Origin of the sequence: Streptomyces albireticuli, assembly GCF_021228125.1 — a bacterium.
Lineage (GTDB): Bacteria > Actinomycetota > Actinomycetes > Streptomycetales > Streptomycetaceae > Streptomyces > Streptomyces albireticuli.
On sequence record NZ_JAJQQS010000011.1, the window covers coordinates 1 to 57,671 of the forward strand.

Genomic DNA, 57,671 nt, shown 5'->3' on the forward strand with positions numbered 1-57,671 from the left:
TCTACCGCAGCGGCCGCCAAGCCGAAGCCCTCGCCGTCTACGCCGACACCCGCCGCCTCCTCGCCGACGAACTCGGCGTCGACCCCTGCCCCGAACTCTCCGAACTCCAGCAACGCATCCTCCAGGCGGACGTCGATCTGGCCCTGCACCTGTCCCCGGCCGACCGGCCCGGCGCCGGCCCCGCCTTCATCCGGCCCGCGCAGCTGCCGGCGACGGTCTCGGACTTCACCGGCCGCGTCGCGTTCGTCGACGAGCTCAGCGACCAGCTGGCCACGGCCGAGGGCCGCATCATGGCCGTCTCCGCCGTCGCGGGCATCGGCGGCGTCGGCAAGACGACCCTGGCGGTGCACGTCGCGCACGCCGCGCGGCACCACTTCCCGGACGGCCAGCTGTACGTCGACCTCCAGGGCGCGGGGCCGGTGCCCGCCGAGCCCGAGGCCGTCCTCGGCGCCTTCCTGCGCGCACTCGGCACGCCCGACAGCGCCATCCCCGAGGGCCTCCAGGAGCGCGCCGCCCTCTTCCGCTCCTCCCTGGACGGCCGCCGCGTCCTCACCCTCCTCGACAACGCCCGCGACGCCGCCCAGATCCGCCCGCTGCTGCCCGGCACCGAGGGCTGCGCGGCGCTGGTCACCAGCCGCTCCCGGATGGTCGACCTGGCCGGCGCGCACCTCGTCGACCTGGACGTGATGAGCCCCGAGGAGGCGCTCGTCCTCTTCACCCGGATCGTCGGCACCGAGCGCGTGGGCGCCGAGCGGGACGCCGCCATGGACGTCGTCGCCGCCTGCGGCTTCCTGCCGCTCGCCATCCGCATCGCCGCCTCCCGGCTGGCCGCCCGCCGCACCTGGACGGTCTCCGTCCTCGCCCGCAAGCTCGGCGACGAGCGCCGCCGCCTCGACGAGCTGCGCGCCGGCGACCTCGCCGTGAAGGCCACCTTCGAGCTCGGCTACGGACAGCTGGAGCCCGCCCAGGCCCGCGCCTTCCGCCTCCTCGGCCTCGCCGACGGCCCGGACATGTCCCTGGCCGCGGCCGCCGCCGTGCTCGACCTGGACCTCGACGCCACCGAGGAGGTCCTGGAGTCCCTCGTCGACACCTCGCTGCTGGAATCCGCCGCGCCGGGCCGGTACCGCTTCCACGACCTCGTGCGCCTCTACGCGCGTGCATGCGCCGAGCGCGACGAGCAGCCGCCCGCCGAGCGCGACGCCGCCATGTCCCGGCTCCTCGACTTCTACCTGTCGACCGCCGCGGGCGGCTACGTCCTGGAGCGCCCCGGCGACCAGCTCCTCACCCACCTGACGCCCACCACGCACCCGGGCCTCACCTTCGCCGAGCGCAGCGCCGCGGGCGACTGGCTGTTCGCCGAGGCCGGCTGCCTGCTCGCCTGCGTACGGCAGCACGCCTCGTCCACCGGCAGCACGCTGCGCCGCGCCGTCGACCTGCTGCTCGCCGCGAAGGACCTCGCCGAGTCCGGCGCCGACTCCCGGCTGTACGAGCAGGCCGCCGCGGCCCTGCTCGTCGCGGCCTGCGAGGCCGGCGACCCGCAGGCCGAGGGGCGCGCCCGCTACGTCCTGGCCCATGTGCACAGCATCGGCGGCCGGTTCGACCTCGCCGACGAGCAGGCCCGGCAGGCGGTCCTCCTCGGCCGCTCCTGCGGCGACCCCATCCCCTGCTGCTACGCCTCCAACATCCGCTGCATCATCGCCATCTACGAGCACCGGCACGAGGACGCGGAGGTGTACGTGGGCCAGGCGCTCGCGGCCTTCCGCGCCGACGGCAACCGGCCGGGCGAGGCCAGCGCCCTCAGCAACCTCTCGCGCGTACGGCTCGACGGCGGGCGCGTCGGTTCGGCGGTCGAGCTCGCCGAGCAGGCGCTCGCCCTCTACCGCGAGATCGGCGCCTCCTGGCGGGTCGCCAACGCCCTCTACGCCCTCGGCCTCGCCCTCACCGAGGGCGGGCGCTACGAGGAGGCCCTGGACCGGCTCTCGGAGGCGCTGCCGGTCTTCCGGGACAACCGGCAGCGGCTGTGGGAGGGCATGACGCACTACCGCCTCGCGGAGGTCCACCTCGCCGCCGGGCGGCCCGCCGCGGCCGCGCACCACGCCGAGCAGGCGCTGAAGCTGCGGGGCATCGGCGGCGAGTGGCGGCGCGGCAACGTCCTGATCGTCCTCGGCCGTTCGCTCGACGCTCTGGGCCAGCCGGGGCGGGCCCGCGCGTGCTGGACGGAGGCACTGTCGATCTTCGAGCAGCTCGGCACCTCGGAGGCCGCCGACGTCCGCCGGCTGCTCACCGGCGTGGTGACGGCGGCCTAGACCGGCGTGGTGACGGGGCCCAGACCGGCGTGGTGACGGCGGCCTGGCGGAACCACCGGAGCCGTCCGCTCCCCGGCCGGGGAGCGGACGGCTCCGCCGTGCCGCGGGTTTGCGGACGGGCGGGCGCGGGGACGGTGGGGGTCTGTGGCCTACCGGTCGGGAACCGGTGGCGTGCCGGTCGGGAACGGCCGGGGAAGCGGTGAGGAACCGCTCATTACATGGTGCCGACATGGTCGCACCAGGGCCGAAAGGCTCCGAAAAAGCGCTGTCACGTGGCCGTTCATCGATCGTTTATCGCGGCGCGTCAACCTTACTCATGTCGATCCGTCGCGTCGGGGGGCAGGCGGGTCGTAGGTGAGGCATACGGCTTCACCTTTGGGGTGGTCACCCTGATCAGCCCCATCCCCCGTCCGGCGATCCTCGGGGGAGTCGCCGGGCGGGTTTTGCTATCCCGGAGAACCACCGCACCACTTCCCCTTCACACCAGACGACTCGCACTGACCAACGGAGTGATCGCTATGAGCGACGAGAAACTGCTCAGGCCGGGAGTGGTGACTACACCGCAGGACGACCACGCCGGCGGTGCCACTCTCGCCGCACCGCAGCCCGTTCCGCCGGACGACCACGCGGGCGGCCCGAAGCCGCTGCTGGCCCCGATGGACGACCACGCGGGCAGCCCCAAGCCGCTGCTCGCGCCCATGGACGACCACGCCGGGAGCCCCAAGCCGCTGCTCGCCCCCATGGACGACCACGCGGGGAGCCCGCCGGTGAACGTCCTCCAGGACGACCACGCCGGCAGCGAGCCCGCCTGACCACGGGCCGCTGAGCGGACCCGGCCGACCGGGGGGACACGAGTCGGCCGGGTGACCAGGGGGGAACACGGGGAAACGACCGGGGGAACCACGGGGGAAAGCAGGGGAACCCGGAGGGGGAAAGTCGTGGGAGACCTCCAGGAAAGGGCCTCACGGGGGCGTCCGGCGGAAGCCGGGCGGACGGGGGCACGGACCTGGGGAGAGAAGTTCCACGGGGGAAAAGCTTCACGGGTGGAACACCCACGGGGGAAGCACCACGGAAAGCGCACCACGAATACGCACCACGGAATGAGTTCGACAATTCCATAGCGGCGGCGGCACGGACAACGGGGGAGCACGACGGGGGAAGTGCCGCCGCACGGGGGGGATCCCACATCCGGGGGGGGAGACCCACGAACGGGGAGACCAGCAGGGGGGACCTGCAACGGGGGGGGAACCGCGAGTGGGAGACCTGGAGGTGGGAGTCCCGTAACGGGGGAAAGTCGTACGGGGGAACCGCCACCACGGGGGGAAGTACGACGGGGGAAGTACGACGGTGGATCCGCCACGGGGGAAGCGCGGGCGGATCCACCTCGGGGGTAAGCACCAAGGGGCGCTCGACGGCCGTGGTTCGACTGACGTTCTCGAACGGGGGAGTCGAACCGGGGCCGCCGGGCGCCCCGCACGACAACTGAACAGGTAAGTCCCAACGGGGGGACCGAACAAACGGGGGACTGCAGGGGCCGGCGTCGGCAGCGCGGAGGGGGAGCCGTCGACGCCGGCCCCTGCGGTCATGTGTCGAAAGGCGTCAGGAAATCGCCAAGGCCGCAGCGGCCGGAGCGCGTGGACCACCGCCGAGCCGCCTTCTTCCACCGTCGATCACGGGCGAACAGGCCAAGGTTCACCTCTTTCCGGCCCAAGTCGCGGACGCCGTCTCCGCCGGAGGCTACGTTCGCGTCCACGGGCATCACCACCGCAACACCGCCCCCGAAAAAAGGAGTTGGAAATGAACAGCACGCGCACCCGCACGAGGCGGGCGCTCGCCATAGCCACCTTCGCCGCCGCGGCGGCGATCGCCACCGCGGTGCCCGCGAGCGCCGTGGGCGCCGACGACCACCCCACCCTCCCGCCGGCCGCCGTCTTCCTGGGCCACGGGGGCGGCAGCGGCGCCCCGCACGACGACCACCCCACCGGCATCGACGACGACCACCCCACCGTGGCCACGACGGACCGTGTCGACGGCGGCCGGGACGACCACCCCACCGGTGAGAACGCCGGCTAACTCCTGAGGCCCGCTCGATCCACCCGGATCCGCCGAGAGCCGACGCCGCGGTCGCACACCGACCGCACCCACCGACACGGAGTCGGCCGGCACCCAGGCCACGTGCCATGCCGCGGCCGCCTTCCGTCGGCGGCCGGCGCCTCCCCACCAGGGGCTCACGCGGCACCCGGCATCGGCGACGAGCCGCGCCTCACGGCAGGGGTGCGGCCGGTGACGCGCCATGACACCACCGCCTGGCCGGCATCCGGACGGGCACGCGCACCGTGCCGCACCCCTCGCCGAACCCCGGCCCCTCCGCTACCCCGCGCCGTCCCCGCCCTCCCGCAAGGCGCGCTTGAGCACCTTGCCGGACGCGTTCCGCGGGAGCGCGGTCACGAACTCCACCGTGCGCGGGACCTTGTAGTTCGCCATCTCCCGGCGGGCCCATCCGATCACCGCGTCCTCCGTCAGCGCCCCGGCGTCACGCCCCCGCACCACGAACGCCTTGCCCACCTCGCCCAGCCGCCCGTCCGGCACTCCGACGACGGCCACCTCGGCGATCCCCGGGTGCCGGGCGAGCAGTCGCTCGACCTCCGCCGGGTAGACGTTGAACCCACCGACCAGAAACATGTCCTTGACGCGATCGGTGATCCGGAGGTATCCGTCGGCGTCCAGCACCCCGACGTCCCCGGTGTGCAGCCAGCCGTCCTCGTCGACCGCCCGGGCCGTGGCCTCCGGGTCCTCGAAGTAGCCGGCCATGACCTGGAAGCCGCGCACCAGGACCTCGCCGGGCTCCCCCGGGGGAAGCGCCTTCCCGTCGGCGCCCACCACCGTGACCTCGGTGTCCGGGAGGGCCCGGCCCGAGGAGGCCGCGACGGCCTCCGGCGGATCCCCCCGCCGGCACATCGTGATCACGCCGGTAGCCTCGCTCATCCCGTACGCCGTCAGGACGGTCGGCACGCCGAGCTCGGACCGCAGCCGCTCGACCAGCTTCCCGTCCACCACGGCCGCCCCCGTCACCACCAGTCGCAGCGGCGAGAGGTCGTGCGCCGCACGCCCGGGGTGGTCGAGCAGCGCCTGGAGGAGAGTGGGCGGGCCGGGCAGCACCGATATCCGCTCGGTCGTGGCGTTGGCCAGCACCGTGTCCGCCGCGAAGACGGACTGCGGCACCATGGTCGCGCCCCGCATCAGACAGGCCAGCACCCCGGCCTTGTAGCCGAAGGTGTGGGAGAAGGGGCTCACGATCAGATAGCGGTCCCCCCTCCGCAGTCCGGCCAGGTCGCACCAGGCGCCGAAGGCCCGCAGCGTCTGAGCGTGGGTGACGACGACGCCCTTGGGCTCGCCCGTGGTGCCCGAGGTGAACATGATGTCCGAGGGCGCGTCGGGCCCGACGGCGTTGGCCCGCGCCCGTACGGCCCAGCCCGGCTGCGACTCCCCCGCCGCCAGGAACTCCTTCCAGGTGCGGAACTCGGCCGGGGCGTCGTCGGCCAGGACCACGACCTCGCGCAGCTCCGGCAGCCCGGGCAGCGGCCCTCGCACCGGTCCGGACCCGCCCTCGGACCCCTGACCGGCCGCCCGCCCCGCCGCCCGCCGCAGGGCGGCGACGTACGACGTGCCGAGGAAGGTGCCGGTGACGAAGAGCAGCCGGGCCCGGGTCCGGGCCAGCACCTCCACGGCCTCGGCCCCCTTGAGCCGGGTGTTGACCGGGACGAGGACCGCGCCGGCCGAGACGGCGCCCAGCGACGCGACGATCCAGTCCAGGGTGTTCGGGGCCCAGACGGCGACCCGGTCGCCCGCCTCCACACCCGCGGCCAGGCACCCGGCCGCGGCCTGCTCGACGCGCCCGGCGAGCTGCGCGAAGCCGATCCGGGTCCGGCCCTCGACCACGGCCTCACGGTCGGCGTACCGCGCGGCGGCCGTGCGGACCAGCCGGGGTACGGACATGAATTCCAGATCGCCGCGCATCGCGTGACCTCCCGGCCCACCGCCCTTGGCTGACTATGCGTCAGATTAGCGATACCCTTCCGCGCTGTCAGCAGTGACAGCAGCGACAGCACGGAGGTGGCGATGGCGACGAGACTCAAGGACGCGACCGCGATCGTCGGCATAGGACAGACCCCCTTCGCACGGCAACTCCCCTCATCGGAAAAGACCTTGGCCTGCCGCGCGATCCTCGACGCGCTGGACGACGCGGGCATCCCTCCCTCCCAGGTCGACGCCTTCGCCTCCTACACCATGGAGGAGACCGACGAGGTCGAGGTCGCCAAGGCCATCGGCGCCGGTGACGTCACCTTCTTCGCCAAGGCCGGCTACGGCGGGGGCGGCTCCTGCGCGACCGTCGCCCACCTCGCCATGGCCGTGGCCACCGGCCAGGCGCACGTGGGCGTGGCCTGGCGCTCCCGCAAGCGCGGCTCCGGCCCCCGGCCCTGGCGCGACACCCGGGCCCAGCTGCCCACCCCGGCCCAGTGGACCCGCCCGTACGGGCTGCTGCGCCCCGCCGACGAGATCGCCATGCTCGCCCGGCGCTATATGCATACGTACGGTGCCACGCGCGACCACTTCTTCAACGTCGCCCTCGCCTGCCGCAACCGCGCCAACCAGAACCCGGCCGCGATCATGTACGAACGCCCGCTGACCCGCGAGATGTACATGACCTCGCGGTGGATCAGCGAACCCCTCTGCCTCTTCGACAACTGCCTGGAGACCGACGGCGCCCTCGCCTGCGTCGTCGTCTCCGCCGAGCGGGCCCGCGACTGCCGCCGACGGCCCGTGTACGTGCACTCCGCCGCCCAGGGTCTGCCCGCCCAGCACCACGGCATGGTCAACTACTGGAACGAGGACCCGCTGACCGGCCCCGCCTGGACCGCCGGCCGCCACCTGTGGAAGAACGCCGACCTGGGCCCGCACGACGTCGACGTCGCCCAGATCTACGACGCCTTCACCGCCCTCGTCCCGCTCTCGCTCGAAGGCTACGGATTCTGCGGACGCGGCGAGGGCGCGGCCTTCACCGAGGGCGGCGCCCTGGAGCTCGGCGGCCGGCTCCCCCTCAACACGGCCGGCGGCGGTCTCAGCGAGGCCTACGTCCATGGCTTCAACCTCATCAACGAGGGCGTCCGCCAACTCCGCGGCACCTCCACCGCGCAGGTCCCCGACGCCGCCACCTGTCTGGTCACGGCGGGCGAGGGAGTCCCCACTTCGGCACTGCTGCTGAGGAGTTGAGTCTTCATGCCCTCCATCATGAGGGGCACCACTGACAACGGGCCGGGCGACCGGCGCCCGGGGCCCCTGCTGCCCGAGGCGGACGACGACGGCGCCCCCTTCTGGGAGTTCGCCGCCCGCGGCGAACTGCGCGTCCAGACCTGCGCCGACTGCCGCGAGCCGCGTTTCCCGCCCCGGCCGTGCTGCCCGAACTGCCGGTCCTTCACCGCCGTCTGGCACCGGATGTCCGGCCGCGGCCGCATCTGGTCGTACGTGCTGCCCCACCCGCCGCTCCTGCCCTTCTACGCCGGCCTGACCCCGTACAACGTCGCGCTCGTGGAGCTCGCCGACGCCCCCCGCATCCGCCTCGTCGGCAATGTCGTCGCCGCGCCGGGCGCCCCGGTGGACTCCGTGGACCCCGCCCTGCTGCGGATCGGGGCGCCCGTGCGCGTGACCTTCGACGAGCTCGCCGAGGGCGTCACCGTGCCGCGCTGGCTGCTGGAACGTCCATGACGGCCGCCGCGCCGACGGTCCGTACGGAGATCGCCGAGGACGGCGTCGCCCTCGTCACCCTCGACCGGCCCGAGCGCCACAACGCGATCGACCTGGCCACGGCCGCCCGGCTGGCCGACGTGTGGCGGGGTTTCCGCTACGACACGGCCGTGCGGGCCGTCGTCCTCACCGGCGCCGGGGACCGGGCGTTCTGCACCGGCATCGACCGCTCCGCCGACGTCCCCCAGCCGCCGTCCCCGTACTCGGTCGACGACCCCCTCCTGACCATCGGCCCCAAAGCCGCCGACCTCTGGAAGCCGGTGGTCGCGGCGGTCGGCGGGATGGCGTGCGGCGGGGCGTTCTACCTCCTGGGCGAGTCGGAGTTCGTCGTGGCCTCCGAGAACGCCTCCTTCTTCGACCCGCACACCTCGTACGGCATGGTCAGCGCGTACGAGGCGGTCCACCTGGCCCAGCGCATGCCCTACGGCGAGGCCGCCCGCCTGGCCCTGATGGGCACGGCCGAGCGCCTCTCCGCCCGGCGCGCCTACGAGACCGGCCTGGTCTCCGAGCTCACCCCGCCCGGCGAGGCCGTCCCGGCCGCCCTCCGCGCGGCCGCGATCCTCGCGTCCTTCCCCACCGAAGCGGTCCAGGGCACCGTCCGCGCCCTCTGGGCCGCCAAGGAAGCCACCCGGGACCGCGCCCTCGCCCTGGCCCCGCACCTGGTCTCCCTGGGCAACCGGTCCCCGGAGCGGCAGGCGGAACTCTTCACCACCCGGAGCCGCGCCTACCGGATGCGTTGAGGCACGCCGAGGCACGCCGAGGCGCACAGAACGGGATCCGTGGCGCGCCGGCCGCGCCACGGATCAGCGGCGCTGTGTGAGGCCCGTGCCCTTGGCCGCATCCAGGGCGTAGACGCAGCGGTCCTTGCTGCACGCGTAGACCACGCCGCCCGTCGCCACGGGCGAGCCCGTGATCTCGCCGCCGGTGGCCAGCTTCCAGCGGAGCTGGCCGCCCGCCGCGTCGACCGTGTAGAGGCAGTGGTCGGCGGAGCCGAAGTGGACCCGGCCGTCCGCGACGACGGGGGCGCCCACGACATCGCCGCCGGCCGCGAAGCGCCACTTCGGGGTGCCCGTGACCGCGTCCAGGGTGTAGAGCGCGCCGCCGCTGCCCAGGTGCACCGCACCGGCCGCGACCAGCACCGGCTCGGTCGACTGCCGGGGCTCCGTCGCGATGCGCCAGCGGTCGCGGCCGGTCGCCGCGTCCAGGGCGTAGACCGTGCCCAGGTAGTCGGCCACGTAGACGCCGCCGCCCGTCACGGCGGGGCCCGGCGCGAACGCCGGCGGGCTCAGGAAGACCGCCGGGGCCTCGAACCGCCAGCGGACGTCGCCGCGCGCCACGTCGATGGCGAGGACGCGGGTGCCCGCCACGACGTAGACGGCGCCGTCCGGAGCGGGCAGCAGCCGCACCGGCACTCCGCCGCACGCCGCCGTGTCACCCACGGGGTACGACCAGCGCTCGGCGCCCGTACGGGCCTCCAGGGCGCGCAGCCGGGCGTCGGCCCACACATAGACCGTGCCGTCCTGGAGGAACGGGCCGCAGTCGGGCGTCTCGAAGTCGGTCTGGAGGCCGCCCATCTCCCACAGCAGCTCGCCGTTGGCCGCCTCCCACGCCTGGACGCCGCCGCCGCGCGTACCCGTGACGACCGTGCCGCGGTCGGCGCGGAGGGAGTAGACCCAGCCGTCGGTGGCCAGCCGCCAGCGCTCGGCGCCGTCGGACGCGTCCAGGGCGTAGAGCGTCGGGCCGTCCGAGGCGTGGATGCGGCCGTCAGCCACGGCCATCGCCCAGGCGACGTCCCGCGTCTTGAACTGCCGCCGCCCGCTGGCGACATCGAGGGCGTGGACCTCGAAGGAGGTGACGTACAGCAGATCACCGGCGACGGTCGGCGTGCCCCAGACGTCGTTGGACATCCGGAACCGCCAGGGGCGCCAACGGCCGGGCTCGCCCTGGGTGTTGCCGCTGTCCCCCTGCGGGGCGGGCGCCTGGACCGGCACGGACGGGGCGGCCGGGGCCGTGGCCGGGAGGCCGGCGGGGGGCCGCACCCAGCCGGTGGCCGGCCCGGTGTCGGCGCGGGCCTGGGACTCCCGGCCGTCGGCGACGCGCGGACCGGGGCCGATGGGCACCTGTGAGCCGGCCAGCCGTACGGAGCCGTCGTGCGCGGGCACGGGCGCGGCGGCGTGCCGGCCCTGCCCGCCGGCGGCCTGACCGGTGCCGTGCCCGGCGGCGGGCGGCGCGCCCAGGCCGCCGCGCGGGTCGCGGACGGCGGCCACGCCGGAGCGGCCGGTGCCGCCGTCGCCCCACGCGGGGCCGCTGCGGACGTCGGCGGCGGGCGGCTCGTACGCGGGGGCGCGGGGCGGGGTCGGGGGCTGCGCGGGGCGGGGCGGGGCCACGGCCCGCGCCCGGCCGCCGCGGGCACCGGCGCCGGCCGCGGCGGGCCGCTGCCCGGCCCGGCGCTGCTCGATGAGGGTGGTGGCGTTGTCCGGCAGCCAGGCGGAGGCCGTGCCGCTGTCGTCGCCCCCGCCGGAGGCGAAGAGATGGGGTGCCAGCTCAGCCTGGAGGTCGGCGGGGGACGGCCGGAGCTCCGCCGCCGTCTGCATGCAGGAGTCGATCAGCGGCCGCAGCTCGTCCGGCAGCCCGCTGAGGTCGGGGCCTTCCCTGAGCAGCATGAAGACGGTCTCCACGGGGTTCGCCCCGTGGAAGGGGGCGTGGCCGGTCGCGGCGAAGACCAGGGTGGAGCCGAGCGAGAAGATGTCGCTGGCGCCCGTGACGCTGCGGGAGTCGCGCGCCTGCTCGGGCGACATGTAGGCCGGGGTGCCGACGGCGACGTTCGTCATCGTCAGCCGGGTGTTGGAGACGCCCGAGGCGATGCCGAAGTCGATGACGCGGGGGCCGTCCTCGACGACCAGCACGTTGGACGGCTTGAGGTCGCGGTGCACGAGGCCCGCGCCGTGGATGGACTGGAGGGCCTCGGCGACGCCGGCGGCCAGCCAGCGCACGGCCTGGGCCGGGAGGGGCCCGCACTCGTTGACGATCTCCTCGAGCGAGGGTGCGGGGACGTACGCGGTGGCCAGCCAGGGCACGGCCGCGCGCGGGTCGGCGTCGACGACGGCGGCGGTGTAGAAGCCGCTGACCGCCCGGGCCGCCTCCACCTCACGGGTGAAGCGGACCCGGAAGAGCTGGTCCTCCGCCAGCTCCGTGCGCACCGTCTTGATCGCGACCCGTCGGCCGGATGCCGAGCGGGCGAGATAGACCAGCCCCATGCCGCCGGCGCCGAGTCGGCCGAGCACCTCGAACGGGCCGATCCGTCTCGGGTCGTGCTGCGTAAGCTGCTCCACCACTGGCCTGCCACCTCCCCGTGGGGGCTTGAAGGGATTCAGCCCCGTGCAGCGTCTCACCGCGAATTATCTCCGGGGTACGCATGCTGATTCTTCCTGGCGAAGGCCGCGGTTGCGAACCCGGGTCGTGCTTCGCCGTGTCTCCACCACATGCGGAACGTCCTGTCCCGCGTCTGTGCTCCCGCCTCCGGCCCGCCTCCCGATCCGTGACTCTCCGTTACCATCAGGGGGTATCGCCCTGACTCGCGCACGCTGTTCCGACTGCCACGTTATCGGGGTATCGAGCCTTTCGCCCGGGCCTGTGGATAACCGTGGGGAGTCCGCCCGACGGGCGTTGTCCACAGCCTGTTGATAAGACGATTCACCGGTACGGGCCAATCCACCCCGATCTTCCGGCGGACCTCGATATGCCGCCTGAGCTGGCCTTTCACCCCTCCCCACCCCCCTGCCCCCATTTGCATGCGGCCGAATCGCGCTCCGATCACCCCTCGGTAAGCTGACGGCATGACAGGACAAGTACGCACCGTCGACGGCCGCGTGGCCGGCCGACGCGGCCAGGCGACGCGGCAGAAGCTGCTCGACTGCCTCAGCGAAATGCTCAGCTCCTCGCCCTACCGCGATGTGAAGGTCATCGACGTCGCCCGCAAGGCCGGCACCTCCCCCGCCACCTTCTACCAGTACTTCCCCGACGTCGAGGGCGCGGTGCTGGAGATCGCCGAGGAAATGGCGAAGGAAGGCGCAAGCCTGACCGATCTCGTCGCCGGACGTTCCTGGGTCGGCAAGTCCGGCTGGCAGGCCGCCGAGGAGCTGGTCGACGGCTTCCTCGGGTTCTGGCGGAAGCACGACGCCATCCTGCGCGTCGTGGACCTCGGGGCGGCCGAGGGCGACAAGCGGTTCTACAAGATCCGCATGAAGATCCTCAACGCCGTCACCAGCTCCCTCACCGACTCCGTCAAGGAGCTCCAGAGCAAGGGCAAGGTGGACAAGGACGTCAACCCCGCGGCCGTCGCCGGCTCGCTCGTCGCGATGCTCGCGGCGGTCGCCTCGCACCAGAAGGGCTTCCAGAGCTGGGGGGTCAAGCAGGCCGAACTGAAGCCGAACCTCGCGCTCCTCGTCCACCTCGGCATCACCGGCAAGAAGCCCACGAGGTAGCGCGTCAGCGCCTCGCACGTCCTGTCATCGCAGCGGCGGGCCGCACCGGCTCGGGCCGGAGCGGCCCGCCGCAGTGACATCCACGCCCGTCGACCGGGCTCAGTGACCGGGCACCTGACCTGAAGCCCCCGCCGCCCCTGTGACCCCCGGATCCACCGGATCCCTCGGCACCAGCCTGAAGAGCCTGATCTCCCTCTCCACCCGCGCCTGGTAGCGCGCGTACGGAGGCCAGAACCTCACCACCGCCGCCCAGGCGGCGTCCCTCTCCGCCCCTCGCAGCAGCTGTGCCCTTACGGGGATGTCCCGCCCCTTCCAACTGATCTCCGCATCCGGGTGCGCCAGCAGATTCCCCGTCCAGGCGGGGTGCCCCGGCCTGCCGTAGTTGCTGCCCACCACCACCCAGGCGCTCGCCGGATCGCCCTCCCGCATGCACGCGAGCGGCGTCCGCCGGAGCTGCCCGCTCCGCGCCCCTCTCGCCGTAAGGACAAGACTCGGCAGCAACTGCCCGCTGAGCAGCCTCCTGCCGCCCGTCAGCCTGTGCACGGCACGGTCGAGTGCCGGTACGAAATGCGGTGCGATCCTCGCGAACGTACGGGTCGAGGACACTCTTCTCACGATGCGCTCCACGGCGTTCGTCACAGGGCCACCGCTTCCCTGGCCGTCCGGCCGGCAAACAGACCGGCCTCGTCCGCCGCCCGGGCCCGGAGCCGGTGGACAGGACCGAACAACAGCTCGTCCGACACTGCCCGTTTGAAGTACAGCTGCACCTCGTGCTCCCACGTCACCCCGATGCCACCGTGCAGTTGCACCGCCTCCCCCGCGACGTCGCGCAGCGTCTCCAGGGCCTGCGCGAGCGCGAGCCCGCCGGCCGCGCCGTCGTCCGTGGCGTCCCCGCCGACGGCCCATGCCGCGTAGTACGCGGCCGAACGCGCCGCCTGCACCGCCACGTACAGATCGGCCAGCCGGTGCTTGACCGCCTGGAAGGACCCGATCGGCCTGCCGAACTGCACCCGGGAGCGCGCGTGGCCGACCGTCCGCTCCAGGACCCGGTCCGCCGCGCCGACCGCCTCCGCGGCGAGCACGGCGGCCACGGACCGTCCCAGCCGCGCCAGCTCGCCCGGCACATCGGCCCCCGCGTCACCCAGGAGGGCGGCCTCCGCGTCCCGCAGCTCGACGCGAGCCTGCGGGCGCGTCTCGTCCAGGGCCGTCAGCCGGACGCGGGTCACACCGCGCGCGGCGGCGGGACGCAGGACGAACAGCAGCGTCCGCCCCCGTACGTAGCCCCCGGTGCGGGCCGCCACCAGCAGCAGGTCGGCGCTGTGCCCGCCGAGCACCTGCGACGCCTCCCCGTAGAGCCACCAGCCGGAGCCGTCCGGGGTCCGCCCGTCCGGGCCGGGCCGGGCCTGCACCCCGCCGGCGCGGCCGCCACCGGCCCAGTCGCCGTCGTTGGGCGCCGTCAGCCCGAGCGCGGTCGGCAGCGCCCCGCCCGGCACCGCGAGGGCGCCCGTCAGCTCACCGGAGGAGATCCCCGGCAGCAGTTCCTCGCGCTGCTCCGGCGTGCCCAGCGCGGCGATCAGGGGCGCCACCAGCCCGGCGGTGCCCAGCAGCGGGGACGGCAGCAGCACCCGGCCGGTCTCCTCGCAGGCCAGCGCCAGCTCCGTGGGGCCGCGACCGGCGCCGCCGTAGCGGTCCGCCACGGCCAGTCCCGCCAGCCCGACCCGGCCGGCGAGCAGGCGCCACAGCTCCTCGTCGTATCCGGGCTCCGTACGGACCGCGGCTCTGACCTGGCCCGGGCCGCAGCGATCGCGCAGCACGTCGCGCAGGGTGCGCCGGATACTCTCCTGCTCCTCGCTCAGCGCCGCGTCCACAACAGACCTCCCATACTGACGGGTCGTCATATTAAGTTCGCCGACGCCGCTTTCCCAGCCCCTAACTGATGTACCGTCAGATTTATGAGCCCTGGCACGCGCAAGGTGGCCGTCGTCGGCGTCTCCCTCTCGGACTGCGGGCGGGTCGACCACGCCACCTCGTTCGCCCTGCACGCACAGGCCGCCCGGCGCGCCCTCGCCGATTCCGGCCTCGACCGGGGCCTCGTCGACGGCCTCGCCTCCGCCGGGACCGGCACCCTCGCCCCCCTCGAGATCGCCGACTACCTGGGCCTCAGGCCCACCTGGGTCGACTCCACCACGGTCGGCGGCTCCACCTGGGAGGTCATGGCGGCCCACGCGGCCGACGCCATCGCCGCGCGCCACGCGAACGCCGTCCTCCTCGTTTACGGCTCTACCGCCCGGGCCGACCTCAAAGCGGGCCGCCGCACCGCCGCCCTCTCCCTGGGACCGCACGGCCCGGCGCAATTCGAGGCTCCTTACGGTCACACCCTCGTCGCCAAGTACGCCATGGCCGCCCGCCGCCACATGCACCAGTACGGGACCACGCTGGAGCAGCTCGCGGATGTCGCCGTCCAGGCGCGCGCCAACGCCCTGCACAACCCGCACGCCATGTACCGCGCCCCGATCACGGTCGACGACGTCCTCGGCGGGCCGGTGATCGCCGACCCGTTCACCAAGCTCCACTGCTGCGTACGCTCCGACGGCGGCTGCGCCGTGCTGCTGGCCGGGGAGGAGTACGTGGCGGACACGGTGAAACCACCCGTATGGGTACTGGGCTCGGGCACCGCCGTCTCGCACACGACGATGTCGGAGTGGGAGGACTTCACAGTCTCCCCGGCCGCGGTCTCCGGGCCCCGGGCCTTCCGCCGCTCGGGCGTCACCCCCCGGGACATCGAGGTGGCGGAGCTGTACGACGCCTTCACGTACATGCCACTGGTGGCCCTGGAGGACCTCGGATTCTGCGCGAAGGGCGAGGGAGGCGCGTTCGTGGCCGGGGGCAGGCTCACGATCGGCGGCGAGCTGCCCGTGAACACGGACGGCGGCGGGCTGTCGGCCTGCCACCCCGGCATGCGGGGCCTCTTCCTGCTGGTCGAGGCCGTGCGGCAGCTGCGGGGCGAGGCGGAGGAGGGCCGGCAGGTGCGCGGCCGGGACGGAGGAGCGCCACGACTCGCGCTCGCGTCGGGGACGGGCGGCTGGTTCTGCTCCTCGGGGACGCTGATCCTGGGGCGCGGCTGAGGGCCGGGGCCGGAGGGAAACCACAGCCCCCCGCACCGACGGTCACCCCGGGCCGAACACCGGCACGCTCAACGGCGTTTCGGTCAGCGGCGTTTCGAGCACCGGCCGGAAGCGGACCCGGAGCTCCATCGCGACCCGCAAGGCGCTCTCCGGACAGTCCACGATCTCGGTCATCATGCGCGGACCCTCCGCGAGGTCCACGACGGCGGCGACGTAGGGCAGACGTTCACCGAAGGGCGGCAGGTCGTTCATGTGGACGACCGACCAGGTGTAGAGCGTGGCCCGGCCGCTCGCCTCGGCCCAGACGACGTCCTCGCCCCAGCAGCGCGGGCAGAACTCGCGGGGATAGTGGTGGACCGCGCCGCATCCCTCCTCCCGGCACCGGCGCAGCAGGAGCCGGCCCCGGGCGGCGGCCTCCCAGTAGGGGCGGGTGAAGTCGTCGACCCCGGGCACGTCGAAACGGGCGGACACGGTCATGGCGGCAGCCTCCCGTCACCGTCGCGGCTCCGACGCCCGTCACGGCCCGGCCCGGCCGCCCGGTGACGGACGGAGAACCATCCGCTTCACGCCATCACCCCGGGTCCGCACCATTCCTGACGTGACGTCAGATCGGTAGCCTGACTATACGTCAGCGTATCGGCCATTGAGCAGGAGTGGACGAGAACGATGCTTGGATCGACTCATGGCACCCTCACCACCACCTCCCGTCCGGCCCGCGTCGCGGCCTGCGGCGAGCGTCCGGGCCCCGCCGTCCACGGCCTGGCCACCGACATCGCCGACGTCGACGTCAGCGGGCGGCCGCTGCACTCGGACGTCCCCGACCTCGACCGGTTCTTCCGCCCCGAGACCGTCGCCGTCATCGGCGCCTCGGACGCCGAGGGCCGCCCCAACACCGGGATCACGCGTCAGCTCCTCGCCTGGTGCGAGCGGGTCGGCGCCCGCCTCCACCCCGTACACCCCACCCGGCGGACCGTCTTCGACCTCCCTTGCCATCCGTCCGTCGCGGAGCTCCCCGAACGGGTCGACCTCGCCGTCCTCCTCGTGGGCGATCCCCTTCCCGTCATGGCCGAACTGGACGGCTCCAAGGCGGCGTTCGCCGTGGCCTTCGCCTCCGGGTTCGCGGAGACGGGCCCGGAGGGAGCCGCCGCCCAGGACCGGCTCGCCGCCGCCGCCCGCGCGGCGGGCGTCCGGCTCCTCGGCCCGAACACCAACCTCAACGCCTTCGAACGGTTCCGTGACGACCTCGAAGGGCCCGCCATCGCGTTGATCACCCAGTCAGGCCACCAGGGCCGGCCCGTCTTCGCCCTCCAGGAGCTGGGCGTCAGGCTCTCCCACTGGGCACCGACGGGCAACGAGGCCGACCTGGAGTGCGCGGACTTCCTCTCCTACTTCGCCACGCGCCCCGAGGTCGGCGCCATCGCCGCGTATGTGGAAGGGCTCAAGGACGGCCGTTCCTTCCTGCTCGCCGCGGACCGCGCGGCGCGGCACAAGGTGCCCGTCGTCGCCGTCAAGGTCGGCCGGACCGAGGCCGGCGCCCGCACGGCCGCCTCCCACACCGGCAAGCTCACCGGGGCGAACGAGGTCGTGGACGCGGCCATGCGGCAGTTCGGCGTGATCCGGGTGGACGGGCTGGACGAGCTCCAGGACACCGCGGCCCTGCTCGCCCGCGCCCGGCCGCCGCGGGCCGAGGGAGTCGCCGTCTATTCGATCTCCGGGGGCACGGGAGCCCACTTCGCGGACCTGGCCGCCGCCGCCGGGCTGCCCCTCCCCACCCTCTCCACCGCCAAGCAGCGCGAGCTGCACCAGTGGATACCGGAGTATCTGAGCGTCGAGAACCCCGTCGACAGCGGCGGGCATCCCGTCGGCGACGAACGGGGCCGCAGGATCATCGACGCCCTGCTCGCCGACCCGGCCGTCGGCGTCCTCGTCTGCCCGGTCACCGGGCCCTTCCCGCCCATGAGCGACCGGCTCGTGCGCGACCTCGTGGCCGCCGCCGAGGAGACCGACAAGCTGGTCTGCGTGGTGTGGGGCTCGCCCGTCGGCACGGAGGACGCCTATCGCACCACCCTCCTCGGCTCCTCGCGCGTCGCCACCTTCCGCACCTTCTCCAACTGTGTGACCGCCGTGAGCGCCTATCTCCGCCACCACCGCTTCACGGCCGGCTACCGCTCCCCCTTCGACGAGGCGCCGCGTGTCCTCTCCCCGTCCGCGCGCAAGGCCCAGGAGCTGATGCGCCCGGGCGAGCAGCTGAGCGAGCACGCGGCCAAACAGCTGCTGCGTGCCTACGGCATCCGCGTACCCCGCGAGCAGCTGGTGACCAGCGCCGCCGCGGCCGTACGGGCGGCGGGGCTGGTCGGCTACCCGGTCGTCATGAAGGCGTCCGGCCCCCAGCTGGCCCACAAGACCGAGCTCGGGCTGGTCAAGGTCGGGCTGACCTCGGCCAGCCAGGTCCGGGACGCCTATCGCGAGCTCACCGACATCGCGCGCTGCGAAGGGCTGCCCCTGGACGGCGTCCTGGTCTGCCAACTCGTCGGAAGGGGGGTGGAGATGGTCGTCGGGGTCTCCCCCGACCCGCTCTTCGGGCCCACGGTGACGGTGGGCCTGGGTGGGGCGCTGGTCGAGGTACTGCGCGACACCGCCGTGGGCGTCCCGCCGTTCGGCGAGGAGCACGCGCGCACGATGCTCGCCGAGCTGCGCGGCCGCGCCCTCCTCGACGGCGTGCGAGGCGCGCCCCCGGCCGATGTGGACGCGCTCGTCGAGACCGTCCTGCGCGTCCAGCGGATGTCGCTGGAGCTGGCCGACGACCTCGCCGAGCTGGACATCAACCCTCTCGTGGTACTGCCGCGCGGCCAGGGCGCCGTGGCCCTGGACGCCTTGGCGTACTGCCGCTGAGACGGCCCGGCCCGCTTCCGCCGGCCCGCGTGCGACGAACCGTGGAACCGCGACGGCCCGTAGAACCAGGAGCTCCCCCATGCCCGTATCCCCCCGTGCGAACCCCGTCGGCCCCACCGGTCCCGAGGACGCGGCGCGGCCCGTCGAGCCCGTGGGGCCCGATGACTCAGTGATACTCCACACCACTGACAACGGCGTCTCGTGGATCACCCTCAACCGGCCCCGGACGAGCAATGCCCTCACCCCTGACCAGCGAGAACGCGTGATTTCCCGGCTTTTCGAGGACTCCGCCGACCCGGCCGTGCGAGCCGTGGTCCTCACGGCCACGGGCCGGGCGTTCTGCGCGGGGGCCGATCTGCGCGTGGCTGCCACGCGCAGCCCGGGCCCGGCCGCCGAGCGCGCCGCGGGCGATGTGGCCCGGGTGATCCGGCGCGGCGCCCAGCGCCTGGTCAGCGCGGTGCTGGACTGCGAGAAGCCCGTGATCGCCGCCGTGAACGGCACCGCGGCGGGCCTCGGCGCGCACCTGGCCCTCGCCTGCGATCTCGTGCTCGCGGCCGAACACGCCACGTTCGTCGAGGTGTTCGCCCGCCGGGGGCTGGTCCCCGACGGCGGGGGCGCCTATCTCCTGCCCCGCCTGGTCGGGCCGCGCCGGGCGAAGGAGCTGATGTTCTTCGGGGACGCCCTCACGGCCGCCGAGGCGGAACGGCTGGGGCTGGTGAACCGTGTGGTGCCGGAGGGTGAGTTGTCGAGCGTGGCCCACGCCTGGTCCGACCGCCTCGCGGCGGGCCCGACCCGGGCGTTCGCGCTCACCAAGCAGCTGGTCAACGCCTCGCTCGACATGGACCGTACGGCCGCCTTCGCCGCCGAGGCCGCCGCGCAGGAGATCAACATGACGACGGAGGACGCGCGGGAGGGCGTGGCGAGCTTCGTGGAGCGCCGCGCCCCGGCCTACCGGGGGCGCTGAACCGTTCCTCCGGCGGCCGAGCCCGCGACGGGCCCTCCGTCCCGCACCTTTCGAACTGACGGCTCATCAGATTCAATGGAAGCATGATGGGACACGCGGGAATGGCGGCCGTCGCCGTGCGCTATCTGCGGTCGGCCGGCGCACCGACCGCCACGGCCCCGCGCTCCGGGCCGGGACCGGCGCGGGCGCTCCGGGCGGCACGGGCGGACGAGCGGCCCCCGCCCGCCCCGGAGGACTTCCGGCGCGTGCTCGGGCACTTCGCCAGCGGCGTCACCGTCGTCACGGCCCCGGCCGCCGACCGGCCCGGTGCCACGGAGCCGCCCGCCGGGTTCGCCTGCCAGTCCTTCGCCGCGCTCTCCCTCGACCCGCCGCTGGTCGTCTTCATGGTGGCCCGGACGTCGAGCAGCTGGCCGCGCATCGCTCGCGCCGGGGTCTTCTGCGTCAATGTGCTCGGCGCCGGCCAGGAGGCGCTGTGCCGCGCTTTCGCGGTCAGCGGCACGCGGACGGCCGACAAGTTCGCGGGCGTACGGTACGCGCCGGCGCCCGCCACCGGCTCGCCGCTGCTCGCCGGGGTGCCCGCCTGGGTCGACTGCGCGGTCCACGCCGTACACACGGGCGGGGACCACCTCATCGTCGTCGGACGGGTCGAGGCGCTGGGAACGGACGACACGGCGGCCGCGGCGGGACCGCTGCTCTTCCACCGGGGAGCGTTCGGGACGCTCACGCCTTGAGGGGCGCTCACGCCCTTGGAGAACGCTCACGCCTTGGCGGACGCTCACGCCCTGGGGAACCCTCACACCTTGGGAGACGCTCACGCCCCTGGGGAATCTCACGCCCTTGGAGAACGCTCCCGCTCCAGGGAACGCTGATCCTCAAGAGCCGCCCGGCCTCCGAAGCAAGCCCCTCGGCCGCACGCCGGGGATCCACACCGCCCTCTACCCCTTGTGCTCGACAGCCTTCACGAGCACGTAGCGCTTCCCGGAACCAGGCTTGCCGACCTCGTGGAAGATCCGCGGCTCCTTACCGGTGCCGCCGACGATCCAGTTCCGGGCGAGCTCGCAGCTGCCGATGGTCAGGGACACGCCCTCGACCTTCCCGTCACGCTTGAGCGTCGTCCACTTGCCGGAGCCGTCGCACTCCTTCGGCCTGGCGTGGCCCGTGCCGTCCCACACGTAATTGTCGAGGCCCTTGGCGACCGCGGCCCCGTCGCCGGTCAGCTCGACCTTGCCGCCGTGCCCGTCGGTCCAGGCGCCCACGAGGTCCGCCTTCTCCAGCCGGGGCGGCTCGTAGACCTTCGCCAGACCGGTGCCGTACGCCCCGGCGCCCAGGGCGCCGACCGCGAGCCAGGCGAGCAGTCCGTCGCGCACCACCCGGCGGGCCATGCGCACGGGGCGGCCGTCGCGGACCCGGCGGCCCGCGGCCCCGGCGACCAGGGAGGCCGGCAACAGTCCGGCCGTAAGGGCGGCCCACCACAGCAGGTACGTCAGGGGCGGGGCCAGGGCGAGGCTGCCGAGAGCGATCACACCGCCGAACACCACCACCGCCACGGCGGCCACCAGCGGGACCGCGGCCACGGTCCACCACCAGCGCTCGGGCCGTCCGGCACGCCGCGCTATCCGGCGGGCGAGGGCCAGCGTGGGCATCACCGCGACGGCCGTGACGAAGCCGCTGACAAGTACTGCGAGAAGCGCGACGCCGACGACCAGCCCGACGATCATGATGATGTCGCGCGGCGGACTGTCGTGCTCGCGCGAGAGCATCACCAGGAGGGCGACCGTGCCCCCGATGACCGCCTCGGCGCACAGGCCGGCCACGGACGCGCAGAAGGCCGCGCCGAAGCCGTCCGCGTGCGTCACCCGCTTCGGCGCCCCGGGGGTCTCCCCGGGCGCGGCGTCCTTCTTGCCGTCGGCCGGCATCGCGTCCGGCTCGGCGTGCTGTGTCATGACCAGCCCCTCTCCCCCTGAAGGATTCCCCTGGGGCCCGCAGGGTTGCCTCGGCGAGGGGGATCACACAGGGGCGGCCGCTCCGGCCGCCGGGGTCACGGCGGGCCGCCTGCGGATCACCAGCGCCATCAGCGCCGCCACCGCGCACAGCGCCCCGGAGGCGTACCAGACCATGTCGTACGAGCCGAAGGCGTCCCGCGCCACGCCGCCGAGGAAGGCGACCAGAGCCGCGCCCACCTGGTGGGAGGCGAGCACCCAGCCGAAGACGATCGCGCTGTCGTCGCCGTAGTGCTCCCGGCACAGGGCGATGGTGGGCGGCACGGTGGCGACCCAGTCCAGGCCGTAGAAGACGATGAAGAAGATCATCGGCGGGTGGACGGTCGGCGCCATCAGCATCGGCAGGAACATCAGGGAGACGCCGCGCAGCGCGTAGTAGACGGCCAGCAGTCGGCGGGCCTCGAACCGGTCGGTGAACCAGCCGGAGGCGATCGTGCCGACGACGTCGAAGACGCCGATCACCGCGAGCAGGCCGGCGGCGGCCGTGATCGGCATGCCGTGGTCGTGGGCCGCCGGTACGAAGTGCGTCTTGACCAGGCCGTTGGTGGAGGCGCCGCAGATCGCGAAGGTACCGGCGAGCAGCCAGAAGGGCCCGGTGCGGGCGGCCTCGGTCAGGGCCTTCAGCGCGCGTCGTGCCGCGCCCGGCGCGGGAGGCGGCTTGGGGGTGTACGACTCGGCCCCGTACGCCTTGAGTCCGACGTCCGCCGGGTGGTCGCGCAGCAGCAGCCAGACGCAGGGAACGACGACCAGGGCGGCGACCGAGACGGTCAGCGCGGCGGGCCGCCAGTCGTGGTGTTCGACGATCCAGGAGAGCAGCGGCAGGAAGACGAGCTGTCCTGAGGCTCCGGCGGCGGTGAGGATGCCGGTGACCAGGCCGCGCCGGGCGACGAACCAGCGGTTGGTCACGGTGGCGGCGAAGGCCAGGGCCATCGAGCCGCTGCCGAGGCCGACGAGCACGCCCCAGCACAGGACGAGCTGCCAGCTCGCGGTCATGAAGACGGTGAGCCCGGAGCCGACCGCGATGACGGTCAGGGCGAAGGCGACGACCTTACGGATGCCGAAACGGTCCATGAGGGCGGCCGCGAAGGGGGCCGTGAGCCCGTAGAGGGCGAGGTTCACGGAGGCGGCGAGACCGATCGTTCCCCGGGACCAGCCGAACTCCGTGTGCAGGGGTTCGATGAGCAGGCCGGGTAGGGAGGCGAAGCCCGCGGCGCCGATGATCGTCACAAAGGTGACGGCGGCGACGGACCAGGCGCGGTGGACACGGCGCCTCCGGCCGGCGGGTGCCGGCCCGCGCGCGGGGAGGGTGGGAGGTCGGGTCGTCCAGGTCACACGGTCAGCATCGAGCGCGTCGCTCGCGGCCACGAGTGGCCCGGAGGACAGCGTTCACCAGGATCGGGCCAAGGGGGTTCGGGCGGTGGAGTAGTGGGACCCCTGGGAACGCGGACGCGGGGTCCCGGGAATGCACCGCTCCGGGGCAGCCTTGTCAGACACAGGCCGACAGGCATCGGGTATCGCTTGAGGGGGCGTACACACATGTCGCAGTCCATCGGGATCCGGCGGAGCGAGCAGCACCCCGACGCGCCGCCGCACCGCGTCGTCGTTCTCGCCCTGCCCGGTGTCATCCCGTTCGAGCTGAGCATCCCGTACCGCATCTTCGGCAAGGCCACGACCTCCGCCGGGGACCCGCTGTACGAGGTGGTCACGTGCGCGCTGACGCCGGGCGGCGTCCGCACGGACGCGGACTTCGACATCACCGTCGACCGGGGACCGGAGGCCCTGGCCGAGGCGGACACCGTCGTCGTGCCGGCCTCGTACGAGCTCGGCCCGCCGTTCACGGAGGGACGGCTGGACGAGGAGCAGGCCGCCGCGCTGGCCTGGGTACGCCCCGGCACCCGCATGGTGTCGATCTGTACCGGCTCGTTCGTGCTCGCGGCGGCGGGGCTCCTGGACGGGCGTCCGGCGACCACGCACTGGAGCAGCACGGACCACTTCCAGCGGCTGTACCCGTCGGTCCGGGTGGACGCCGACGTGCTGTTCGTCGACGACGGCGATCTCCTGACGTCGGCGGGGGTGGCCTCCGGCATCGACCTGTGCGTGCACATCGTGCGGCGCGACCACGGCTCGGCGGTGGCCAACGAGGTGGCCCGGCGCAGTGTCGTGCCGCCGCACCGCGACGGCGGTCAGGCCCAGTACATCCAGCGTCCGGTCCCGGAGCCGCAGGTCGCGACGACCACGGCGGCCCGGGCCTGGGCGCTGGGACGGCTGCACGAGCCGATCCAGCTGCGCGACATGGCGGAGCGGGAGGCGATGAGCGTACGGACCTTCACCCGCCGCTTCCGTGAGGAGGTCGGCATCAGCCCGGGGCAGTGGCTGACCCAGCAGCGGGTGGAGCGGGCGCGCCACCTGCTGGAGGACACCGACCTGTCCGTGGACCAGGTGGCGCAGGACGCGGGATTCGGGACGGCGGCGTCGATGCGGCAGCATCTCCAGACGGCGCTCGGCGTCTCGCCGACGGCCTACCGGCGTACGTTCCGTTCGGTGCCCGCGCACCCGGCGGACGCCCCGCGCTGAGCGGCTTCCGGCCGGGCGGGGCTAGGGGAACGTGAGGACCGCGCGGGCCACCCGGCCGTGGTGCACGTCGTCGGCGGCCTTGGTGAAGTCCTCGACGGGATAGGTCCGGCTGACGAGCTCGTCCAGCAGGAGCCGGCCTTCCCGGTAGAGGCGTGCGTACAGGGCGATGTCGCGCTGCGGGCGCGACGATCCGTAGCGGCAGCCGAGGATCGATTTGTCGAGGTAGAGCGAGGAGACGAGGAAGGACGCCCGCGCGCCGGCCGGCGGCACGCCGAGGAGCACCGCCTGGCCGTGGCGGCCGAGGAGGTCGACGGCCTGCCCGATGAGGGAGGTGTCGCCGACGCACTCGAAGGTGTGATCGGCACCGTCGGGCAGGATCGCGCGGACGGCGGCCAGGGTGTCGGGGGCGGTGCCGGCGTCGATGAAGTGGGTGGCTCCGAAAAGCCGTGCCGTGGGCGCCTTCGCGGGGTTCGCGTCGACGGCGACGACGGTGGAGGCCCCGGCGATCCGGGCGCCTTGGAGGACGTTGAGTCCGATGCCGCCGGTCCCGATGACGACCACCGTCTCGCCGTACCGGACGCGGGCGCGGTTGAGGACCGCGCCGACACCGGTGAGCACGCCGCATCCGATGACGGCGGCCGAGGTCAGGGGCAACTCGGCGGGGATCGCGACGGCTTGGACGGCCTTGACGACGGTGCGTTCGGCGAAGGCGGAGTTGGCCGCGAACTGGTGGAGCGGGGTGCCCCGCCGGGAGAAGGGCCGATCGGGCCGGCCTATCGACATGCGGCACATGGTCGGGCGCCCTCGGTCGCACTCGCCGCAGGTTCCGCAGTTGGCGAGGGTCGACAACGCGACGTGGTCACCGGGGGCGACGTGCGCGACGCCCGGCCCGACCTGCTCCACGACTCCGGCGCCCTCGTGGCCGAGGACGGCGGGCAGGGGGTAGGGAATGGTGCCGTCGACGACCGAGAGGTCGCTGTGGCAGAGCCCGGCGGCGGCGATCGCGACGAGGACCTCACCGGGGCCGGGCGGGCGGACCTCCAGGTCGTCGACGACCTGCGGCCGCTCGCCGTCGAAGATGACGCCTCTCATGGCGGTTCCGCCTCTCATCCGGTCAAGAACGGACTTGTACGCGATGCTTTCGGTCTGGAGTGGGGCGGGGCTGGGTGTGTTCCGCCTCAGGAGGAGCTTCCGGTCGGGCGGGCGTCGGGATCGGGTGGGCGTCGGGATCGGGTGGGCGTCAGGATCGGGTGGGCGTCAGGATCGGTGTGCTTCAGGATCGGGTGGCCTCTCCGGCTCAGGAGGGCCAGACGAGGGACTGGAGTTCGCTGTAGGCGTGCAGGCCGAAGGAGCCGCCGTCGCGGCCGATCCCGCTCTCCTTGAACCCGCCGAACGGCGTCTCCGGGTGCCGCTGGACCGTGTTGACGCCGACGTTGCCGCTGCGCAGGCGGGCGGCGAAGGCCCAGGCGTGGGCGGTGTCGGCGCTGAAGACGTAGTCGTGGAGGCCGTACGAGGTGCCGTTGGCGATGCGTACGGCTTCTTCCTCGTCGTCGACCGGGAGCGCGACGACGACGGGGCCGAACAGTTCCTCGCGGGCGACGGCCATGTCCGGGGTGGCGTCGGTGATGAGCGTGGGCGCGACGTAGAAGCCGGGCGCGAGGTCGGGGCGGGTGCCGCCGACGGCGATACGGGCGCCCCCCGCGCGGGCTCCGGCGATGTACGCCTCGACGCGGTCGCGCTGGGCGGCGGAGATCAACGGGCCGACGACGGTGGAGTTATCCACAGGGTCCCCGACCGTCAGCGTCCGGGCGTAGTGTGTGAGGCCGGTGACGACCTTCTCGTACAGCGATCGATGGACGAGGACGCGGGTCGGCGCCGTGCATATCTGCCCGCTGTGGAAGGACCAGACCGAACCGACCGCCCCGATCGCCGACTTGACCGTCTTCTCGTCGGCGTCTCCCAGGACGATGGCCGCGCCCTTGCCGCCCAGCTCCATCAGGGTGCGCTTCATCGACCTCCCCGCGGTCTCGGCGATCTGTTTTCCGACGGCGGTGGACCCGGTGAAGCTGATCATGTCGACGCCGGGGTGTTCCACGAGCGCTCGGCCCGCTTCGGGGCCCGATCCCGTGACGATGTTGAAGGCACCGTCCGGCAGGCCCGCTTCGCGGAGCAGCGGGCCGAGCGCGAGGACGCAGAGGGGATCCTGCGGTGCCGGTTTGGCGACGACGGTGTTCCCCATGGCCAGGGCGGGGGCGACCTTGCCCGCGAGATTGACGACCGGGAAGTTGTAGGAGGTGATGCAGCCGACGACGCCCACGGGGCGCCGTACCGCGGCGGCGCCGATGAGGCCGCCCGGAGCGAGCGGGCTGCCCTGGACGGGGCGTGGCGCGAGCGGGATGACGGCCGGCTCGAGCGCGCCCTGTGCGTAGCGGCGGAAGCGGTCCGCCGCCACGGGCACCTGCATGGTCGAGGTGAGGCGCAGTGTCGCGCCCGTCTCGGCCTGGAGCAGGGGTACGAGTTCGGTTTCGTGTGCGGTGATCAGATCCGCCATCCGGTCCAGTACGGCCGCGCGCTCGCGCGGTGGCGTGCGGGACCAGCCGTCCTGAGCGGCCCGCGCGGCGGTCACGGCCAGGGCGACTTCGGCGGGAGTCGCCTCCGGGGCCTCCCCGACGACCTTCTCGGTCGCCGGATTGACAACTGGATAGTGCCCTTTTTCCGGCGAGTGCCAGGTGCCGTCGATCCAGTGTCCGTAGGTGGTCATGGGCGCGGCTCCTTCGGCAGGCCGAGCACGCGCTCGGCGATGATGGTGCGCTGGATCTCGTCCGACCCGCCGTAGATGGTGTCGGCACGGGAGAAGAGGAACCGGCTTTGCAGGGAGTCGAGTTCATAGGGACGGCCCGCGCTCCAGTCGTGCGGGCCCAGGGTGGCGGCCGGCCCGCGGACCCGCATGACCAGCTCGCCGAGCCGCTGGTGCCAGCCGCCCCAGAGCAGTTTGGCGACGCTGGGCGCTCCGCGGTCCTCCGTCACCCCGAGGGTCCGCAGGGCGTTCCAGCGCATGGTCCGAAGCTCGGCCCATTGCCGTACGAGCCGGTCGCGTGTCACCGGATCCTCTGCGGCCCCCGTCTCCAGGGCCAGCCGGAGCACCTCGGAGAGTTCGGCCGCGAAGCCGGTCTGCTGGGCGAGTGTGGAGACGCCCCGTTCGCGCCCGAGGAGGTCCATGGCGACCTTCCAGCCGTTGCCCTCGCCGCCGACGAGGTGCTCGGCCCGGGCTTCGGCGCCGTCGAGGAAGACCTCGTTGAAGTCGGCGGCCCCCGACATCTGGCGGATGGGCCGGACCTCGATCCGGCCGGGCTGGTCCATGGGTACGAGCAGGAAGGAGAGGCCGTGGTGCCGGTGGGAGTCCTCGGTGGTGCGGGCCAGCAGGAAGCACCAGTCGGCCTCGTGGGCGAGCGAGGTCCAGATCTTCTGCCCGGTGACCCGGTAGACGCCGCGCCGGTCCGGCACGGCCCGGGTCCGTAGGGAGGCGAGGTCGGAGCCCGCGCCGGGTTCGCTGTATCCCTGGCACCAGAGCTCCTCGCCGCGGGCGATCGCGGGCAGGAAGCGGGTGCGCTGGGCCGCGTCGCCGTGGGCCAGGAGGGTGGGGGCGAGGAGTTGCTCGCCCATGTGACCGAGGCGGGCGGGGGCCCGCGCCCGGGCGTATTCCTCGGCCCAGACGACCTGGCCGGTCAGGGTGGTGGTGCGGTTGCCGTAAGTGCCGTGGGCGGGGTCCCAGCCGAGGCCGATCCAGCCGCCGGCGCCGAGCCGGCGCTCCCAGGCGCGGCCGTCGGGGGCCGGATCGGTGGCGAGGTGGCGGGTGAGCCAGTCGCGGGCCTCCTCCCGGAGCGCCTCGTCCTGTGGCCCGAATGCGAAGTCCACGCGCTTCTCGCTCTCTGCCCGTCAGGCGTCGGGGTGTTCTCCGGACGGTTTCGGCCCGTTCGAGCCGGTCGCGGCCTGCGGGCGGCCGAGCAGGGGCATCGGGTCGGTGCCGACGGTGCCGGGGAGGAGGTCGGCGATCCGCTCCGGGGTCCAGGTTCCGTCCGCGTAGGCGGCGCGGATTTCGCGGGGCTGGGCCCATACGGCGATCTTGGGGCCGGCGACGGTGTACACCTGTCCGGTGACCCCGTCGTCGTGGGCGCGATCGCTCAGCAGGTAGACGACCAGAGGAGCGACGTCCTCGGGTTCACCGATCTCGGTCAGTTCCATGGGCACGTTGGCGGACATGCGCGTACGGGCCACGGGGGCGACGCAGTTGGCCGTGACGCCGTACTTGGCGAGGCCCAGGGCCGCGCTGCGGACGAGGGAGATCACGCCGCCTTTGGCGGCGGCGTAGTTGGCCTGGGAGACGCTGCCCTGGTGGCTTCCGCTGGTGAAGCCGATGAGGGTACCGTGCCGTTGCCGGCGCATGGCGGCGGAGGCGGCCCGGAAGACGGTGAAGGTGCCCTTGAGGTGGGTGGCGACGACGGGGTCCCATTCCTCCTCGGTCATGTTGAAGAGCATGCGCTCCCGCAGGATCCCGGCGACGCACACCACCCCGTCGATCCGTCCGTAGCGAGTCAGGGCCGTGTCGACGACGCGGTGCCCCCCGGCCATCGTGGAGATGTCGTCCGCGAGGGCCACGGCCGTGCCGCCGGCGGCCTCGATCTCCTTGACCACGGCGGTGGCGATGTCGCTGGTCGGTTCTCCTCCGTCGAGGGAGACGCCGTAGTCGTTGACGACGACCCGGGCTCCTTCCGCGGCGCAGGCGAGGGCGACGGCCCGTCCGATGCCGCGGCCCGCCCCCGTGACGGCGACGACCTTGTCGGCCAAGAAGTTCCCCACGCGGCACCCCTCCCCATCACCTGACGGACCGTTAGATTTTTGAGCAGAGTGGGCGTGGGCACAAGCCCCGCACGACCTCCGATCCGGAAGGGATCACATGCCGCTGCCGCCGGAATTCCACGAGATCGCCAAACGAGTCAACAACTGGGGCCGTTGGGGAGACGACGATGAGATCGGCACGCTCAACCTCGTCACGAGAACGGTTGTCCGCGACGCCGCCGCGACCGTACGGACCGGCCGCCGAGTCCCCCTGGCGGTGCCCTTACGGCAGGACGGGGTGCAGACCGGGCTGATCCCGGGCAGGGTGAACCCCCTGCACACGATGATCGCCGTCAATCAGGAGATGTTCGGCCCGGACACCGTCGCCACGAGCGACGACGCCGTGACGATGGGGCTCCAGGCGGGGACGCACTGGGACGCCCTACCGCACGTCTCGCACGGCGGGCGGCTCTACAACGGGCGCCCGGCGAGCTCGGTCACCGGGCACGGACGGGCGGCCCACAGCGGGATCCAGACGGTCCGGCACCTCGTCTCCCGCGGCGTTCTGCTCGACGTGGCCCGCGCCCGGGGAGCCGAGCGGCTCGACGCCGGCCATATCGTCACCCCCGAGGATCTCGACGCGGCGGAAGAGCTGGCCGGGGTCGCCGTGCGGTCCGGAGACGTCGTTCTCGTCAGAACCGGCCAGATCCAGCGGTATCTGGCGGGCGACAGAGAGGCGTACGGCTATCCGTCGCCCGGACTGTCGATCCGTACGCCGGAGTGGTTCCACGCGCGTGACGTCGCCGCCGTCGCCAACGACACGCTGACCTTCGAGATCGTCCCGCCGGAGATCGACGGCCTGTGGCTCCCGGTGCACGCGCTCCACCTGGTCGAGATGGGGATGCTCCAGGGCCAGAACTGGGATCTGGAGGAATTGTCGGCGGCCTGCGCCGAGGAGGGGCGTCACGCCTTCCTGCTGACCGCCACACCCGAACCCTTCGTGGGTGGCGTGGGATCCCCGGTCGCGCCCGTGGCGATCCTCTGACCGGACTCCGGACCCTCGGGGCCGGCGGACCCACGACAGGACGAGCAGGCGGCGACGCGCCGATGCGCACCCCGAGCACGGCACCGCACGTCGCCGCCGGCTCCGGCGCAGTAGCCCTGTACGCGCCGGACCGCGACCCGCACTCGCCAAGGCAGCCCAGTACGAACGGGCCTCTCGACGTCCCCTCGCAACGAATCGCTGCGTCCAAGGGTGATCACGTGGACACTTCACGTCAACACCTGGTCTGGACTTTGTCGACTAAGCCCTATTTGTCACGGCGCGCGGGGCCTCGAAAGCGCCGACCCAGGAGGCGGCGCCACGATCGACCTCGCACCAGATGCGCTTACCGCTGCCCTCGGGCTGCCAGCCCCAGCGGTCGGCCAGGCCGTCCACCAGCTCCAGGCCACGGCCGCCGGTGTCATCACCCTCGGCACGCCGTCGGCGGGGCGGGCGGGAGCTGATGTCGGCGACCTCGACCCGGACCGTGCCCGCGCAGTACTCGGCGGCGCCGGCGGGCCCCCCCACGTCCGGGAAGAGCATGCGCAGGACGGCGGGACAGCCGGTGTGCACCACGGCGTTGGTGACCAGCTCCGAGATCAGCAGGATGAGCGTCTCCGCCAGGGGCTCGTCGACACCTATCCCGGAACCCGCGAGGCGCGACCTCGCCCACTTGCGAGCCCGCCCCACTTCCGCGGGGTCGGCCCGGACCTCCATCTGCATCTGAAGCACCTGCACCGCTCACACCATCCGAACCGGCGGACACAACGCCTCGCGTCTCCGAAGGGTCACGGAACGTGATCCCTTTCCAAGACAGCATGGTTGACGCTCAGTCACCCCAACAAGCGCTTCGGGCATATTCCGGCGCAAAGGAGTATGCGTACTGCATACTGTGCGACGCGCGCTGCGGAGACTCGAACATCGGGGGACCACGGGCCCCGTTCCGACACGAGTGCCAGACATTTTCCCGCCCGGCGCCGCCACATGGACAACACCCGGCTCGCTGCGCCTCTGAACCACTCGCATCCAAGGGAGAGTACCGGAGGGCGAGGCCGACTCCGCCCAGTAACGAGTAACGCGCAGGACACAGCCTGATATCGACGGCCTGTGATGGGTTATGTATGACATGCCCGGCATTTCACCCATGCCGATTACAGGGCGACATTGTCTCCTCCCAAACCTCCGGCCAAAACATCTGAGGGGGTTTCCGAGGGGCCACTCATGAGCAGCATGTTCGCCAGGAATTCCTCGCCTTCGGCAACCGATTGCCACTCACCCGCGTGAATCCAAGCGCGTTTGAGATGCAGATGGACATCGACTTCCCAGGTGAAGCCCAGGCCCCCATACACTTGCAGACAGTCACTGGCGTTGCGGATAGCAGCACTGTCCGCAAGCAGTTTGGCGCCGGCGATCTCGGCCGGATCCCCGGTGACCGAGGCCGCGTAAACGCTCACGCGAGCGAGTTCCGCGCGTACGTGCATATCGGCACAGAGGTGTTGGACGGCTTGGAAGGCTCCGACGGGCCGGCCGAACTGGAAGCGGTGACGGGCGTGCTCGACGGCCATCTCCACGGTGCGGCGGGCGCTGCCCAGTTGCTGTGCGGCGGTCAGCAAAGTCGCTTCCCGATGCAGCCGACTCGCATCGGCGGTCACTTCAAGTGAGCTTCCCCCCAAGGGTGGAGGGAAGTCACGCACCCGGTGCAGGGGTGTCGCCGGGTCCACGGACCGGAGGGGGGTCGCGCCCAGGGCGTCCGGGCCGTTTCCCTCCCCGGGGGTCAGTGCCCGGGCGGTGGCGCCGTCGAGAAGCAGCACGGCGTCGGCACCGGCCAGGTGGGCGACGACGCCGGGGCGGTCCAGGCCCGTGACGATCCGGCGGCCCTCGGCGGCGCCGGGCACCAGGCCCGCCGCGAGGTGGGTGGTGGCCAGTGGGCCGGGCAGCAGGGCCCGCCCCGCCTCCTCGAAGAGGAGCACGGCCTCCGGTAGTCCGAGGCCCGCCCCGCCGTCGCGTTCGGGCAGTCTCAGGGCGAAGAGACCGGCGTCCCCGAGCGCCGTCCAGAGCTCGCGGCCGGGCCGGGCGGCGGTCCGCGCGTCGCCGTCCACCAAGGCGCGCAACCGCTCGCGGGGGAACCGCGCGGCGAGGAGCTCACGCATTCCCGCCTGGAGCGCGCGCTGGTCGCCGGTCAGCCGGAAGTCCATGGTCACCGCGCCTTGGGAAGGCCGAGGACGCGCTCGGCGACGATGTTCCGCTGGATCTGCGAGGTCCCCGCGGCGATCGTGTAGGAGAGCGAGGAGAGGCGGTCCGCGGTCCACTCCCGGCCGCCGTCGAGGGAGTCGGGGCCGAGGACCTCGGCGGCGGCCTCGTAGAGCTCCTGGCGGGCGTGGGAGTAGCGCAGCTTGAAGACGGAGCCCGCGGTGCCCGGCACACCGCCGCGGCCGCTGTGCGGGGCGTGCTCGGCCTCGCTCACGTTCCACCGGGTCAGCCGCCACAGCGCCGAGAACTCGGCGTTCAGGCGGCCGAGGCGACGGCGCAGGACGGCGTCGTCCCAGCGGCCGTTCTCCCGGGCCGCGCGGGCGAGGCGGGTCAGTGTGCGGCGGCAGGCGACGACCTCTCCGGCGAAGGCGGTGCCGCGCTCGAAGGACAGGGTGACCATGGTGACGCGCCAGCCGTCGTTCTCGGCGCCCAGGCGGTGGGTGACGGGCACGCGGACGTCGTCGAGGAAGACCTCGGCGAATTCCGTGGAGCCCGCGAGGGTCCGCAGCGGGCGCACGGTGACACCGGGGGCGTCCATGGGCATGGCGAGCCAGGAGAGGCCCCGGTGCCGGGACGCCGCCGGGTCCGTGCGGACGAGGAGTTCGCACCAGTCGGCGACCTCGGCGTGCGAGGTCCACAGTTTGCTGCCGGTGACGGCGTAGGAGTCGCCGTCCCGGACGGCCCTGGTGCGGAGGGCGGCGAGGTCGGAGCCGGCCTCGGGTTCGGAGAAACCCTGGCACCAGATCTCGTCACCGCGCAGGATCGGCGGCAGCCAGCGGGACCGCTGCTCGGCGGTGCCCTCCGCCGCGATGGTGGGGCCGGCGTGGAGCAGGCCGACGAAGTTGGCGCCGACGTAGGGCGCGCCCGCCTGTTCCGTCTCCTCCAGGAAGATCAGGTGCTGGGTGGGGGTGGCGCCTCGGCCGCCGGCGTCGGCGGGCCAGTGCAGCCCGGCGTATCCGGCGTCGTGGAGGGCGCGCTGCCAGGCGCGGTCGTAGGCCCGTCGGCCGGGCCAGTCCGTGGCGGCGGGCTCGGGCGGCAGCGTGGGAAGGACCTCCCTCAGCCACGCGCGGAGCCGGTGCCGGAATTCCTCCTCCTCAAGGGTCTCGGAAAGGTCCATGCCGTCAGGCGCCCGTCCGGTCGAGATCCAGGCCGAGCATGCGGATCGCGTTGCCCCGCATGAGTTTGTGGACGGTCTCGTCGTCGAGTCCCCGCACATGGTCGAGGGCTACTTCCCGGGTGTGCGGGAAGGTCGAGTCGACGTGCGGATAGTCGGTCTCGAAGGTGGCGTTGTCGCGGCCCACGACGTCCAGTGAGGCGACCCCGTGCCGGTCGCGGAAGAAGCAGCAGAAGATCTGCCGGTAGTAGTAGGTGGAGGGGGGTTCCGGGATCAGATCGCGCACTCCGCCCCAGGCGCGGTGTTCCCGCCATACGTCGTCGGCGCGTTCGAGCGCGTAGGGAATCCACCCCATCTGGCCTTCGCTGTAGGCGAGTTTGAGGCGGGGAAAGCGCACGAGGACTCCGCTGAAAAGGAAATCCGCCATCGAGGCCATGGCGTTGTTGAAGGACAGCGTCGCCTGTACGGCCACGGGGGCGTCCGGGGAGGCCGCGGGCATCTGCGAGGACGAGCCGATGTGCATGTTGACGACGGTGGCCGTCTCCTGGCAGGCGGCGAAGAAGGGGTCCCAGTAGCCGGAGTGGATGCTGGGCAGGCCCAGGTGGGTGGGGATCTCGCTGAAGGTCACGGCCCGGACGCCCCGGGCGGCGTTGCGCCGGATCTCGGTGACGGCGAGGTCGACGTCCCACAGGGGGATGAGGCAGAGGGGGATCAGCCGGCCGCCGCTGTCACCGCACCATTCCTCGACCATCCAGTCGTTGTAGGCGCGCACGCAGGCGAGCGCGACGTCCTTGTCCCGCGCCTCCGCGAAGGTCTGGCCGCAGAAGCGGGGGAAGGTGGGGAAGCACAGGGACGCCTCCACATGGTTGAGGTCCATGTCCTTCAGCCGCTCCACGGGGTCCCAGCAGCCGGGCCGCATCTCGGCGCGGGTGATGCCCTCCAGGGTCATCTCGTCGCGGTCGAAGCCGACGGCGGCGATGTTGCGCTTGTACGGGAAGGCGAGGTCCTCGTAGACCCACCAGTCGGCGGGCGGGCCGTCGGGGTCCATGGTGGTGACGTACTTCCCGCCGGTGTAGCGGAGTTCGCCGATGCCGGTGGTCAGCGCGCGGGGTCCGCGGTCTCGGTAGCGGGCGGGCAGCCAGGTGGCGAAGAGGTGGGCCGGCTCGATCACATGGTCGTCGACACTGACGATGCGCGGCAGTTCCACGGCACCCCTCCAAGAATCTGACGAAACGTCAGTTCCGAGGCTAGTCCCGGCCCCCTGGACCGACAAGGCGCGGCGCCCTACGCTTCCCGCCCCACCTGACATCCAGTCAGGTCAAGTCGGGAGCCCTCATGACCGGTACCGCCGACGACCTCGCCGCCTCCCGGACGCTGTGGGAGCTGCTCGACCGCCGCGCCGCCCGCACCCCCGGCGCCCTAGCGCTCGTCCAGGCCGACGACCCCGGGCCCGACGGCGCCGACCGGAGCCTGACCTTCGGCGCCCTGCGGGACCGCGCGGAGCGGGTCGCGGCGGGCCTGCACGGACTCGGCGTGCGGCCCGGTGCCCGGGTCGCCTGGCAGCTGCCGACCCGCCTCGAAACGGTCGTCCTGACCTTCGCGCTGGCCCGCCTCGGAGCCGTGCAGACCCCGCTCATCCCCTACTACCGCGACCGGGAGGCCGGCCACGCGCTCCGGGCCACCGGGGCGGGCTTCTTCGCCGTGCCCGGAGTGTGGCGGGGCTTCGACCACACGGCCATGGCCTTCCGGCTGGCCCTCTCCCTCCCGTCCCCGCCCCTGGTGTTCACCGCCTACGACACCCTCCCCGAGGGGAACCCGGCGGTCCTTCCGGCGCCGCCCGCCGAGGGCACCTCCGTGCGCTGGATCTACTGGACCTCCGGCACCACCTCGGACCCCAAGGGAACCCTCCACACCGACCGCGGCCTCATCGCCGCGGGCGCCTGCCTCGCCCGCGCCCTGCGCCTCACCCCGGACGACGTCGGATCCATGGCCTTCCCGTACGCACACGTCGCGGGGCCCGACTACACGGTGATGCTGCTGCTGTGCGGCTTCCCCGCCGTGCTCATGGAGCACTTCGCGCTCCCCGGCTCCCTCGACGCCTACCGGCGCCACGAGGTGACCGTCGCGGGCGGCTCCACCGCCTTCTACGCGATGTTCCTCGCCGAACAGCGCAAGGACCCCGGCCGGCCGCTGCTCCCGGCCCTCCGCCTGATGGCGGGCGGCGGCGCCCCCAAGCCTCCCGAGCTGTACCACCGGGTCGTCCGGGAGCTGGGCTGCCGGCTCGTCCACGGATACGGGATGACCGAGGCGCCGATGATCACCATGGGCGATCCGGACGACACCGACGCGCACCTGGCGGGGACCGAGGGGCGGCCGCCGGAGGGCATGGAGATCCGTGTGGTCGACGGGACGACCGGTCTGCCCGTACCCGCGGGGACGGACGGGCACGTCCGGCTGCGCGGCGAGGCGGTCTGCCGGGGCTATCTCGACCCGGAACAGCACGCCGGCGCCTTCGACGACGAGGGCTTCCTCATCACCGGGGACCTCGGCCGTCTCACCGACGACGGATACCTCGTCCTCACCGGCCGCGCGAAGGACGTCATCATCCGCAAGGGCGAGAACATCTCCGCGCAGGAGGTCGAACGGCTCCTCCACGGGCACCCCGGCGTGGCGGACGTCGCCGTCATCGGTCTCCCCGACGAGGTGCGCGGTGAAAGGGTCTGCGCGGTCGTCCAGCAGCCGGCCGGGGCCCCGCCGCTCACCCTTACGGACGTCGCCGCCTTCCTCCGGGAGGCCGGTCTGTCCGTGCACAAGGTGCCCGAGCAGCTGGAGCTGGTCGACGCGCTGCCCCGTAACGAGACGCTCCGCAAGGTCCTCAAGTACAAGCTGCGGGAGCGCTACGGCCCCGGGGACGCGGCCCGCTGAGTCAGCGGACCCGGTAGGTGGCGGTGGCCTGGTCGAAATAGCCGTCCACCGTGCGCTGTTCGTTCATCGGGCCGATGACCTGGAGCACGTGGTAGGCGCCTTCCAGGAGCATCGCGGAATTGCGGACGTAGACCTGACGGCCGCTGCTGTCGTTCCAGTTGAAGGAGCCCTCCGCGGACGCCGTCCGGCCGACGTCGATGCGGCGCAGGCCCGAGGCACCGGACCAGGAAGAGGTTCGGTACGCCTCCAGCTCGGGCTCCTTGTTCTGCTGGTAGGCCATCGGGTCGGTGCCGAACTCCGCCGTCTTGTCCCGGCCGGGCACGACGATCAGCTGGATGTCTCCGCCGGCGTAGACGACCTGGCCGCGGTCGTTCTCACCGCGGCGCTGCCAGTCCTTGGCGACGGCCAGGGTGAAGCCCTTGGGGTCCTGACGCAGGGTGAAGCCCTTCGCCACCTCTCCGCCCTCGGCGGCCGGCGCCTCGGCGGGCCCCGCGGGCGAGGGCCGGCCCGCTCTCCCGGCGGTGGCGGGCGCGCTGGGCGCCGCGCTCATGACCCCGGCCACCCCGGTGCGCTCGGTGGCCTCGTCGCCCGTGTCGCCGTCGGCGCCCGGCATGAACAGGAGGGCGTAGAGCACCGCGCCGATCAGGAGGAGCAGGATCAGCCCGAGCATCAGCCGGCCCAGGCTGCGGGGGCCCCGCCGGGTGCGCACGTGCTGCTCCTGGAGGTGCCCCGTCGTATGGGCCCGGACGCGCGGCTGCACCTGATCCTTGGCGGATCTCTTGTGCCGGCCGTGCGCGTGCGCGGAAGCCGTCCCGGCGGAGTCCGCCGGAGCGGCCGCGCGGGGGCGTCTGCGGCGCACCAGTTCGCCCTTACGGCGGACGATGGGCAGCCGGTGCTGGTCGGCGGGCGCGCTCGGCCCGATCGAGGGCACGGTGACCGTACGGCTGCCGATCTCCGGCTCCGGGGCCGACCGGATCAGGGACCGGAGCCAGCCGCGGAGCTCCTCGAACTCCGGTCGCTCGGCGGGATCCTTGCGCATCAGCGACTCGACGACGGGCCGCAGCGCACCGCACTCCTCGGCGTACGCGGGCGGCTCGGCGCACACGACCTGGACGAGCTCGGCGACGCTCTCCTCCGGGTACGGGGCGTGGCCCTGCACCACGCGGAAGAGCAGGGCGCCGAGCGCCCAGAGGTCGGCGGCGGGGCCGACAGGGGGGGCGAGCTGCCAGCTCTCCCGCACCGGCCACGCCTGCTCCGGCGCCCACCGCTCGGTGACGGCCCCGACGACGGCCATGCGCGCCTGCCGGGCCCGCTCGGCGGCGAGCCCGCTCGCCGGCCGGCCGTCGCCGTCCCAGCGGGCGGAAGGGCCGGACGGACCGGATGCCCCGCTCGGCGACGACGACCCGGCCTGCCCCGCACGGGCGTTCGCCCCGGAGGGGGCGGCGGGAGGGGGCACGTCGACGGAGACGTGCCCTGTGTACAAGGGAGAGGAGGGAGGGGTAGTGCCGCTGGGAGGGGCCGGGGTGGCGCCCGGGCCCGCGGGGGCACCGGGCCTCGGTGGCTTCCGGGGGTTCGAGCCCTTCTGGGAGCTCGGGGGGCGGGGGGCGCGGGACGGCGGGGGCATCGTCCAGGGGGAGGGGGCGGGCGCCGTTCCGCTGGCGGCGCTGCCACCGCCCCAGGTGGACGCTCCCGTGGACGTGGCCGAGCCGCCCTCCACGGTCGCCCGGGCGGCGGCGCGGGCCCCCGCGCGGTACGCGGCGATGGCGCCCGCCCGTGCGGCGCGCGGGTCCTGCGTGCCGTCCCGTCCGTCGGCCCCCGCGCGAGGCGACCGGCTTCCGGACGGCGCACCGGGCGCGGGCGGGAATCCGCCGGCGGCGCCCTGATCCCGGTAGGCGGGCGCGCCGGACGCCCCTCGTGGTGCCCCGCCCGGCCCGGACGGCGAACCTCCGGGCCCGCCGGGCGGTGCCTGCCCCGGATCCTGCCTGCCCGGGGAGCCCTGGGACGCGCCTGTCCCGGGCGGCACCGCACCACTCGCCGGGCGGCCCGCACCGCTCTGCGCCGGGGCGCCCGCGCCCCGCTGCCCCGGAAACCCGGCCCCGGACGGCCTGCCGGCGCCCCCGGCCCCCGGCCCGGCGGCCGTACGCGCGCCCGGAGCGGATCCCGATCCGCCTGATCCCGGGCCGCCCGATCCCTGTGTACCCGGCGCCCGTGTACCCGGCGCGGGCTCCTGCATCCCCGCACCCGCCCCCGCCCCCGCCCCCGGGGACGTTCCTTCCGGTACGGGGTCGTAGCCGCAAAGCGCCTCCTCGGCGGCGCCGGCCGCCAGGCCGGTCAGTATGGCGCGGCCGTCGTCGCAGATGAGGACCGTGCGGGTGGTGATGTTCCGGTGGGTCCAGCCATGGGCGTGCAGGGCCCGGAGCGCGGTGAGGACGTCGGCGGCGACCTCCGCGGCACGGTGCGGGGAGAGGGTCCGCTCCGCGAGGAGCGCGGCGAGCGGCCGGGCCGAGACCAGCTCGCTGACGATCCACAGGCTGCCCGCCTCGGCGAACACGTGGAAGACCTGGTCCAGTCGGGGGTGGTCGGGGATCCGCGCGGCGGCCGTCGCGGCGACCAGCGCGCGGTGCACGGCGGGGTCGGCGGACCCCTGCCCGCCACGACCCGGGGCACCGGCCGGCACACGGGCACCGGCGGCGGACCCGCCCGTCACACCCGTCATGCCCGTCACGTCCGCTGCGCCCGCCACACCCTCAAAGCCGACGACCTCCGCCTCGACGACCTCGGGCAGGGGTACCTGCCGGACGATGACCTCCTGCCCGCTGTAGGTGTCGAACGCCCGTGTCTCCACGAGCTCGAAGACATCGGACGGCGGCAGCGGAAGGCGGTAGCGGTCGGCGAGCACCCGTCCCGCGTAGTCGTCCACGACGCCTCCCCAAGCGCGCGATCCACCCCATCGCCCGAACACCCGTCAGCGCCGGTCGCACATCCGTCGCACACCTATGGCGCTGTCGGCGGCTCATGTTGCGGCGCTTCTCCCGGCTGCGCACGGTCCACGACAACTCACGATACGTGGCGAACCCACCCCTACGGGCCCGTACGGCTCAGTACGTCTCGGCTCAGTCCCCGCCGCCCAGCGCGAAGGCGAGGACGACGGCGACGACGATCAGCAGCACGACGAGCGCCGCGATCACCTTCGTGCGGCGCGGGACGACCTCCATGACCGAGGCCCGCTCCCACGTCACCCGGTGGATGCCGGGCACGGCGGACGTCTCGCCCCGCGCGGGGCCGTGGGTGGAGTGCGCGGCGGCGGACACGCCGCTGCCCCGCGCGGGCTCGGCCGACGACGGCCCGGACCCGGCACCGGAGCCGCCGGCGCCCTTCGACGCCGGCTTCGAGGAGGAGTGCGGCGAGGCGGCCGGTCTCGACGGGGCCGCCGAGGGCTTGCCGGGCGCCGGGCGCTCCGGGATCACCGGCACCGCGATGGCCTGCGTCGCGTCCAGGTCCGGGGCGGGCGGCTTCGGCAGGCGCTCGTCGGGGGCGTTGACCGCGCCGTTCAGCAGGGCGCGCGCGCCCGCTTCGCTCAGCCGCTTCTCGGGGTCCTTCGCCAGCAGCCCGTACATGACCTCGGCCAGCGGCCCCGCGTTCTTCGGCGGGCCGAGCGGCTCCGTCATCACGGCCGTCAGGGTCGCTATGGCCGACCCCTTGTCGTACGGAGGGGCGCCCTCGACGGCCGCGTAGAGCAGGCCGCCCAGCGACCACAGGTCCGCCGGGGGGCCGGGCTTGTGACCGCGCGCCCGCTCCGGGGATATGTACGAGGGGGCGCCCACCAGCATGCCGGTCGAGGTGACCGAGGGGTCGCCCTCCACCTGCGCGATGCCGAAGTCCGTGAGGACGACGCGGCCGTCCTCGGCGATGAGCACGTTGGACGGCTTCACGTCCCGGTGCAGGATGCCCTGACGGTGTGCCGCGCCCAGCACGTCGAGCACGGCCAAGCCGACCTCGGCGGCCCGCCGCCACTTGAGCGGACCGTCCTCGCGGATCACGTCGGCGAGCGAGCGGCCCTCGATGAGCTCCATGACGATCCACGGCCGGTCGTCCTCGTGCACCACGTCGTAGACGGTCACGGCGCCGGCGCTGCGGATCCGGGCGATGGCCTTCGCCTCGCGCAGCGTCCGGGTGATGAGACGACGCTTTTCGTCCTCGTCGATATTGGCCGGGAATCGCAGCTCCTTCACCGCGACCGTACGGCCCAGGGTCTCGTCGGTCGCCCGCCAGACCGTGCCCATGCCGCCCCGGCCGAGGACGTCCCCGAGGCGGTACCGCCCGGCCAGGAGGCGCCCTGCCGTGCCCTGCGTCTGCTCCGCCTCCGACATGCGTCCCCTCTGGCAATCAGCTCTGCGACCAACCCACCCTGGCAGAGCCACCATTGTCTCTCATCCGCGGACCGGCGGAAGGCCAGGGTCCGTGGCACCCGTGGATGATGAGCCCATGTCCACGCATACCGCCGCCCCGCGCCGGGCTCCGACCGCCGTCGCGCTGGCCTGGCTGACCTGCGCCGTCATGGCGCTGGCCGGGACGGCGTGCGGCAGCGGCGGCGACGGCGCGCCGGTCCGCTCTCCAGTACAGGACCTGGTTTCGCGCGGGACGGTTCCCGGCGCGGCGAAGCTGTCACAGGACGCTCATGGGGTGGCCGGTTTCCGTACGGCGGGTGTCGCCGATGTCCGTACCGGGCGCCGCATCGGCCTCACGGATCGCTTCCGTGCCGGCAGCGTCACCAAGACGGTCGTCGCCACCGTCGTGCTCCAACTCGTGGCCGAGCACCGGCTGGGCCTGGACGATCCGGCCGCCGCCCACCTTCCGGCGGGGACCGCCGCGCTCCTGCGTGACAACGGGGAAAACAGCCACGATCGCGGCACGATCCCCGTGGGCGACACCCTCAGGAACAGTAACAAAAGCGCCGATAAAAGCGGCATCACCGTCCGTCAACTCCTGGACCACACCAGCGGACTGTTCTCGTACACGGACGACCGCGCCTTCCACCGCGACTTCTTCGGCGCGGGGTTCGCCGCGCACCGCTACGAGACCCACGATCCCGGCACTCTGGTACGAACCGCCCTCGCGCACCCGCCGTACGCCCCTCCGGGTGCCCGCTACCGCTACTCCAACACCGACTACCTGCTCCTCGGCATGGTCATCCGTCAGGTGACCGGGCACTCGTACGCCACCGAGGCCCGACGGCGCGTCATCGAACCGCTCCACCTCACGGGCACCAGCTTCCCCGGAACGCGCACCGGGCTGCCCACGCCGCACGGGCGCGCGTACACGGGTTCCCGGGACGTCACCGAGCTCAATCCGTCCGCGGCGGGCGCCGCCGGAGAGATGATCTCGACCCTCCCCGATCTCAACCGCCTCTTCGGCGCGCTGCTGGGCGGTGAGCTGCTGCCCGCGCGGGAGCTCCGCCTGATGCGGGACACGACGGCTTCCCGGGGGCGGTACGGGATGGGGCTGTATCCCGTACGGCTGCCGTGCCGGCGCACGGTGTGGGGCCATGACGGGGTGATCAACGGGTCCTATGTACGGGTGTTGGGGACGGGGGGCGGGAGACGGGTGGTGAGTTATCGGGTGAACGGGGACGCGGGAGTGCCGGTGGGGGCCGAGCGGCGGTTGGTGCGGGCGGAGTTCTGTACGGGCAAGTAGCAAGGGGGCAGCGCCTGCCGACGGCTCCCCCCCCGTCCCCGATACCGGGGCTCCGCCCGGCCCCCGGGCATCGGGAAGGGCCGCCCCTACAGCGGCTGGATGTCCGGAGCGCCCAGCCGGGCCGCGTCCGCCGTCAGGTCGTCCGGCTGGCGCTGCGACTCACGCTCCGCCTCCACCCTCTTCTCGTAGTGCTGGACCTCCTTCTCGATCTGCGCCTCGTCCCAGCCCAGGACGGACGCCATCAGCCCGGCCGCCTCCCGCGCGCTCCGCGTGCCCCGGTCGAACGTCTCGATCGAGATCCGCGTCCGGCGGGTGAGGACGTCGTCCAGGTGGCGTGCGCCCTCGTGCGAGGCGGCGTAGACGACCTCCGCCCGCAGATAGTCCTCGGCGCCCGTGAGCGGCTCGCCCAGGGAGGGGTCGTCGGTGACGAGGGCCAGCACCTCGTCGACCATCGAGCCGTAGCGGTTGAGCAGGTGCTCGACACGGGCCACGTGCAGACCCGTGCGCTGGGCGATCTGGGCGCGCCCGTTCCACAGCGCCTTGTACCCCTCGGCGCCCACCAGCGGGACGTCCTCCGTGACGCAGTCCGCGACCCGCTGCGCGAGGCCGTGCACCGCCTCGTCCACCGCGTCCTTCGCCATCACCCGGTACGTCGTGTACTTGCCGCCCGCCACGACCACCAGGCCGGGCACGGGGTGCGCCACGGTGTGCTCGCGGGAGAGCTTGCTCGTCGCGTCCGACTCCCCGGCCAGGAGGGGGCGCAGCCCCGCGTACACCCCCTGGACGTCGTCGCGGGTGAGCGGCACGGCGAGCACCTCGTTGACGTGCTCCAGCAGATAGTCGATGTCCGCGCTGGAGGCGGCCGGGTGCGCCTTGTCCAGGTCCCAGTCGGTGTCCGTGGTGCCGATGATCCAGTGCCGCCCCCAGGGGATCACGAAGAGCACGCTCTTCTCCGTGCGCAGGATCAGCCCGGTGGTGGAGTGGATGCGGTCCTTGGGCACGACCAGGTGGATGCCCTTGGAGGCGCGTACGTGGAACTGGCCGCGCTCGGCGATGAGCTTCTGGGTGTCGTCGGTCCACACACCCGTGGCGTTGACGATCTGCCGGGCGCGGATCTCGAACTCGCCGCCCTGTTCGACGTCCAGGACGCGGGCGCCGACCACCCGTTCCCCCTCCCGGAGGAAGCCGACCACGCGCGCCCGGTTGGCGGCGTCCGCGCCGTAGGCGGCGGCGGTGCGCACGAGGGTCGTCACATAGCGGGCGTCGTCCATCTGGGCGTCGTAGTACTGGAGCGCGCCGATCAGGGCGTCCTTGCGCAGGCAGGGCGCGACCCGCAGGGCGCGCTTGCGGGAGAGGTGCCGGTGGGTGGGCAGGCCGCGCCCGTGGCCGGAGGAGACGGACATGGCGTCGTAGAGGGCGACGCCCGAGCCGGCGTAGACACGCTCCCAGGCGCGGTGCTGGAGGGGATAGAGGAAGGGCACGGGCTTCACCAGGTGCGGTGCCAGCCGCTCCAGGAGCAGCCCGCGTTCCTTGAGGGCCTCGCGCACGAGCGCGAAGTCGAGCATCTCCAGATAGCGCAGTCCGCCGTGGATGAGCTTGCTGGACCTGCTGGAGGTGCCCGCCGCCCAGTCCCGTGCCTCGACGAGACCGGTCGTGAGCCCCCGGGTGGCCGCGTCGAGCGCGGTACCCGCGCCGACGACACCGGCGCCGACCACCAGGATGTCCAGTTCCCGCTCCGCCATCCGGGCGAGCGCCGCACCGCGCTCCGCCGGACCGAGTGTCGCTGTCCTCATCGCTGCCTCCCGCTTGACCGCTCTCGCTGCCGTTCACGAAGACGCTGATCGCCGCCGCCACCACTGCCCGTGCCACGGGCAGGCACACGTTCCCCTTCGATGCTGCCCCAGATCGGCCACTTTGGCCGCGCCGGCGACATGTGGACGCGAGCCACGCCGCGACAATCCCGAATAACAGTCATATATCCCCTTAACCTGAACTAACTCGCTCGGCTCTCCGGGGAAGGACCGGCACGCCATGCCCGCAGATCTCGCCGTCATCGGACTGGGGCGGCTCGGTCTTCCCCTCGCCCAGGCCGCCACCGCCGCCGGCATCGACACCATCGGCTACGACCCCGACCCGCACACCGTCGCCGAGCTCCGCGCCGGCCGCCTGCCCTCGGAGGGCGCCGGCCTCACCGCCGCCGACATCCGCCGCATGCTCGCGGCGGGCTTCCGCCCCACGACCGCGGACGCCGAGCTGGGCCGGGTCCGTACGGCCGTGATCTGCGTACCCACCCGGCTGGGCGAGGACCGGGCCCTGGACCTGGGCACCGTCGCCGCCGCGGCCGGAGCGCTCGCACGGCGACTGCGCCCGCACACCACGGTGCTGCTGGAGTCCGCCGTCTACCCCGGCGCCACGGAGGAATACCTCCGTCCGCTGCTGGAGTCCGGCTCGGGGCTGTGCGCCGGGCGCGACTTCCACCTCGCCTACTCCCCCAGCCGCGTCGACCCCGGCGACCGGCAGCACGGCTACACCACCATCCCCAAGGTCATCGGGGGCCTCACCCCGGCCTGCACGGAGGCCGCCGCCACGTTCTACGGACGGATCTGCGAGAAGGTCGTACGCGCCCGGGGGCCGCGCGAGGCCGAGGCCGTCCGGGTCCTGGAGAGCAACTACCGGCACGTCAACATCGCCCTCGCCAACGAGATGGCGGTCTTCTGCCACGACATCGGCGTCGACCTGTGGGACGTCGTGCGCTGCGCCGAGACCAAGCCGTTCGGCTTCCAGGCGTTCCGCCCCGGGCCCGGCGTCGGCGGCCACGGCGTGCCCGTGGACCCCAACTACCTCTCCTACAAGGGCCGCAGCCTCGGCTACCCGCTGCGCATGGTCGAGCTCGCGCAGGAGGTCAACGGGCGGATGCCGCGCTACGTCACCCAGCGCTGCGCCACCCTCCTCAACGAGCACGGCAAATCGGCGCGCGGCGCCCGTGTGCTCCTGCTCGGCGTCAGCTACAAGGCCGACACCGGCGACCAGGAGGGCTCACCCGCCCGCGAGATCGCCTCCCGGCTGATGGAGCTCGGCGCGCAGCTCAGCTATCACGACCCGTACGTGGCGCAGTGGAACCTGCTCGGGCGGCCGGTGCCGCGCGCGGACAGCCTCTACGAGGCGGCCGCGGCGGCGGACCTGACGGTGCTGCTCCAGCATCACCGGACGTACGACCTGCAGGGGCTGGCGGTGAAGGCGCAGTTGCTGCTGGACACGCGGGGGGCCACGCCGGCGGGGATGGCGCACCGGTTGTGACGGCGAGGTGGGCGGGGCCGGCGGGAAGGCCGGGCGGGGTGCCGCTGCACGGGGCTTTTCCCCTACCCGCCCCGCCCCGGACCCCGGTGGCCTCGAACGCCGGCCGGACTGAATTACAGCCTGCCCGTCCCCAGCAGCCGGCCCGGCTGGGCGTCCAGGACCGTCTTCAGGGACGCGAAGTCCTCCACGCAGCGGCCCGTACCGACCGCCACGCAGTCCAGGGGCTCGTCCGCGATGATCACCGGGATGTCGAGCTCCCTGCTCAGCCGGACGTCCAGGCCGCGCAGGAGCGCGCCGCCGCCGGTGAGGACGATGCCGCGGTCCATGATGTCGCCGGCGAGCTCCGGCGGGGTCTCGTCCAGGGTCTGGCGGACCGCCATGACGATGGCGTCGACCGGCTCCGTCAGCGCGTGCCGGATCTCGTCCGCCGTCAGCTCCAGCGTCTTGGGCAGACCGCTGACCTGGTCGCGGCCGCGGATCGTGAAGCGGTCCGGCGGCAGCAGGCCCTGGGTCTCCTCCGGGTCGCCCGCGTCCTCCAGGCCGTCGTTCTTCTCCAGCTGCTTGGCGAGCGCGGTGAGGCCGGCCGCCGTCCAGGAGCCCGTCGGGGAGGCCGAGCCGATGCTCATCTTGATCTCCTCGGCGGTGCGTTCACCGATCGCGAGGGAGAAATTCTTCTTCACGTACGAGGTGATCGCCGCGTCCATCGCGTCCCCGGCGGTCCGCACCGAGCGCGCCGTGACGATGCCGCCCAGCGAGATCACCGCGACCTCGGTGGTGCCGCCGCCGACGTCGACGACCATGCAGCCGGTCGGCTCGCTGACCGGCAGCCCCGCGCCGATGGCCGCCGCCATGGGCTCCTCGACGAGGTGCACCTGACGCGCGCCGGCCTGGGACGCCGCCTCGATGACGGCGCGCCGCTCGACGCCCGTGATGCCCGAGGGCACGCACACGACGACGCGCGGGCGGGAGAAACGGCGGTTGCCCTGGACCTTCTTGATGAAGTGCCGCATCATGCGTTCGGCTATCTCGAAGTCGGCTATGACGCCGTCGCGCAGCGGGCGGACCGCGACGATGTTCGAAGGGGTGCGGCCGATCGTCTCCTTGGCCTCGAAGCCCACCGACAGCACACTGCCGTCCTCGGCGTTGACGGCGACAACCGATGGCTCGTTGAGCACTACCCCCTTACCCCGGACGTACACCAGCGTGTTCGCCGTGCCGAGATCGATCCCCATGTCCCTGCCGCTGAACGACTTGCTTTGCGCCATAAGTTGCCATTATTCCTTACGGTCGAACCTTTATACGGAGTTCACACCGGCACGCTCGCGGTCGGTGACGACGCACCACCTACTTCGGGGGAACCCACATGAGCCAGCCCTGGCAGCAGCCGCAGCAGCCGAACCCGTACGGCCAGCAGCCGCCGCAGCAGCCTTACGGACAGCCCGGCCCTCAGCAGCCGTACGCACAGCCCCAGCCCTACGCCCAGCCCCAGCAGCCGTACGGCGCGCCCCAGGCCCCGTACGGCGCCCCCGGCGGCTACCCGCCGCCGCCCGCGCCCGGCCGCCGGGGCAACCCGGGCCTCGCGGTCGTCCTCGCGATCGTGGCGATGCTGGTCGGCTCGGCTGTGTACGGCGCCGTCCTGAAGGCGACCGACGGCGGCCAGATCGGTTACATGGCCGTGGTGACCGGCGCCCTCATCGGCGTGGTGCTCGGCAAGACCGGCGGGCGGGCGCCCGCGCTGCCGGCCGTCGGCGCGGTCCTCGGCGCGGCCGGCGTCTACCTCGGGCAGATATTCGGCATCTCGCTGGCCCTCTCCGACGCCGCGAACATCCCGCTGGCCGACGTGCTCGTCGACCACTTCGACGTCGTGAACCGCGCGTGGAAGGAGAACCTGGAGCCCATCGACGCGCTGTTCTACTTCCTCGGCGGCGCGGGCGCCTTCCAGGTGACCCGCAAGCTCGCCGGCTGAACCCCGCCGTCCCGGTGCCGCCGGGACAGCACGAAGGGCCCGGACCGCAGTGCGGTCCGGGCCCTTCGCGTCGCTACGGGATCAGCGGTTGTCGTGCTGCGACGGCGCGACCGTCACCTCGACCCGCTGGAACTCCTTGAGCTCGCTGTAGCCCGTGGTCGCCATGGCGCGGCGCAGGGCGCCGAACATGTTCATCGACCCGTCGGGGGTGTGCGAGGGACCGGTGAGGATCTCCTCGGTGGAGCCGACCGTGCCCAGGTTCATGCGCTTGCCGCGCGGCACGTCCTCGTGGACGGCCTCCATGCCCCAGTGGTAGCCGCGGCCCGGCGCGTCGGTGGCGCGGGCGAGCGGCGAGCCCATCATCACGGCGTCGGCACCGCAGGCGATGGCCTTCGGCAGATCGCCGGACCAGCCCACGCCGCCGTCGGCGATGACGTGGACGTAGCGGCCGCCGGACTCGTCCATGTAGTCGCGGCGGGCGGCGGCCACGTCGGCGACGGCGGTCGCCATCGGGACCTGGATGCCCAGGACGTTACGGGTGGTGTGGGCGGCGCCGCCGCCGAAGCCGACGAGGACACCGGCCGCGCCCGTGCGCATCAGGTGCAGGGCCGCGGTGTACGTGGCGCAGCCGCCGACGATGACCGGGACGTCCAGCTCGTAGATGAACTGCTTCAGGTTCAGCGGCTCGGCGGCGCCGGAGACGTGCTCGGCGGAGACGGTGGTGCCGCGGATCACGAAGATGTCCACGCCGGCGTCGACGACGGCCTTGGAGAACTGCGCGGTGCGCTGCGGGGAGAGCGCGGCGGCGGTCACGACACCGGAGTCGCGGACCTCCTTGATGCGCTGCCCGATCAGCTCCTCCTTGATCGGAGCCGCGTAGATCTCCTGGAGGCGCTTGGTGGCCGCGGTCTCGTCCAGCTCGGCGATCTCCGCGAGGAGCGGCTCCGGGTCCTCGTAGCGGGTCCAGAGGCCCTCGAGGTTGAGCACGCCCAGGCCGCCCAGCTCACCGATGCGGATGGCGGTCTCGGGCGAGACGACCGAGTCCATCGGGGCGGCCAGGAACGGCAGCTCGAAGCGGTAGGCGTCGATCTGCCAGGCGATCGAGACCTCCTTGGGGTCGCGGGTACGGCGACTCGGGACGACGGCGATGTCGTCGAACGCGTACGCCCGGCGGCCGCGCTTGCCGCGCCCGATCTCGATCTCAGTCACGTGTGTGGCCTTTCCTTCTACGTCCTGCCGCATCCAGTATCCCCGACGCGGCGGAGCCCGCGGCCTGAGCGGTCGCGGGCTCCATAAAGCGCTTGAAACACGTACTACTACCGGCGGGAGTAGTTCGGCGCCTCGGTGGTCATCTGGATGTCGTGCGGGTGGCTCTCCTTGAGGCCGGCCGCGGTGATCCGGACGAAGGTGCCCTTGTCCTTGAGCTCCTGGACGTTCGCCGAGCCGACGTAGCCCATGGAGGCGCGCAGACCGCCGATGAGCTGGTGGGCGACGGACGCCAGCGGGCCGCGGTAGGGCACCTGGCCCTCGATGCCCTCGGGGACGAGCTTGTCCTCGGAGAGGACGTTGTCCTGGAAGTAGCGGTCCTTGGAGAAGGAGCGGGCCTGGCCGCGGGACTGCATCGCGCCCAGCGAGCCCATGCCGCGGTAGGACTTGAACTGCTTGCCGCTGATGAAGACCATCTCGCCCGGCGACTCCTCGCAGCCCGCGAGCAGCGAGCCGAGCATCACCGTGTCGGCACCGGCGGCGATCGCCTTGGCGATGTCGCCGGAGTACTGCAGACCGCCGTCGCCGATCAGCGGCACACCGGCCGCATGGCACGCCTGGGCGGCCTCGTAGATCGCGGTGACCTGCGGGACGCCGATGCCGGCGACGACGCGGGTGGTGCAGATCGAGCCCGGGCCGACACCGACCTTGACGCCGTCGCAGCCGGCGTCGATCAGCGCCTGGGCGCCGTCGCGGGTGGCGACGTTGCCGCCGACGACGTCGACCGCGATGTTGGACTTGACCTTGGCGATCATGTCGAGGATGCCGCGGCTGTGGCCGTGGGCGCTGTCCACGACCAGGAAGTCGGCCCCGGCCTCCACGAGCGCCTGGGCGCGCTCGTAGGCCTCCGCGCCGACGCCCACGGCGGCACCGACGACCAGGCGGCCCTCGGAGTCCTTGGCGGCGTTCGGGTACTTCTCGGCCTTGACGAAGTCCTTGACCGTGATGAGGCCCTTGAGCACACCGGCGTCGTCGACCAGCGGCAGCTTCTCGATCTTGTGGCGGCGGAGCAGCTCGATGGCGTCCTCGCCGGAGATCCCGACCTTGCCCGTGACCAGCGGCATCGGCGTCATGACCTCGCGCACCTGACGGCTGCGGTCGGACTCGAAGGCCATGTCGCGATTGGTGACGATGCCGAGCAGCTTGCCCGCGGGGTCGGTGACCGGGACGCCGCTGATGCGGAACTTCGCGCACAGCGCGTCCGCCTCGGCGAGCGTGGCGTCCGGGCGGACCGTGATCGGGTCCGTGACCATGCCGGACTCGGAGCGCTTGACCAGGTCGACCTGGTTGGCCTGGTCCTCGATGGAGAGATTGCGGTGCAGCACGCCGGCGCCACCCTGACGGGCCATGGCGATGGCCATGCGCGCCTCGGTGACCTTGTCCATCGCCGCGGAGAGCAGCGGGATGTTCACCCGGACGTTGCGCGAGACCCGGGAGGAGGTGTCGACGGCGTTCGGCAGGACCTCCGAAGCGCCCGGCAGCAGCAGGACGTCGTCATAAGTCAGACCGAGCATCGCGAATTTCCCGGGCATTCCGTCGACGTTGTCAGTCATGACACCTTCCCAAATGGTCTTGCCCCAGCGCGGACTCCCATGCTAACGGCCGCGACACGTGTCCCATTCCACGACGGCTGAGTCCCGCGTCACTTGGACGTTCGCACCAAACACCGCGCGCACCGGCCCCGGCACCCACACGGAATCACCGGGCCGCGGGCGGCCGGGACACCGCTCGCCCACCACCCGGATCACCCCGTCGGTCACTGCTCGGCGAGTGCCCGGAGCCTGCTGAGCGCCCGGTGCTGGGCGACCCGCACGGCGCCCGGCGACATGCCCAGCATCTGGCCCGTCTCCTCCGCCGTCATGCCGATGGCGACCCGCAGCAGGACCAGCTCGCGCTGATTCTCCGGGAGATTGGCCAGGAGCTTCTTGGCCCACTCGGCGTCGCTGCTGAGCAGCGCCCGCTCCTCGGGGCCGAGGGAATCGTCCGGCTGCTCGGGCATCTCGTCCGAGGGGACGGCCGTGGAGCCGGGGTGGCGCATGGCGGCCCGCTGGAGATCGGCGACCTTGTGCGCGGCGATGGCCACGACGAAGGCCTCGAAGGGGCGCCCGGTGTCGCGGTAGCGCGGCAGGGCGCAGAGCACGGCGAGGCAGACCTCCTGCGCGAGGTCGTCCACGAAGTGGCGGGCGTCACCCGGGAGCCGGGAGAGGCGGGTGCGGCAATAGCGCAGCGCGAGGGGGTGGACCAGGGCCAGCAGATCGTGCGTGGCCCTCCGGTCGCCCTCGACCGCGCGGGCGACGAGGGCGCCGATCTCCCCGGGAGCGGTGGCCGCGGGGAGTCCCGTCGTGTCGTCGTCGCGCATCGGTCCATGGTGCCTTGAAACCGGACTTTCCGCGGCACCGCGTCCGCTCTCCCGTCCGTGGTCCCGTCCGTAGTCCTGTACCGATGCGTTGTGAGCGGGTGCGCCGGCAGTCATCTCCCGCGCCCTCCCATCACGCCCGACCGAGCCGTCCCCGAGGAACTCCATACTCCAAGGATGCGGCAGCGCGCGGGAAACGTGCAGCGGACCGGACGGCCGCAGTGGTCCGCCCCGCCCGCCGCGCGACGGGCGGGGTGCCTCGCTCCCCCGCTGCGCTGCACGTCAGGCGCCTAGCGGACCAGGCCCCAGCGGAATCCGAGCGCCACGGCGTGCGCCCGGTCCGATGCACCCAACTTCTTGAACAGGCGCCGCGCGTGGGTCTTCACCGTGTCCTCGGAGAGAAAGAGCTCACGGCCGATCTCGGCGTTCGACCGGCCGTGGCTCATTCCTTCGAGGACCTGGATCTCCCGCGCGGTGAGCGTGGGCGCCGCCCCCATCTCCGCCGACCGCAGCCGGCGCGGGGCGAGCCGCCACGTCGGGTCGGCGAGGGCCTGCGTCACGGTGGCCCGCAGCTCGGCGCGCGAGGCGTCCTTGTGCAGATAGCCCCGCGCTCCGGCGGCGACCGCGAGCGCGACACCGTCGAGGTCCTCGGCGACCGTGAGCATGATGATGCGGGCGCCGGGGTCCGCGGAGAGCAGCCGGCGCACCGTCTCCACACCGCCGAGTCCGGGCATCCGTACGTCCATCAGAATGAGGTCCGAACGATCGGCGCCCCAGCGGCGGAGGACTTCCTCGCCGTTGGCCGCCGTCGTCACACGCTCGACGCCGGGCACGGTCGCCACCGCACGGCGGAGCGCCTCTCGGGCAAGCGGGGAATCGTCGCAGACGAGGACGGATGTCATGACCGTCCTCCGCAGCTGATGCGCGTCACCTTGAGCCTCCAGGCTGGTACTGATCGTCACCTGTGCGATCGACGACTCTCGGGCCAGTTCGGACATCTGCCCGACTGCTTCATCCGTCAACCGCCTCCGCCCTCTCAACGACGGTCACCCGAAAGAGTTACGGGCTCGGTCGGCCACCTTCGGCACTCTACGTGAGGGCGCGGACACGGAGCAGGGCGCATTGGGGGCGCCCTTCCCGGCGCACAGACGATGCCCCATTTGCCCACGCGGAGCAGTTTTTCTTCCCATTTGCCGGTGTCTATGACTAGATTCGCAATCAGTCATATTTACATCCGCTTGCTTGGCGGTTGTAAGGGCACAGGTAGTGCGTCCGCATCTGATCGCTCGCACCGGGTCACTCGCGCCGGATCCTCCGGCGGGCAGCCCCGGCGGATCGCTTCGAGGGGATAGCAATGGCAGATTTCTCCCGCCTTCCCGGTCCCAACGCCGACCTGTGGGACTGGCAGCTCCTGGCCGCCTGCCGCGGGGTCGACAGCTCCCTGTTCTTCCATCCCGAGGGCGAGCGCGGCGCGGCCCGCAGCGCGCGCGAGACCTCGGCCAAGGAGGTGTGCATGCGCTGCCCGGTACGGGCGGAGTGCGCGGCGCACGCTCTGGCCGTACGGGAGCCCTACGGCGTGTGGGGCGGCCTCACCGAGGACGAGCGTGAGGAGCTCATGGGCCGCGCGCGACACCGGGTCATCGCCGTGAGTACGACAGGGGCGTAGCCGCCGCTCACCGTAAGGACGACCCCTCGCGCAGCCGCCGCCGAGGCTCACCGTAAGGACCACACCGGGGCGCAGCCGCCACCGGGTCATCGCCGTGAGCGCCACCGGCGCGTAGCCGACGGCACAGCCGCCGGGCACGCGGCCGTCAGCGCGCGGCCGCCGCCGCCAGTTCGTCCAGCATCGCCGCGACCGCCGGCACCCTCGCCAGGTCCGGCAGGGTGAGGGCCACGATCTCGCGCTGCACCACCGGCTCGACCGGCACCGTCCGCGCGCCCTTCGGCCGGACCGACTCCAGCGCCAGCTCGGGCATCACCGCGACCCCGAGCCCCGCCCCGACCAGCCCGAACACCGACGGGTAGTCATCGGTCGCGAAGTCGATCCGCGGGGTGAAGCCGGTGCTCTCGCACACCTCCACCAGGTGCCGCCGGCAACGCGGGCAGCCCGCGATCCACGACTCGTCGGCCAGCTCCGCCATCCCGATCCGCTCGGCGCCCGCCAGCCGGTGCCCGTCCGGCACCACGCCCACGAGGCGGTCGGTCAGCAGCGGCCGTACGACCAGGTCGTCCCACTCCGTGCCGGCGGCCGGGTCCGAGCCCCGCACCTCGGGGTAGCGGAAGGCCAGCGCGATCTCGCAGTCGCCCTCGCGCAGCATCTCCACCGACCGCGGCGGCTCGGCCTCCACCAGGGAGACCCGGGTACCGGGGTGCGCGGCCCGCATCTGCGCCAGCGCGCCCGGCACCAGCGTCGAGCTGCCGCTGGGGAAGGACACCATCCGCACCCGCCCGGCCCGCAGCCCGGCGATCGCCGCGACCTCCTCCTCGGCCGCGGTCAGCCCGGCCAGGATCCCGGAGGCGTGCCGCACCAGGGCCTCGCCGGCCTGGGTCAGCCGCATCTCCCGGCCCGTACGGATCAGCAGCGGAGTGCCCGCGGACTGCTCCAGGGCCTTCATCTGCTGGCTGACGGCGGGCTGGGTGCAGCCCAGCTCACGGGCCGCGGCCGAGAACGAACCGGTGGCGGCCACCGCGCGCAGCACCCTCAGATGACGAGCCTCGATCATGCCTTGAGCATAAGACCACCTTGGGCACAGCCTGAAATGACAGCAAATACCTTTGAGGCCCTGTACGGGTCTCCCCTAGCCTTTGCCCATGTCCTCGCCTTCCGCGCCCGCGCCCTCCCTTTCGTCCTCGCCCTCGCCCTCGCTCCTCTCCGTGAACGTCGGCCGCGCCACCACCGCCGAGCTCTCCGGCTTCCGGGCCGGGCTGAGCACCGGCATCGACAAGCGCCCGGTGGAAGGCCCCGTGGCCGTCGCCGCGCCCGGCCCCCGGGGGGTGGGCGGCAGCGGGCTCGCCGGTGACACCATCACCCACCTGCACCTGCACGGTGGCGACGACCAGGCCGTCTACGCGTACGCCCGCGAGGACCTCGACCGCTGGGAGCGGGAGCTGGACCGCGCGCTGCCCGCCGGGACCTTCGGCGAGAACTTCACCACCCTGGGCGTCGACGTCAGCGGCGCGCTCGTCGGCGAGCGCTGGCGCGTCGGCCCCGAGCTGGTGCTGGAGGTGACCTCGCCGCGCATCCCGTGCCGGATGTTCGCCGACTGGCTGGGCGAACAGGGCTGGATGAAGCGCTTCACCCAGGCGGCGACGCCGGGCGCCTACCTTCGGGTGATAACCCCCGGGGAGGTCCGTGCGGGTGATCCCGTCACGGTCGTCCACCGTCCCGCGCACTCCGTGACGGTGTCCTTCCTCTTCCGCGCGAGCACCACGGAACGGAGCCTGCTGCCCGACGTTTTGGCTGCTGGTGACGCGCTCCCCGAGGCGACCCGGGAGAAGGCGCTGGCCTACCGGCCGAGCGCCTGACGATGGCTTGAAGATCCACCCCGAGAGGACCGCGCCGGTACACCGGACGCCACCGGGCTCTAACGTGCCGGTATGACGACTGTATTGATCACAGGCGCGACCGCCGGGATCGGCGCCGCGTTCGCCCGCCGGCTGGCGGGCGAGGGCCACGACCTCGTACTGGTGGCCCGTAACGAGCAGCGGCTCGGCGAGCAGGCGACCGAACTCCACGACCGGCACGGCGTTGAGGTGGAGGTGCTCGCCGCGGACCTGTCCGAGGAGAAGGGCATCGAGGCGGTCGAGGACCGGCTCCGTGACCCGGCGCGCCCGGTGCACCTGCTGGTCAACAACGCGGGCTTCGGCAACAAGGGCCGCTTCCTCGAGGTCTCGATGGCCGACGAGCTGAAGATGCTCAAGGTGCACTGCGAGGCGGTGCTGCGGCTGACGGCCGCGGCGACGGAGGCGATGCGCGAGCGCCGCCGGGGCGCGGTCATCAACGTCGCGTCCGTGGCGGCGTTCGTGCCGCGCGGCACGTACGGGGCGAGCAAGGCGTGGGTCGTGCAGTTCACCCAGGGCGTGGCGCGGGACCTGGCCGGCAGCGGGGTGCGGCTGATGGCGCTGTGCCCCGGATTCGTACGGACGGAGTTCCACGAGCGGGCCGGCATGGGGACGGACAACGTGCCCGGCTGGCTGTGGCTGGACGCGGACAAGCTGGTGGGGGCGGCGCTGCGGGACCTGGGCCACGGCAAGACGCTGTCCGTGCCCGACCCCCGGTACAAAGCGATCACGGGTCTGATGAAGCTCGCGCCGCACCGGGTGGTGTCGCGGGCGTCGTCGACGACGGGCCGTAAGTACGGGCCGAAGTAGCGGAACGTCCCGGAGTCCCGGGAACGGCCGAGGCCCGGCGCCCCCGAAGGGGTGCCGGGCCTCGGTGCGTCAGGCGCGCGACCAGCCGGAGTGATCCGGAACTAGTGGGCGTGACCGTGGCCGTGACCGGCCTCGGCCTCCTCCTCGGCCGGCTTCTCGACGACCAGGGTCTCGGTCGTGAGCAGCAGGGAGGCGATGGAGGCGGCGTTCTCCAGGGCGGAGCGGGTGACCTTGACCGGGTCGATGACGCCGGCCTTCACCAGGTCGCCGTACTCGCCGGTCGCGGCGTTGAAGCCCTGGCCCTTGTCGAGCTCGGCGACCTTCGAGGTGATGACGTAGCCCTCGAGGCCGGCGTTCTCGGCGATCCAGCGCAGCGGCTCGACGGCGGCGCGGCGGACCACGGCGACACCGGTGGCCTCGTCGCCGGCCTTGTCGAGGTTGCCCTCGAGGACCTTGACGGCGTGGACGAGCGCGGAGCCACCACCGGAGACGATGCCCTCCTCGACCGCGGCGCGGGTCGCGGAGATGGCGTCCTCCAGACGGTGCTTCTTCTCCTTGAGCTCGACCTCGGTGGCCGCACCCACGCGGATGACGCAGACGCCACCGGCGAGCTTGGCGAGGCGCTCCTGGAGCTTCTCGCGGTCCCAGTCGGAGTCCGTGGACTCGATCTCGGCCTTGATCTGGGCGACGCGGCCCTCGACGTCACCGGAGTTGCCGCCACCGTCGACGATGGTGGTGTCGTCCTTGGTGATGGTCACGCGGCGGGCGGTGCCCAGCACGTCCAGACCGGCCTGGTCGAGCTTGAGGCCGACCTCCTCGGCGATGACGGTGGCACCGGTGAGGGTGGCCATGTCGCCGAGCATCGCCTTGCGGCGGTCACCGAAGCCGGGGGCCTTGACGGCCACGGCGTTGAAGGTGCCACGGATCTTGTTGACGACGAGGGTGGAGAGCGCCTCGCCCTCGACGTCCTCGGCGATGATCAGCAGCGGCTTGCTGGCGCCGGCCTGGATGACCTTCTCCAGCAGCGGCAGCAGGTCCTGGATCGAGGAGATCTTGCCCTGGTGGATCAGGATGTACGGGTCGTCGAGGACGGCCTCCATACGCTCCTGGTCGGTCACCATGTAGGGGGACAGGTAGCCCTTGTCGAAGGCCATGCCCTCGGTGAAGTCGAGCTCCAGGCCGAAGGTGTTCGACTCCTCGACGGTGATGACACCGTCCTTGCCGACCTTGTCCATCGCCTCGGCGATGAGCTCGCCGACCTGCTTGTCCTGGGCGGACAGGGCGGCGACGGCGGCGATGTCGGACTTGTCCTCGATCGGACGGGCGGTCGCGAGCAGCTCGTCGGAGACGGCCTTGACCGCGGCGTCGATGCCCTTCTTCAGGGAGGCCGGGGAGGCGCCGGCGGCGACGTTGCGCAGACCCTCGCGGACCAGCGCCTGGGCCAGCACGGTCGCGGTGGTGGTGCCGTCACCCGCGATGTCGTTGGTCTTGGTCGCCACCTCCTTGACGAGCTGGGCGCCGAGGTTCTCGTAGGGGTCGTCGAGCTCGACCTCACGCGCGATGGTGACACCGTCGTTGGTGATGGTCGGGGCACCGAACTTCTTGTCGATGACGACGTTGCGGCCCTTGGGGCCGATCGTCACCTTGACCGTGTCGGCCAGCTTGTTGACGCCACGCTCGAGGGCGCGACGGGCATCCTCGTCGAACTTCAGGATCTTCGCCATGAGTTGCTTCAAGTCCTCTCAAACGAACTGCGCCCTGGTGCCCAATTGTCGAAATGACACGGGGACCAGGGCACAGATCACATCAAACGGGGTGCAGCACCGGCCCGGGGAGCGACCCCCGGACCCCCGGCTTACTTCTCGATGATCGCGAGAACGTCGCGAGCCGAGAGGACGAGGTACTCCTCGCCGTTGTACTTCACCTCGGTGCCGCCGTACTTGCTGTAGAGCACGACATCGCCGACGGAGACGTCGAGCGGAAGGCGGTTGCCCTCCTCGAAGCGGCCCGGGCCCACGGCCAGGACGACGCCCTCCTGGGGCTTCTCCTTGGCGGTGTCCGGAATGACCAGGCCCGAGGCCGTGGTCTGCTCGGCGTCGAGCGGCTGGACCACGATGCGGTCCTCGAGCGGCTTGATGGCAACCTTGGAGCTGGTGGTCGTCACGATCCGACCTCCCCCTTCGGAGATCTCACGGGGTTATCTGTCTGAGGTGGCGACCAGGAGCATCCGTCGTCGCGGGTGCCGGATCCTGCCCGTCGCTGTGGCTGGCACTCCCGAGTGGAGAGTGCCAACGGAGCCGAGACTATGACGCGGTTAGCACTCGGTCAAGCGGAGTGCCAATTCGCCGTGCGGCGAGCTCACCGGTTCACCCCTGGGGGTACGCACCCCGCCGGGCGGACGGGCGCG

The 57,671-nt window shown here is 72.9% G+C and carries 45 protein-coding genes and 1 pseudogene; 20 read left to right on the forward strand and 26 right to left on the reverse strand.

Features of this window, described 5'->3' with window-relative positions; genetic code table 11:
* The 3 genes from LUZ64_RS20270 to LUZ64_RS20285 all read left to right on the forward strand — a co-directional run.
* Positions 1-2,306 (forward strand): ATP-binding protein (locus LUZ64_RS20270; protein WP_095581212.1); only part of this gene is annotated, 2,306 nt, incomplete at its 5' end.
* Between the two features lie 518 nt (positions 2,307-2,824).
* Positions 2,825-3,118, forward strand: a complete 294-nt coding sequence (locus LUZ64_RS20275) for a hypothetical protein (protein ID WP_095581213.1) — start codon at positions 2,825-2,827, stop codon at positions 3,116-3,118.
* Between the two features lie 985 nt (positions 3,119-4,103).
* Positions 4,104-4,379 (forward strand): hypothetical protein, encoded by a 276-nt coding sequence (locus LUZ64_RS20285; RefSeq protein ID WP_095584664.1) that lies wholly within the window; start codon positions 4,104-4,106, stop codon positions 4,377-4,379.
* Positions 4,380-4,676: 297 nt separating this feature from the next.
* On the opposite strand, the gene LUZ64_RS20290 is transcribed toward LUZ64_RS20285, so the two are convergent.
* Positions 4,677-6,323, reverse strand: a complete 1,647-nt coding sequence (locus LUZ64_RS20290; protein ID WP_095581386.1) for an AMP-binding protein — start codon at positions 6,321-6,323, stop codon at positions 4,677-4,679.
* A 102-nt stretch (positions 6,324-6,425) separates the two neighbouring features.
* Here LUZ64_RS20290 and LUZ64_RS20295 point away from each other — a divergent pair, with 102 nt between their 5' ends.
* Genes LUZ64_RS20295 through LUZ64_RS20305 form a run of 3 tightly spaced genes read left to right on the forward strand, consistent with a single transcriptional unit; the run spans position 6,426 to position 8,848 of the window.
* A complete protein-coding gene (locus LUZ64_RS20295) occupies positions 6,426-7,577 on the forward strand; it encodes a lipid-transfer protein (RefSeq protein ID WP_095581385.1) in 1,152 nt (383 codons plus the stop codon).
* Positions 7,578-7,583: 6 nt separating this feature from the next.
* Positions 7,584-8,069 (forward strand): Zn-ribbon domain-containing OB-fold protein, encoded by a 486-nt coding sequence (locus tag LUZ64_RS20300; RefSeq protein WP_095581384.1) that lies wholly within the window; start codon positions 7,584-7,586, stop codon positions 8,067-8,069.
* A complete protein-coding gene (locus LUZ64_RS20305; RefSeq protein ID WP_095581383.1) occupies positions 8,066-8,848 on the forward strand; it encodes an enoyl-CoA hydratase/isomerase family protein in 783 nt (260 codons plus the stop codon). Before LUZ64_RS20300 ends, LUZ64_RS20305 begins: the two co-directional genes overlap by 4 nt.
* A gap of 63 nt (positions 8,849-8,911) precedes the next feature.
* Here the strand turns inward: LUZ64_RS20305 and afsK are convergent, their stop codons facing one another.
* Complete coding sequence (gene afsK, locus LUZ64_RS20310; protein ID WP_232390494.1) at positions 8,912-11,443, reverse strand: protein serine/threonine kinase AfsK; 2,532 nt, start codon at positions 11,441-11,443, stop codon at positions 8,912-8,914.
* A gap of 501 nt (positions 11,444-11,944) precedes the next feature.
* Between afsK and LUZ64_RS20315 the strand changes: the two genes are divergently transcribed.
* Complete coding sequence (locus tag LUZ64_RS20315) at positions 11,945-12,592, forward strand: TetR family transcriptional regulator (RefSeq protein ID WP_095583496.1); 648 nt, start codon at positions 11,945-11,947, stop codon at positions 12,590-12,592.
* Between the two features lie 99 nt (positions 12,593-12,691).
* Here the strand turns inward: LUZ64_RS20315 and LUZ64_RS20320 are convergent, their stop codons facing one another.
* Both LUZ64_RS20320 and LUZ64_RS20325 read right to left on the reverse strand, forming a co-directional pair.
* Positions 12,692-13,207, reverse strand: a complete 516-nt coding sequence (locus LUZ64_RS20320) for a nitroreductase/quinone reductase family protein (protein ID WP_232390495.1) — start codon at positions 13,205-13,207, stop codon at positions 12,692-12,694.
* 20 nt (positions 13,208-13,227) lie between these two features.
* Entirely contained in the window at positions 13,228-14,460 is a 1,233-nt protein-coding gene (locus LUZ64_RS20325) for an acyl-CoA dehydrogenase family protein (RefSeq protein ID WP_095583497.1), read from the reverse strand.
* 84 nt (positions 14,461-14,544) lie between these two features.
* On the opposite strand from LUZ64_RS20325, the gene LUZ64_RS20330 reads away from it, so the two are divergent.
* Positions 14,545-15,717, forward strand: a complete 1,173-nt coding sequence (locus tag LUZ64_RS20330; RefSeq protein WP_095583498.1) for a thiolase C-terminal domain-containing protein — start codon at positions 14,545-14,547, stop codon at positions 15,715-15,717.
* Positions 15,718-15,759: 42 nt separating this feature from the next.
* Here LUZ64_RS20330 and LUZ64_RS20335 read toward each other — a convergent pair whose 3' ends face one another.
* A complete protein-coding gene (locus tag LUZ64_RS20335) occupies positions 15,760-16,194 on the reverse strand; it encodes a Zn-ribbon domain-containing OB-fold protein (protein ID WP_095583499.1) in 435 nt (144 codons plus the stop codon).
* Between the two features lie 189 nt (positions 16,195-16,383).
* Here LUZ64_RS20335 and LUZ64_RS20340 point away from each other — a divergent pair, with 189 nt between their 5' ends.
* From LUZ64_RS20340 to LUZ64_RS20350, 3 genes are all read left to right on the forward strand, one after another.
* The gene (locus tag LUZ64_RS20340; RefSeq protein ID WP_095583500.1) at positions 16,384-18,609 is read left to right on the forward strand and encodes an acetate--CoA ligase family protein; all 2,226 of its coding nucleotides are present in this window, start codon (positions 16,384-16,386) and stop codon (positions 18,607-18,609) included.
* Between the two features lie 79 nt (positions 18,610-18,688).
* Positions 18,689-19,573, forward strand: coding sequence for an enoyl-CoA hydratase/isomerase family protein (locus LUZ64_RS20345; RefSeq protein ID WP_095583501.1), 885 nt, complete (start codon positions 18,689-18,691; stop codon positions 19,571-19,573).
* 83 nt (positions 19,574-19,656) lie between these two features.
* The gene (locus LUZ64_RS20350; RefSeq protein ID WP_232398681.1) at positions 19,657-20,304 is read left to right on the forward strand and encodes a flavin reductase family protein; all 648 of its coding nucleotides are present in this window, start codon (positions 19,657-19,659) and stop codon (positions 20,302-20,304) included.
* Between the two features lie 204 nt (positions 20,305-20,508).
* On the opposite strand, the gene LUZ64_RS20355 is transcribed toward LUZ64_RS20350, so the two are convergent.
* On the reverse strand, positions 20,509-21,516 hold the full coding sequence (locus LUZ64_RS20355; protein WP_095583503.1) for a hypothetical protein: 1,008 nt from the start codon (positions 21,514-21,516) through the stop codon (positions 20,509-20,511).
* Positions 21,517-21,579: 63 nt separating this feature from the next.
* Complete coding sequence (locus LUZ64_RS20360) at positions 21,580-22,905, reverse strand: MFS transporter (protein WP_232390497.1); 1,326 nt, start codon at positions 22,903-22,905, stop codon at positions 21,580-21,582.
* 204 nt (positions 22,906-23,109) lie between these two features.
* On the opposite strand from LUZ64_RS20360, the gene LUZ64_RS20365 reads away from it, so the two are divergent.
* Positions 23,110-24,147 (forward strand): GlxA family transcriptional regulator, encoded by a 1,038-nt coding sequence (locus tag LUZ64_RS20365; protein WP_095583505.1) that lies wholly within the window; start codon positions 23,110-23,112, stop codon positions 24,145-24,147.
* 21 nt (positions 24,148-24,168) lie between these two features.
* Here LUZ64_RS20365 and LUZ64_RS20370 read toward each other — a convergent pair whose 3' ends face one another.
* The 4 genes from LUZ64_RS20370 to LUZ64_RS20385 form a co-directional block, all read right to left on the reverse strand.
* Positions 24,169-25,239: a Zn-dependent alcohol dehydrogenase gene (locus LUZ64_RS20370; protein ID WP_095583506.1), complete on the reverse strand. Its 1,071-nt coding sequence runs from the start codon at positions 25,237-25,239 to the stop codon at positions 24,169-24,171.
* Between the two features lie 205 nt (positions 25,240-25,444).
* The gene (locus LUZ64_RS20375; protein WP_095581816.1) at positions 25,445-26,908 is read right to left on the reverse strand and encodes an aldehyde dehydrogenase family protein; all 1,464 of its coding nucleotides are present in this window, start codon (positions 26,906-26,908) and stop codon (positions 25,445-25,447) included.
* The gene (locus tag LUZ64_RS20380) at positions 26,905-28,062 is read right to left on the reverse strand and encodes an acyl-CoA dehydrogenase family protein (protein ID WP_095581817.1); all 1,158 of its coding nucleotides are present in this window, start codon (positions 28,060-28,062) and stop codon (positions 26,905-26,907) included. The genes LUZ64_RS20375 and LUZ64_RS20380 overlap by 4 nt, the downstream gene beginning before the upstream one ends.
* 21 nt (positions 28,063-28,083) lie before the next feature.
* Entirely contained in the window at positions 28,084-29,004 is a 921-nt protein-coding gene (locus tag LUZ64_RS20385; protein ID WP_095581818.1) for an SDR family NAD(P)-dependent oxidoreductase, read from the reverse strand.
* Positions 29,005-29,101: 97 nt separating this feature from the next.
* Between LUZ64_RS20385 and LUZ64_RS20390 the strand changes: the two genes are divergently transcribed.
* On the forward strand, positions 29,102-30,028 hold the full coding sequence (locus LUZ64_RS20390) for a cyclase family protein (protein WP_095581819.1): 927 nt from the start codon (positions 29,102-29,104) through the stop codon (positions 30,026-30,028).
* 258 nt (positions 30,029-30,286) lie between these two features.
* On the opposite strand, the gene LUZ64_RS20395 is transcribed toward LUZ64_RS20390, so the two are convergent.
* The 4 genes from LUZ64_RS20395 to LUZ64_RS20410 all read right to left on the reverse strand — a co-directional run bounded on the left by LUZ64_RS20395 (position 30,287) and on the right by LUZ64_RS20410 (position 34,596).
* Complete coding sequence (locus LUZ64_RS20395; protein ID WP_211305045.1) at positions 30,287-30,763, reverse strand: ATP-binding protein; 477 nt, start codon at positions 30,761-30,763, stop codon at positions 30,287-30,289.
* A gap of 413 nt (positions 30,764-31,176) precedes the next feature.
* Positions 31,177-32,220: an acyl-CoA dehydrogenase family protein gene (locus tag LUZ64_RS20400; protein WP_095581820.1), complete on the reverse strand. Its 1,044-nt coding sequence runs from the start codon at positions 32,218-32,220 to the stop codon at positions 31,177-31,179.
* Positions 32,221-32,222: 2 nt separating this feature from the next.
* Positions 32,223-33,392 carry an acyl-CoA dehydrogenase gene (locus LUZ64_RS20405; RefSeq protein WP_095581821.1) on the reverse strand — a complete coding sequence of 390 codons (1,170 nt, stop codon included), beginning with the start codon at positions 33,390-33,392 and terminating at the stop codon, positions 32,223-32,225.
* A 4-nt stretch (positions 33,393-33,396) separates the two neighbouring features.
* Positions 33,397-34,596 carry an amidohydrolase family protein gene (locus LUZ64_RS20410; protein WP_095581822.1) on the reverse strand — a complete coding sequence of 400 codons (1,200 nt, stop codon included), beginning with the start codon at positions 34,594-34,596 and terminating at the stop codon, positions 33,397-33,399.
* Between the two features lie 128 nt (positions 34,597-34,724).
* Here LUZ64_RS20410 and LUZ64_RS20415 point away from each other — a divergent pair, with 128 nt between their 5' ends.
* Complete coding sequence (locus LUZ64_RS20415) at positions 34,725-36,314, forward strand: class I adenylate-forming enzyme family protein (protein WP_095581823.1); 1,590 nt, start codon at positions 34,725-34,727, stop codon at positions 36,312-36,314.
* Position 36,315: 1 nt separating this feature from the next.
* Here LUZ64_RS20415 and LUZ64_RS20420 read toward each other — a convergent pair whose 3' ends face one another.
* The gene (locus tag LUZ64_RS20420) at positions 36,316-39,234 is read right to left on the reverse strand and encodes a serine/threonine kinase C-terminal domain-containing protein (protein WP_232390498.1); all 2,919 of its coding nucleotides are present in this window, start codon (positions 39,232-39,234) and stop codon (positions 36,316-36,318) included.
* 552 nt (positions 39,235-39,786) lie between these two features.
* Positions 39,787-40,684, reverse strand: a pseudogene (locus LUZ64_RS20425) (serine/threonine-protein kinase); the annotation flags it as partial.
* A 115-nt stretch (positions 40,685-40,799) separates the two neighbouring features.
* Between LUZ64_RS20425 and LUZ64_RS20430 the strand changes: the two are divergent.
* Positions 40,800-42,008 (forward strand): serine hydrolase domain-containing protein, encoded by a 1,209-nt coding sequence (locus LUZ64_RS20430; protein ID WP_095585076.1) that lies wholly within the window; start codon positions 40,800-40,802, stop codon positions 42,006-42,008.
* An 86-nt stretch (positions 42,009-42,094) separates the two neighbouring features.
* Here the strand turns inward: LUZ64_RS20430 and LUZ64_RS20435 are convergent, their stop codons facing one another.
* Positions 42,095-43,801: a glycerol-3-phosphate dehydrogenase/oxidase gene (locus LUZ64_RS20435; protein WP_095585077.1), complete on the reverse strand. Its 1,707-nt coding sequence runs from the start codon at positions 43,799-43,801 to the stop codon at positions 42,095-42,097.
* 238 nt (positions 43,802-44,039) lie between these two features.
* On the opposite strand from LUZ64_RS20435, the gene LUZ64_RS20440 reads away from it, so the two are divergent.
* Positions 44,040-45,305 (forward strand): nucleotide sugar dehydrogenase, encoded by a 1,266-nt coding sequence (locus tag LUZ64_RS20440; protein WP_095585078.1) that lies wholly within the window; start codon positions 44,040-44,042, stop codon positions 45,303-45,305.
* 113 nt (positions 45,306-45,418) lie between these two features.
* Here the strand turns inward: LUZ64_RS20440 and LUZ64_RS20445 are convergent, their stop codons facing one another.
* Complete coding sequence (locus LUZ64_RS20445) at positions 45,419-46,570, reverse strand: rod shape-determining protein (RefSeq protein ID WP_095579298.1); 1,152 nt, start codon at positions 46,568-46,570, stop codon at positions 45,419-45,421.
* 98 nt (positions 46,571-46,668) lie between these two features.
* Here LUZ64_RS20445 and LUZ64_RS20450 point away from each other — a divergent pair, with 98 nt between their 5' ends.
* On the forward strand, positions 46,669-47,271 hold the full coding sequence (locus LUZ64_RS20450) for a hypothetical protein (protein ID WP_095579299.1): 603 nt from the start codon (positions 46,669-46,671) through the stop codon (positions 47,269-47,271).
* 81 nt (positions 47,272-47,352) lie between these two features.
* On the opposite strand, the gene LUZ64_RS20455 is transcribed toward LUZ64_RS20450, so the two are convergent.
* The 4 genes from LUZ64_RS20455 to LUZ64_RS20470 all read right to left on the reverse strand — a co-directional run bounded on the left by LUZ64_RS20455 (position 47,353) and on the right by LUZ64_RS20470 (position 51,795).
* A complete protein-coding gene (locus LUZ64_RS20455) occupies positions 47,353-48,480 on the reverse strand; it encodes a GuaB3 family IMP dehydrogenase-related protein (RefSeq protein WP_087927621.1) in 1,128 nt (375 codons plus the stop codon).
* Between the two features lie 107 nt (positions 48,481-48,587).
* Positions 48,588-50,090: an IMP dehydrogenase gene (gene guaB, locus LUZ64_RS20460; protein ID WP_095579300.1), complete on the reverse strand. Its 1,503-nt coding sequence runs from the start codon at positions 50,088-50,090 to the stop codon at positions 48,588-48,590.
* 203 nt (positions 50,091-50,293) lie between these two features.
* A complete protein-coding gene (locus tag LUZ64_RS20465; RefSeq protein ID WP_095579301.1) occupies positions 50,294-50,896 on the reverse strand; it encodes a sigma-70 family RNA polymerase sigma factor in 603 nt (200 codons plus the stop codon).
* Between the two features lie 287 nt (positions 50,897-51,183).
* A complete protein-coding gene (locus LUZ64_RS20470; RefSeq protein WP_003948568.1) occupies positions 51,184-51,795 on the reverse strand; it encodes a response regulator transcription factor in 612 nt (203 codons plus the stop codon).
* 452 nt (positions 51,796-52,247) lie between these two features.
* On the opposite strand from LUZ64_RS20470, the gene LUZ64_RS20475 reads away from it, so the two are divergent.
* A complete protein-coding gene (locus LUZ64_RS20475) occupies positions 52,248-52,559 on the forward strand; it encodes a WhiB family transcriptional regulator (RefSeq protein ID WP_087927618.1) in 312 nt (103 codons plus the stop codon).
* A gap of 145 nt (positions 52,560-52,704) precedes the next feature.
* Here LUZ64_RS20475 and LUZ64_RS20480 read toward each other — a convergent pair whose 3' ends face one another.
* Entirely contained in the window at positions 52,705-53,616 is a 912-nt protein-coding gene (locus LUZ64_RS20480; protein ID WP_095579302.1) for a LysR family transcriptional regulator, read from the reverse strand.
* A gap of 88 nt (positions 53,617-53,704) precedes the next feature.
* Between LUZ64_RS20480 and LUZ64_RS20485 the strand changes: the two genes are divergently transcribed.
* The gene (locus LUZ64_RS20485) at positions 53,705-54,418 is read left to right on the forward strand and encodes an MOSC domain-containing protein (protein WP_095579303.1); all 714 of its coding nucleotides are present in this window, start codon (positions 53,705-53,707) and stop codon (positions 54,416-54,418) included.
* A 72-nt stretch (positions 54,419-54,490) separates the two neighbouring features.
* Entirely contained in the window at positions 54,491-55,264 is a 774-nt protein-coding gene (locus LUZ64_RS20490; RefSeq protein ID WP_095579304.1) for an SDR family NAD(P)-dependent oxidoreductase, read from the forward strand.
* A gap of 101 nt (positions 55,265-55,365) precedes the next feature.
* On the opposite strand, the gene groL is transcribed toward LUZ64_RS20490, so the two are convergent.
* Together groL and groES are read right to left on the reverse strand one after the other, a co-directional pair.
* Complete coding sequence (gene groL, locus LUZ64_RS20495; protein ID WP_095579305.1) at positions 55,366-56,988, reverse strand: chaperonin GroEL; 1,623 nt, start codon at positions 56,986-56,988, stop codon at positions 55,366-55,368.
* Positions 56,989-57,119: 131 nt separating this feature from the next.
* Positions 57,120-57,428: a co-chaperone GroES gene (groES, locus tag LUZ64_RS20500; RefSeq protein ID WP_087927613.1), complete on the reverse strand. Its 309-nt coding sequence runs from the start codon at positions 57,426-57,428 to the stop codon at positions 57,120-57,122.
* Between the last annotated feature and the right edge of the window lie 243 nt (positions 57,429-57,671).

Bases quoted from the DNA above. Each gene is read 5' to 3' on its own strand.
- groL (WP_095579305.1), bottom strand. From the start codon at position 56,988: ATGGCGAAGATCCTGAAGTTCGACGAGGATGCCCGTCGCGCCCTCGAG.
- LUZ64_RS20445 (WP_095579298.1), bottom strand. From the start codon at position 46,570: ATGGCGCAAAGCAAGTCGTTCAGCGGCAGGGACATGGGGATCGATCTC.
- LUZ64_RS20290 (WP_095581386.1), bottom strand. From the start codon at position 6,323: ATGCGCGGCGATCTGGAATTCATGTCCGTACCCCGGCTGGTCCGCACG.
- LUZ64_RS20355 (WP_095583503.1), bottom strand. From the start codon at position 21,516: ATGACACAGCACGCCGAGCCGGACGCGATGCCGGCCGACGGCAAGAAG.
- LUZ64_RS20365 (WP_095583505.1), top strand. From the start codon at position 23,110: ATGTCGCAGTCCATCGGGATCCGGCGGAGCGAGCAGCACCCCGACGCG.
- LUZ64_RS20465 (WP_095579301.1), bottom strand. From the start codon at position 50,896: ATGCGCGACGACGACACGACGGGACTCCCCGCGGCCACCGCTCCCGGG.
- LUZ64_RS20480 (WP_095579302.1), bottom strand. From the start codon at position 53,616: ATGATCGAGGCTCGTCATCTGAGGGTGCTGCGCGCGGTGGCCGCCACC.
- LUZ64_RS20440 (WP_095585078.1), top strand. From the start codon at position 44,040: ATGCCCGCAGATCTCGCCGTCATCGGACTGGGGCGGCTCGGTCTTCCC.
- LUZ64_RS20370 (WP_095583506.1), bottom strand. From the start codon at position 25,239: ATGAGAGGCGTCATCTTCGACGGCGAGCGGCCGCAGGTCGTCGACGAC.
- LUZ64_RS20490 (WP_095579304.1), top strand. From the start codon at position 54,491: ATGACGACTGTATTGATCACAGGCGCGACCGCCGGGATCGGCGCCGCG.
- LUZ64_RS20375 (WP_095581816.1), bottom strand. From the start codon at position 26,908: ATGACCACCTACGGACACTGGATCGACGGCACCTGGCACTCGCCGGAA.
- LUZ64_RS20300 (WP_095581384.1), top strand. From the start codon at position 7,584: ATGCCCTCCATCATGAGGGGCACCACTGACAACGGGCCGGGCGACCGG.
- guaB (WP_095579300.1), bottom strand. From the start codon at position 50,090: ATGACTGACAACGTCGACGGAATGCCCGGGAAATTCGCGATGCTCGGT.
- LUZ64_RS20340 (WP_095583500.1), top strand. From the start codon at position 16,384: ATGCTTGGATCGACTCATGGCACCCTCACCACCACCTCCCGTCCGGCC.
- LUZ64_RS20275 (WP_095581213.1), top strand. From the start codon at position 2,825: ATGAGCGACGAGAAACTGCTCAGGCCGGGAGTGGTGACTACACCGCAG.
- LUZ64_RS20485 (WP_095579303.1), top strand. From the start codon at position 53,705: ATGTCCTCGCCTTCCGCGCCCGCGCCCTCCCTTTCGTCCTCGCCCTCG.
- LUZ64_RS20475 (WP_087927618.1), top strand. From the start codon at position 52,248: ATGGCAGATTTCTCCCGCCTTCCCGGTCCCAACGCCGACCTGTGGGAC.
- LUZ64_RS20430 (WP_095585076.1), top strand. From the start codon at position 40,800: ATGTCCACGCATACCGCCGCCCCGCGCCGGGCTCCGACCGCCGTCGCG.
- LUZ64_RS20305 (WP_095581383.1), top strand. From the start codon at position 8,066: ATGACGGCCGCCGCGCCGACGGTCCGTACGGAGATCGCCGAGGACGGC.
- LUZ64_RS20470 (WP_003948568.1), bottom strand. From the start codon at position 51,795: ATGACATCCGTCCTCGTCTGCGACGATTCCCCGCTTGCCCGAGAGGCG.
- LUZ64_RS20345 (WP_095583501.1), top strand. From the start codon at position 18,689: ATGCCCGTATCCCCCCGTGCGAACCCCGTCGGCCCCACCGGTCCCGAG.
- LUZ64_RS20435 (WP_095585077.1), bottom strand. From the start codon at position 43,801: ATGAGGACAGCGACACTCGGTCCGGCGGAGCGCGGTGCGGCGCTCGCC.
- LUZ64_RS20405 (WP_095581821.1), bottom strand. From the start codon at position 33,392: ATGGACCTTTCCGAGACCCTTGAGGAGGAGGAATTCCGGCACCGGCTC.
- LUZ64_RS20295 (WP_095581385.1), top strand. From the start codon at position 6,426: ATGGCGACGAGACTCAAGGACGCGACCGCGATCGTCGGCATAGGACAG.
- LUZ64_RS20350 (WP_232398681.1), top strand. From the start codon at position 19,657: ATGATGGGACACGCGGGAATGGCGGCCGTCGCCGTGCGCTATCTGCGG.
- LUZ64_RS20285 (WP_095584664.1), top strand. From the start codon at position 4,104: ATGAACAGCACGCGCACCCGCACGAGGCGGGCGCTCGCCATAGCCACC.
- LUZ64_RS20400 (WP_095581820.1), bottom strand. From the start codon at position 32,220: ATGGACTTCCGGCTGACCGGCGACCAGCGCGCGCTCCAGGCGGGAATG.
- LUZ64_RS20390 (WP_095581819.1), top strand. From the start codon at position 29,102: ATGCCGCTGCCGCCGGAATTCCACGAGATCGCCAAACGAGTCAACAAC.
- LUZ64_RS20335 (WP_095583499.1), bottom strand. From the start codon at position 16,194: ATGACCGTGTCCGCCCGTTTCGACGTGCCCGGGGTCGACGACTTCACC.
- LUZ64_RS20415 (WP_095581823.1), top strand. From the start codon at position 34,725: ATGACCGGTACCGCCGACGACCTCGCCGCCTCCCGGACGCTGTGGGAG.
- LUZ64_RS20450 (WP_095579299.1), top strand. From the start codon at position 46,669: ATGAGCCAGCCCTGGCAGCAGCCGCAGCAGCCGAACCCGTACGGCCAG.
- LUZ64_RS20315 (WP_095583496.1), top strand. From the start codon at position 11,945: ATGACAGGACAAGTACGCACCGTCGACGGCCGCGTGGCCGGCCGACGC.
- LUZ64_RS20330 (WP_095583498.1), top strand. From the start codon at position 14,545: ATGAGCCCTGGCACGCGCAAGGTGGCCGTCGTCGGCGTCTCCCTCTCG.